A 57671-nucleotide genomic window follows, 5' to 3' on the forward strand; every position below is an offset into this window, starting at 1 on the left:
AGAAAACCTTCGAATTACTTCAAGAAGGTAAAAGCAGCCAGCAAATTATTGATTACATGATTGCACGTTACGGTAACTTCGTGACTTACAATCCACCAATGACGGCGTCAACGGCGATCTTATGGGTTGGTCCAATTCTGTGTCTTGTGATTGGTTTTACTGTGCTGGTTTATCGTTCACGTAAGAACGGCGAAAAAGCAGAAGAAGCGCAATTAGATGCAGCGGAAGCGGAGCGATTAAAAAAACTGCTTGCCGAAATGGAACAGCAAGATGCTGAAAGTGTTGATACTCAATCAAAGGTAAATAAATGACACTGTTTTGGATTATAACTGCTGTCTTAGTGCTTATTGCGATGGCATTTTTTGCAATACCTATGTTGTATGGCAAAGAATATGACGACGTAGTAAGCCGAGATGAATTAAATAAAGCGTTCTTTAAAGATCGTATTCATGAACTTGAAAACGAATCTGAAGAAGGTTTGGTTGAGAATCGCCAAGAATTAGTTTCTGAGCTGCAACAGTCATTACTTGATGACTTACCACAAGGTGAAGCGAAGAAATCAGTACATGTAAGTCCTGCGATGTTACTACCAGGTATCATCTTAATTGTGGGTATTTGTTACGGCATGTATGCCTCTGTTGGTGGTATTAAAAAGGTTGAAGATTGGCACGATGCGGTGAATCGTCTACCTGAGCTATCAAAGCGTTTACTTGGTGATAATGCTGCTAATGAGCCGCTATCTGATCAAGATATGGCAGATCTAACCTTAGCACTGCGTACGAAATTGCATGATGATGGTGACGATCCTATGGGTTGGTTACTGTTAGGTCGTATTGCGATGTCGAATCGTGATGGCGAGACTGCTGAAATGGCAATGAAGCGTGCTTATGATCTTAACCCGATGGATAGCGATATCCAGCTAGGTTACGCACAGTCGCTAATGCTAAGTGGTAAACCGGGTGCTAGCGATACCGCACGTCAGCTGCTACGTACAGTGATTAAACATGATCACACTAATACCCAAGCATTATCGCTATTGGCATTTGATGCATTTGAGCAGAATCAATTCAAACAAGCGATTGCTTACTGGACCATGATGAAGAAACTGATTGGCCCGAATGATTCTCGTGTTCCTATGCTAGATCGTAGTATTGAACGTGCCCAATCACGTTTAGACGCCGATAACAAAGCAATGGCAATTGTTAATGGCGCAGAAGCCGCTGGTGCAGTCAAAGCAGACGCAGCACCTAAAGCTGATGCAGAACAAGCTAAGCAACAAGTAACAGCAACGATTTCGCTTGCACCAGATGTAGTGATGCCAAAGCAAGGTGACATTATTATCTCGGTACACAGTGCTGATGGCGCGCCAATGCCAATTGCAGCGGTGAAGTTACCGTTAACGACGAAGTTCCCATTAACTATTACGCTAACAGATAAAGACAGTATGATGCCGCAGCGCAAACTATCGTCGTTATCTGAAATGCTGATCCGTGCGCGAATTGATAGTGATGGTAATGTGATGACTAAGCAAGGTGACTGGTATGGCGAAAGTCAGAAAGTTATGCTTGGTGGTGATACAAAAGTATTAATTAATAAACAATATTAATTCAATACTGGAACAAACTGAGCAGGCTGGATATCATTATCCAGCCTGCTTTTTATTGGATATGTGTTTTGAATAAAAATTTACTACTTATAATTGCGCTCTCTCTCGGGATCGTCGGTTGTGCACAAACACCGGATGAACCGTCAGATCACATTGTTTCTAGCAATATTTCTGATCACATAGATGCAGATAGTAGCAATGATAATAACGGTGTGTATGACCCATTTGAGGGCTTTAACCGTGCAATGTGGAACTTGAATTACAATTACCTTGATCCTTACATTGCTCGTCCTGTATCAGTGGCTTACGTTGATTACACACCAACGCCTGTACGCAAAGGCATCATGAATTTCTTATCGAATTTAGATGAGCCAGCGAGTATGGTGAATAGCATTCTGTCGTTAAATGGCAAAGAAGCCGTTACCCATTTTAATCGTTTTTGGATCAACAGCATTTTTGGCTTGGGTGGCTTAATTGATATTGCATCAGCTGCTGATATTACCAAGCCGAATGAACGTCGATTTGGCGATACGTTAGGATACTATGGTGTACCTAATGGTCCTTATTTAATGTTACCGTTCTATGGTCCTGTGACTTTCCGTGGTTTTGGTGATTCAGCGGATCAGCTTTACCCAATGTTAGGATTACTTAACTTTTGGGAAGGGCTAGGTAAGTGGGTGTTTGAAGGTATGGAAGATCGAGCAGCATTAGTGCAGCAAGAATCTATGCTTGAAAATTCTCCAGATCCTTATGTCTTTACTCGTGATGCGTATATTCAATATAAAGACTTTATTGCCACGTATGGTGAAGATCAGCCAGCTCAGAAAGCAGATAACTTTGATGATAGTTATCTTGATGAAATCGATGGCGATTAAATAACACTGTGACAAATAGATAATAAAAAAGACCTCTCGATGAGGTCTTTTTTATATTCGTCTTAATAGTGTGTATAAATAATTAGATATTAGTATCTAGTTTTTCTACGAAGGAAAACAATGAATAACAACGAAAATAAAGCTGATAAATTAAATGTACCACCGCCACCACCATTATTATCCGTAATAATTTGATCTGGCTTATCGTTATTATCTTTTCCCGTACTATCATCCTTTACTCCTGGATTAATATTGATCACTTCAGTCGGAGATAAAATAAGGCTGCCTTCATTACCATCAGTATCAATAACATACGTACATGTTTTAAAAGGGCTAATATTACCTCTTAAACACGTTGATTGGTCAGAATTAATAGTAACGTTACCACTAGTGTAAGCCTGATCGATAACATCATCTTTATGTAGACTCTGAATAGTGATCACCTGCTGACCTTTAACATTGGCTAGTAATGTCGGGTAGTTCCAGCCATCAACTGTATTTAGAATAAAATCTTGTGCACTAGAGATACGTGTACCACGGTAAAAATCACCTTCAACGCCTTGGTGAACTGCGACAATTTGGTTATTAGCATTGATATAAGGGGCTCCAGAGTCACCAGCAACTAAGGTTCCATTACCTTTAAGAACTACACTTTTAACTATTGAATCATTATCGTTAGGTTGCGATGTTATGATCAGCGGTACTTTACTTATTTGATCACTATTATTGGCAAAGCCATATAAGTCGATATTTTGTTTGGCTGATATTGGAGGTATGGATAGTGGCGTGATTTTGTTAAATTGCGCATCTTTATCAAGTTTCCACAAAGCAATATCAATAGTATCACCATAATAATAAGGGCTATTATTATGATTAATTTGTTCTTTAACTAATATGCGTTGATTATTAAACGTATTAATAATAGTAGGGTTATTCGCTGAACAGTGTTGAGCGGTTAATACCCATTTCCCTGCAATTAAATTTCCCGTGCATTTGTTTTTAGTTGTTTGAATAATTGTTTGATGTTGTGTGTTTAATACATTTTGACCACTTTCAATAGCAAAAGTCTGACTTGTTAACAACGCAGTTAACACTAATAAATATTTCTTTTGTTTCATAAAATCCAAGTAAAAAAGAGCGCAAGAAATTATTGGGCTATTTAAGCCTTTCTATTTCTTGATAAATATGAGTAAACGGGCTGACAAATATACACCGACGAATATTTATTCGTGGTGATAGAGTGATTACTGGCGGATAGTGATGATGAAATACTATGGTAGTGGCTGATATTTGTATTGTGCAGCTACAATATTCAAATCGGTATCTGAGCTCAAAAGAACTCTTCAATATCAACTTCGCAGGAATGATAAACGATAGGTTATATGAGGTCTAGATGATTTTTTACTCAATTAATGAACTTTTTAGCTGTTTATTGGAATTAAATAAAATTTAATCAATATAAACAAAGACAAAAACGCCTCTATGAAAAGAGGCGTTTTATCTATTTCTAATGTAATCGAGGTATTTGATTAGAAACGGTAGCTTGCTTGAACACCTGCAAGCCATACATCGCCAGAGGTTGTGCCTGCAAATGATAGTTGTGTTGGTTGCTCTAGAACACCACTTGCAATAGCGTTAATCTTGCCATCAGTTTCATTTAGATGCGCTTTTTTCGCATAAACGTATGTAAGACCAGCATCTAGAGTTAGGTTTTTAGACCATTGATAGCCAGCGCCTAGGCTTAGCCAAGTACGATCTGTTTCTGGAATGGTTTGAGTACGGTGTGCTTCATCAACAGCTGCTGTGTCGTAGGCAATACCTGAACGAAGTGCTAGCTTTTCATTCACTTGGTAAGTAGTACCAATAGCGAAACGGTAGTTATCCTTCCAGTTTTCTTGCTTGATTAGATCGTTACCACCCATTGCAGGAATGTTCGCCTCTAATTTTTCAAAGCTGCTCCAGTCTGTCCAGTTAACACTTGCGTGTACTGCCCACTTATCATTAAGTTGGTGGAAACTTGCAATTTCAGCTGACGCTGGTAGCTCAAGAGGTAGTGAGCCTGATAATGTTTGGTCTTTATATGCCAAACCACTAGCGTGACCACTAAGATTTAAATCAACTGCGGAGTGGTAGCTTACACCAATACGGTTGGTTGGGTTAATTTGCCACGCTGCACCAGCTTGCCAACCCCAAGCGTTATCTTCACCTTCCATGTACTTAAGGTTTTTGCCTGCTAGTCCTTTGTTGTACATGTACTGGTATGCAGGTGGAAGTTGGCCTGCAATTGCTTTTGGCAGTGTGCTTGGTAGCGCTGCTCCGAAGTGGCCTTTCGCCATGATGTAACGTACACCAGCACCCACGCTAAATTGGTCATTGATTTTGTAACCAAGGTTAGGATTGATCTCAACGGTGTGGACTTCTGCTTGATTACCAAAAATAGAACCAGAGAATTGAGAACCAAGATCTGTACGCATACCGAAATTAGTACCGAATGCCAAACCTAAAGTGGCTTTGTCGTTTAATTGACGAGAAATGTAGAAGTTTGGAATAACGGCACTGTGAGCAATATTACGTGCTTCAGTTTGGTCAATAGTGTGGCCGTTTACTTGAACATCGCCTTTTACATCGATATTTGGATCAACGTAAATAGCACCAGCAGATACTTGTGTACCTTCAAGGTAAGTTAGCATTGCAGGGTTGCGGAACTGCGCGCTAGCGTTATCTGCCATTGCTGCTTCACCTGCAAATGCACGGCCTAGACCTGTTGCTGAGTATTCTGCTAATTGAAAACCTGCAGCTAAAGCGTTAGTGCTCATGCCTAGTGCTAATGCTGCTGTTAACGATAATGTGATTTTGTTCTTATTCATTTTTATCTATAGCTACTTGTTCGCTGAAACTAAGGCGCAAATAATACTCTTATCAAATAAGAACGTGGCAAATTATCGATATGATTTTTATCTATTGAAATAATATTCCAATAAATGGAAATTAATTGGTTTTTTATCCGTTACTTTTTATCCTGTTTAATCTGGTCTGATCTGTTTTCAGCGTACACCTGTACCAGCTATTGCATTGTTCTGGTGGTTATTTGAACAATCATTGGTGATGTAGAGTGAATAAAAGAAGGGAAAGTGTGGCGAAGACAATGGAGAAAAGATCAAAAAAGGAGCCAAGTGGCTCCTTTTAATCATTTTAGCGTTCAAGTGTACGCTGAAATTAGAACGAACGGCTGTATTGTAGGCCGTATAGCCATGCGTTAGCACGCGTTGTTGCATTAACTGTTGCTAATGGTGCTTGTGATTCTTCAACACTTACATCTTTACCAATTAGGTAAGTTAAACCGAAGTCGATGGTTGATTTACTGTCTAGATGGTAGCTAAAGCCACCTGATAACCAGTTACGATCCGAATCAGGTACAGAAATCGATGTTTCTTTATTTTGTGCACTGGTGTCATGCATGTAACCAGCACGTAGCGTCCACTGGTTGTTTAGGTAGTAAGTACCACCAATAGAGTAGTGCCAGCTGTCTTGCCACTCATATGCTTTAGAGAAAGTACCGCCAGTGGTTTCTAGTTTGTCGAATTCACTCCAACGGATCCATTGAATGCTGTAGTGAACGGCAAATTTGTCGTTTAACTTGTTAAAGCCAGAGAATTCAGCCATATCAGGTAGTGGCATTTTTAGTTTTTCGTTGCCGATGTCACGACCTAAGTAATTGATATCACCTTTTGCTTCAAGTGTTGGACTGTAACGGTACGATAAACCAAAACGGTTATTTTGATCTAATTCGTAAATCGTACCTAGGTTAAAGCCAAGTGCTACACCATCGGCATCGATGTTTACTGCATCTTTGCCGCCTAGTAGAGGACTATTACGGCCACGTTCTAGTTTGCCGCTACCGTAAATCACGTCTAAACCACCACCAATGCTGAGTTGTTGGTTAATACGGTATGCTGCACTTAAACCTAAGTTAACGCTTTTCACATCAGTGATACCACCAAATAGATCGGCAGCGTAATCTTCGTTGAACTCAGTTTTAGTACCAAAGTTTGAGTAAAGTGATGCACCTACAGCGAACTTATCGTTAATAGGCTGAATGTAGTAAATATTTGGTGCGTAACTTGTACCGCCAATTGATGCATCATCAATTGGTAATGGACGGTTTGGATTTAAAGGTGTTCGGATACTGGTATCTTTAACTTTAACGTCAGTGTCAATTGCGATAACACCAAGAGAAAGAGCTGGTGCATCAAATAGCGTCATTGAGGCTGCGTTCTTTGCCATTGTTGATGCGTTATCAGCGATAACACCGTCACCAGCGAAAGCACGGCCAAGACCTGTTGCAGATTGTGCGTTTAATTGAAATCCTGCCGCCATAGATTGTGAAGAGGCTAAAGCGATCGCAGCAGTAATAACTGAACGAGTGAAAATTTGCTTCTTATTCATGCTTCGAATAATTCCTAATTATATATTTTATTGTTTTTTATTAGCTATTTTCGCTAATTTGCGGTGATTGTAGGGGGACTAACGGGTTGATCAAAGCAGACCAGTGCTATATTTGAATAAAAATACTTTTTAACGAAATTTATGGTGATTTTGGTATCAAATAGCGTTAATTAAGGTTGTTTTTACGATAATTTTAAGCAAGAAAAAACGGTGACATTATGCCACCGTTAATGAGTTTATAAGAGAAGGGATATAGTGAGAGATCAGATCTCCCAAATCAGGTTTTTCTTTATTTCATTTGCTACAGGCATTAGATTTTCGCCTTTGCTACCAACAATAATTAAGCTCGCATCATGAATCGGCATAACCAAGCTTTCACTTTGATTATCGGTTGAATTTGAAATACCGTCGCTTGGTGTTGGTACAAAAAAGACCGTAACCTTACCTTGTGGTGTATCCATGATCATATGCAAAGAAGGTTTGCCATCAAAGCCGCAGTAATTGACGTAATAAACATGCCCAGGTAGGTTTTTAATTTCTGAACCTAAAGGCTGTAATTTAGCGTTAACTTGCTGCAAGGTTGCATTTTCATTTAAGTTTCTAACAAACTTTTCTTCATAATTAACGTGTTCAATAGCAATATCAGCCAAGTTGGTGGCTGTTGGTGGTAATTGGGTCGGATTGAAATTAGCTTGACCAAAGTACATACCAATAGCGAAAGCAACAGAAGCGGCAAGGCCATAAGACCAGACGTTTTTAAATCGCTTCGGTGGCATTTCTTCCCCTGATTGATGAAATAAAATCCTATCAGCTAAATCGTCAGGCACGTCAACTTTGAGTGCTTTCTCTAACTGCATATCTAGCTGTAATAATTCATCAGCAAACTTTTTATTGGCTACTGATTCTAATTTGCATGCAATGACTTGGGGATCATTATCATGCGGATCGGCTAGCAACCTCCGTCTAAATTCTAATTCATCCATTTCGATTCCCTCTCTGTTGAGATTGGTTCTCTAGTTGTTCTTTTAACTGGTTGCGAGCACGGAAGAGTCGCGTCATTACCGTATTACGGTTAAGTTCTAAAATTTGTGCTATTTCATCGCCATTAAACCCAGCCATAACTTGCAGAATAAGCGGTTCTCTATATTCAGGTGCAAGATTCATAATTAAACGTTGAAGTAGGTGCTGATCAGCATTATTTTCAACGCTTGACGTTGCATCGGCAATAGCATGGTCGTCAATATCAACAAGGTCGAGTTGTTTTCTTTCAAACCGTCGTGCATTTTCGCGCCTAAGAATGGTAATTAACCATGCTTTTGCGGCTTTATCATCCTGTAGGCTATCTAAGGAACGCCATGCGCGTAAACATGTCTCTTGTACCAAATCCTCAGCAATGTGAGCATCATGGCAAAGCCAATATGCGTAGCGATAGAGATCCCGATGCCAAGCCCTAACGAGGGCCTCGTATCTTCTTTGTTTGTCCATATCTAAAGAGACCGAGGGATCTTGTTTTTTATTACCAAAAAAATTTCTGAACATGGCAATTTCCGCCGTTTTTCCATGTGAAAGCAGATGAACAGATGCATTTATAAGATATTTGATCTTATTTTTTCTCTTTTAGTGGGGAATCAGCACTAAAATTGATCTGGTTCAAAATCTCAATTTAAGAGAGCGTTATAGTTGTCCTCGTCATCTGATAGCGAGATGGTGGGTGTCAAAATCGGCTATTGTTAAGCTATCTGTTGAGCAAGATGACAACTTCCTTTTGAAGGCTGACTTTACTTTCTCCTATCAGGTTTTCCTGATTTGCAATTGGCTTTATGTTGATTGACTTATTCATTACGCAGATTGCTTTCCGCGTGAATTATGACCATACCTCGTTAGGTATGGTTTTTTTTTGCCTGCCATTTTACTTTTTTGTTATTTCCTCAGTACTTTTTAATTATCTCCATTATTACACGTTAACTCGTTTTAAAACTGAGAGAATTGATCACAATCTTTGACATCAATATCGCAAAATTCAAACACCTGATTGAATTTAATAACATTTAGATTACAATTGTTGAGGTCTGACCTCTAGTGCACAGGTGTGCCTACAGGCTTTATTTAAGCCAAATAATGAAAAGGAGTTGCGATGACACGTCTCCAGAATCTTACGACTCGTCAAGGGGAGCGGATTGCTGTTATTAGTGGATTACGTACCCCATTTGCTCGTCAAGCTACCGCTTTCGATGGGGTTCCCGCGTTAGATCTCGGCAAGCTTGTTGTAAATGATATGCTGCAAAAACTCGATTTTGATCCGGCATTAATTGAACAAGTGGTATTTGGGCAGGTAGTACAAATGCCTGAAGCACCGAATATTGCCCGTGAGATTGTGTTAGGTACAGGAATGAACATTCATACCGATGCGTACAGTGTGACTCGCGCCTGTGCAACGAGCTTTCAAGCGGCAGCCAATGTAGCTGAAAGCATTATTTCTGGCACGATTGATATTGGCATCGCAGGGGGGGCTGATTCTTCTTCAGTGCTACCTATTGGTGTCAGTAAAAAGATGGCGGCAACCTTATTAGCCTTGAGTAAGGCGAAAACCATGCCTCAACGTTTAAAGTTATTAAGCTCATTGAGCATGAAAGATTTAATGCCTGTTCCGCCAGCTGTTGCTGAGTATTCAACTGGATTAAGTATGGGGCAAACAGCTGAGCAAATGGCAAAAACACACGGTATTAGCCGTGAAGCGCAAGATGCGTTTGCTCATCGTTCTCATACTTTAGCAGCGCAAGCATGGCGAGATGGGTTAGTTCGTGATGAGGTGATGACGGCATTTCCTGAGCCATATCGGCAATGGATTGATAAAGATAACAATATCCGAGAAGACTCAACGTTAGAATCTTACGCCAAATTACGTCCAGCTTTTGATCGTAAATATGGTTCAGTAACCGCAGCTAATGCAACGCCACTGACAGATGGCGCTGCCGCTATTTTAATGATGCGAGAAGGGCGAGCGAAAGAGCTTGGATTAACACCATTAGGCTATATCCGATCTTATGCGTTCTCAGCGATTGGTGTTGAAACCGATATGCTAATGGGACCTTCTTATGCCACACCGCTGGCACTGGATCGCGCCGGGTTAAACCTTTCTGATCTTACTTTAATTGATATGCATGAAGCCTTTGCAGCTCAGACATTAGCGAATGTAAAAATGTTCGCATCAACCAAGTTTGCTCGAGAGAAATTAGGGCGTATTGATGCCATTGGCGAAATTGATATGGATAAATTTAACGTGCTAGGTGGCTCGCTAGCGTATGGTCATCCATTTGCAGCAACGGGCGCACGTATGATCACTCAAACGTTAAATGAGTTAAAACGTCGTGGTGGTGGTTTTGCATTAAATACTGCCTGTGCTGCTGGTGGTTTAGGTGCGGCAATGATTTTGGAGGCTGAATAATGACACAATCTGCATTTAGTTTATCGTACAGTGATAATGGTGTTGCTTGGCTTAAAATCGATGTGCCTAATGAGAAAATGAACACCTTACAAGCGGAGTTTTCAACCCAAATCGGAGCCGTTTTTGAAGAGTTAGCACAACGTTCCGATGTAAAAGGTATGGTGGTTTATTCAGGTAAACCCGATAATTTTGTCGCAGGCGCTGATATCAATATGCTGGCTGCTTGTGAAACGGCAGAGCAAGCGCAAGAATTAGCACAAACTGACCAGCAGCTATTTTCACAGCTAGAACAATTGCCATTTCATGTTGTTGCTGCCATTCATGGTCCGTGTTTAGGTGGTGGTTTAGAGCTTGCTTTAGCCTGTCATACCCGAGTATGCAGTGATGATGATAAAACTCGTTTAGGTTTGCCTGAAGTTCAACTTGGTTTGTTGCCCGGCTCTGGTGGTACACAGCGATTACCTCGTTTAATTGGAGTTGCTAATGCATTAGATATGATTTTATCAGGCAAGCAACTACGTGCGAAAAAAGCGAAAAAATTAGGTGTTGTTGATCAAATGGTACCTGAAAGCATTTTGCTTAATGTGGCTGAAAAATTGGCGTTATCGTCTAAACCGCACCGTAAATCATCAATGCAAAACTGGGCACTAGGCGGCAACCCGCTTGGTCGCTCGGTGGTGTTTGATCAAGCAGCGAAAAAAGCCCATGAGAAAACCCGTGGTAATTATCCTGCCGTTGATGCCATTTTAGAAGTTGTGAAATATGGCTTACAAAATGGAATAGAAAAAGGATTAGAGCAAGAAGCTAAAGTGTTTGGTGAGCTTGTGTTATCGCCTGAATCAGCAGCATTACGCAGTATCTTTTTTGCAACCACAGCCATGAAAAAAGAAACAGGCTCTGGTGCTGAGCCTAATACGATAAAGCGTATTGCTGTATTAGGTGGCGGCTTAATGGGTGGCGGTATTAGCCATGTTTCAGCTGTGAAGGCAGGGTATCCTGTTAAAATAAAAGACATCAGCAATGATGGCATTTTAAATGCGCTTTCATATAACTATAAAATTTTAGAGAAGCAGCGAAAACGTAAAATCATCTCAAAAGCACAGTTACAAAAACACATGTTGAGTTTGAGTGGTGGTATTGATTTTACGGGTTTTGACAAAGCTGATGTGGTTGTTGAAGCGGTATTTGAAGATTTATCATTGAAACACCAAATGGTTAAAGATGTTGAAGCTAACGCAAAATCAACCACTATCTTTGCCACCAATACTTCTTCACTGCCTATCCATCAAATCGCACAAGCCGCAGAGCGTCCTGAAAATGTGGTGGGTCTACACTATTTTAGTCCTGTTGAAAAAATGCCATTGGTTGAGGTGATCCCACACCAAGGGACAGAAACAGGATCGAGAACATCAGAAGAAACAATCGCTACTGTTGTAGCGCTGGCTAAAAAACAAGGTAAAACACCAATCGTAGTCGGTGATAAAGCAGGATTCTACGTTAACCGTATTTTGGCACCGTATATGAATGAGGCGGCAAGAGTACTGTTAAGTGGCGAGCCAATCGAACACATTGATGAAGCTTTACTTAATTTTGGTTTCCCTGTTGGACCTATTACTTTACTTGATGAAGTTGGTGTTGATATTGGTGCTAAAATCAGTCCGATTTTATTGGCTGAATTAGGCGAGCGTTTTGAAGCGCCTGATGTGTTCGGTTTACTGTTGAAAGATAACCGTAAAGGACGTAAAAGCGGAAAAGGCTTTTATCGTTATGATACGAAGAAAAAAGAAGTGGATAAATCGGTCTATCAGCTACTTGGTATTGAACCGAAAGTTAAAGAGTCTGAAGTGGAAATTGCAGTGCGCTGTAGTTTAATGATGTTAAATGAAGCGGCACGTTGTTTAGATGAAGGGGTGATCCGTTCTGCTCGTGATGGCGATATTGGTGCGATTTTCGGTATCGGTTTCCCACCATTCTTGGGTGGACCATTCCGCTACATGGATCATATTGGTATCACACGTATTGTCGATATGCTTAACGAGTACAGTGATAAATACGGTGATCGTTTCAAACCTTGTGAGCGATTGTTAGCAATGTCAAAAGAAGAACAAACCTTTTACTGATTAGCGTATCTACGAATAAACAATAAAAACCGATGCTGGTAATAGGCATCGGTTTTTTATTATTCGCTAACGTGCTTTATACGAAATCTTGGCTCAAAAAAATGCGGACGAAGCAAACGATAGCCTACCAAAGCAATAGCGATGGCAATAAAGCTGTTTACGTTAAAAAGTGCAATGAGCGGCACGGTTATCGCAACGATAAACACAATTGCGTAAATAAAAATATCTTTTTCATTGTGCATTAATGCTATACCGCAATGTGGGCAATCAAAATGCTCGTCGTAGGCTGACATCGCTGGTACATCAAGTGCTTTTTGACAATGAGGACAATATTTTTTCACGGTTAATACTCTTAATAAATGCTTAGCAATCAAGTGCATAGCAATGGTATTTGCTTGGGTGATGAATGAAGTATGGGGGATAGGTAGGGTAAATTGCCAATAAAAAGTTGTTAAAAGAGCCACATTTTACCTTTATTTGTAAAAGTGGCTCTTTATTTATACAAGCGTCTTAAAAATTAGACGCGTTATTACAGTTGGTTATATAACTATCAGCCTTTAGTAAGCCTTATTTTGAAAATCAGTCACGGATTCAATTGGCTGACCGATATCTAGTGATTCAGAATCACTATGCGCATTGCCTTTATAGTACATCACTAAGCGGTTTGCTGTGCGTGGTTTGATGGTATCAACGATGAATTTGATCATATCAACTCGATCAAGTTTTTCTAGCGCATCAACCACACGTTGGCGTTGATTAAAGCTTTCATCTTTATTACCAATACTTACCCAGAAGCGCTGTGCGCGAGCTCTGAGGTTAGTGTCAGGCTCAGAAATTTGTGCAATCAAACCTTGCTTGCTGGCTTGCCATTGTGCTTCGTTAAGTTCTAATAAAACCAGAGCAAAGGCATTGGTGAAGTCATCAATAGCTTCAAGTAAGTAACCCGGATCGGCAACAGGAGATTGAATGTATAAGATCAGCCCTGGATGGCGATTTAGCGGTAAATTCGCGGTACCGACCATATAACCTAATTGCTGTTTAGTGCGCAGTTCATGGAAAAATGTAGTCGACATTAAGTGATTCGCTAAGGTGTAAATAGCAATCTGCTCTGGCGTTGTTTCCTGAGATTGGTAATACATCAAGATTGCTGAATCTTCATGGTTACAATCAAGTTCGTAAGTGAGCGTACCAGAGTTTTCTAAACGTACTAGTGGACGTTGTGATTCACCATAGAGTTGATCGGTGACACGGAATGCATCTTTTAGTGTTTCAGCTAACGCTAATGCATCTTTTTTCAGCCAGTTACCATAGACAAACGTATCAATGTGAAGCTCGGCAAACATCTCTTCAACAAAGCTTGGAAGCTCATCTAATTCAATTGATTCTAGTGCTTCAATTAATACCGGATACGGTGGGTTGTTTGGTTGCAATAACCCTGTTAACTGATTGAAAAGCTGAGAAATCGGCTTGTCTTCAGCCGCATTTCGCCAGTTACGTAGCATTTGCGCCTTAATATTGGTAAAGCGATCTTTATCAAAACTACGACCAGCAAAACGCTCTAGAATAAGCTTCATTAATAATGGCTGCTTTTCGCTAAAGCCAGATAATTGCAGTGTTACGCCACCTTGATGGGCATACAGGTTGTAAGACATTCCTGCAATTTCTGCTGGGTAGGCTGTCTCGTTGATGGCTTCTAACAGCATTTCCACGCAAAGGCGTGTTTTAACGATATTACGCGGCGAGCTAACCGCATGTGGGCTATCAATCGCAACATAGACAATGCCTTTAGGTACACGGAAATCATGCTCTTGCTTATACCATAAACGGAATCCTGGTAGATCTTGGATCAACTGTGGCGGTAACTCAGATCCTGCTTCAAGCGGCAGAGGATCAAAATTATCACACAAGTAGATATTAGGATCTGGTAATGCCAATTCAGGATCAAGCGCAACGTTTTTCCATAAAGTCTTTTGCTCATCAGTAAACGGTGTTACGGAATAAGGCGTGTCATACCATTGCGCAGTGCGATCATAGTGTCCACCTTGGGCAACCAGCGTCAGGCGCATATTACTTGGCTCTAAGTAATCAAGCAGTTGCTCGATCAGTGGTTGATCATATTGCTCCATCATATAGTCGCCGTAGATGATATCTTCTGGCTTATAGTGCAATAGGTTCAACACTAAATAGCTTACGGTATCAAGCGGGCGACTTTTCTCTTGATAGCGGAATGCCATTTCTAACACCGCTTTCTTTTCTTGCTGGCGCCATTCAGCTAAACCGTGTTGTTGGATCAGCTTGAGGTATTGGAAAACACTGGTGACGATGTCATCAATATGATCTTGTCCTTTAGGAGTAAGATTCAAGCCAACCGTGAATTCTCTAAAGTTACTGCCATTGATCCCACCACCGCACGGTTAAGGTGTTGATCAATCCACGCTTTTTAAGCACGGACATCAAACTACCTTGACCTTCATTCCCTAATAAGTGGGCGATATAGGATAACGGCTTCTTGGTATAGAACTCATCGACGCAAGGCAGCGAAAACGACAGTGTTAACTTACGTAATTCTTTAATTGGCTCAATCTGAATAAATTGTTGCTTTTCGTTTTCAGTCACAAATGGTGTCGCCAGTGGCGTTTTTACCACTTCTGTTTTAGGAATATGACTAAAGAATGCATTGGTAAATTGTTCTAGTTCATCTAATGACTGAGGACCAAGCAGTACCAATCCCATTACATCAGCTGAGTAGTGCTGGTGGTAGAAAGCCAGTAGATCTTCACGGACAGATTTACCGTCACGATCTTCTAAAGTAGTTAAATCACCGACCGAGAATTTAGAAAATGGGTGCGCTGGATTAATCGTTTCTTTTTGTACTTGATAGAGGCGGCGAACGTCATCTTTGATTTTTAGTTTGTATTCAGAATCAACAGCTTGTCGCTCTTTATCGACGGCTTCTTCATTAAATAGTGGTGCGGTGAAAAATTGACCGAAACGATCTAATCCTTCTTCAAACGCATGCGGGCTAACTTCAAAGAAAAACGTGGTGTTTTCAGTGCCTGTCCATGCGTTATTACTGCCACCGCTACGATTAATAAAGGTTTGAAACTCCCCAACACGAGGAAATTTTTCTGTGCCTAGAAATAGCATGTGTTCAAGAAAATGCGCCATGCCTTGACGATCGATGGGATCATCAAAGTGACCGATTTCAACGGACAATGCTGCGGCAGAGCGAGGCGCTTCAGCATCATGAACTAGCAACACGCGTAGCTCATTCGCTAAAGTGAGATAGCGATACTGCTTGTGATCATTTGGGCTTATATGCACGGGAAGAGCCTATTTTTAAAGGAGAATTGAATCAATTATGACCTCCAATGCAGATACTAGCAAACTGATAGTTAAGTTTATTTACATCTGTAATAAAGTGAACACGAAAAATGTTACGTCAAGGAGGAATTACATTTATGGTGAAGATTTAGACAGGTTGGCTAACTTTGTCACGGTTCCGTTATTAAAATGGTTGAAGGATTATGTGATGCGATAGGGAGTTGCTAGCATGGAAAGAGATAAGTTGAAAAGAATGCATTAGCATACCAATTAGTAATAAAATAGATGTCATATTAGTGCTGATGAGCGATGCTGTTTTAACAAAGAGAAACGGAAACTTATGCGAATTTATATTATGCGCCACGGTGAAGCAGAAAACTTTGCAGCCAGTGATGCTGAGCGCCCGTTGACAGAGCGCGGTTCACGCCAATCAAAACAAATGGCTGAGATGCTATCCCAACAATTGGTGCAGCCATTAGATATGGTATTAGTGAGTCCATATTTACGAGCACAACAAACATGGCAATGTATGGAACCTTCATTGGCAGATGCCATTGATGTGCAAGTGTCAGATGAAATTACGCCATATGGTGATGCTGAAACGGTGGTTGATTATCTAAAAGCGATGATCTGTGTTAAAAAGCCGCAATCGGTACTGATTGTGTCGCATCTGCCTTTAGTGGGCTACTTAACTGCGGAGTTAGTTACTGGCTTACAGCCACTGATGTTTACAACTTCAGCCATTGCAGCCATTGATTATGATCCTGCCAGCGATGTTGCAGAGCTTGCTTGGCAACAGGTTCCTCAATAATTTTATTTCAGTGAAGATAGGTAAGTATTGACCATGATTAGAAATGCAATGATCACTTTGTTTGCATCGCTGTTGCTGATGGGGTGTACCACAGCAGAGCCTGTGCGTATTTCTGCTAACGGGATGATTAAGTGGTCAGATGGCAAGCGAGAGGGCATGCACGTTTCTAGTACTGGAAGCACGCTGACATTTGCAAACTATTCTAATTCGATCAGCGAAGGGCCCGTCATGATTTTTGCGCGTATTGATAGTGCGCGTAATGATGATTGTGAATATTTTTACGATGAAACGGTGATTAAACGTCGATTAAAAATTTGCGCGACAGGCGAAGTGACGATGTTTAATGGCGGCAAAGTGGTGAAAGTAGGCCATATGGTTAAGCCTGCTTACTAACGGTAAAACAGGCGAGTAAGAATATACCCAAGTAACTTCAAGATGGAGTGTTCAGCGAGATGACCTTAGTTCTCAGGCGCGGCAACGATTCGAAGATATAGTGGTTCTACATTGAGAATCGTTAACAAAGTCTGAGAGCTAAGGACGCTCGCCCTTTGGGATCGTGCCACTGAGCCGACTTCTTGCGTCAGGCAACTTGGAAAGAGCTCGCTATTCCGCTTCGTTGTCTTCCTTGAATTCAACTCAGTGACCTCGCTCTGAATCAGGCATCTTGAAGTCGCTTGGGTATAAACGTATTTTTATGTCTTACTCGCTGTTGGGTTAACGCTCAGGCACTTCAATTAATACCAGTAGCGCACCATTACCACCGAATTCTAGTGGGGCTTGATGAAAGGCTAATACATCAGGATGTTGCGCCAACCACATCGGTGCTTTCTGTTTTAAAATGTGTTTGCCAATACCGTGCATAACGCAAGCACAAGACACATTTTCTTTAATACATGCGGCAATCATTGCAGCTAATTCTCTTTTGGCTTCTTGCTGCGTCATACCATGCATATCTAAGTAAATGTCAGGCACATAAACGCCACGACGTAATTTTTTTACTTCATATTTAGACACACCATCACGGGCGTATTGTACAGGGCCATTCTCACTCAGATGTGGTTCAAACTCATCTGAGAAATAAAATTCATGGTTTTGGGTTTCTTTACCCATGACTTTTGTTTTATCGGCTTTTGAAGTCTGTTTGCGTGGCGTGATTATGGTATCATGCGACAACTTTTTTACGCCTTTTATCGCATCCTTGAAGAGAGCCATCTCTTCATCAACGTTTGGATCTTTTTTACTCATAATGAAATTCCAACAACTATATAGCGGTAATGTCGCGTTTTTCGGAGGCTATTTTGGATAAGATTTTTGTCGACGAAGCTGTCAACGAACTTCACACATTGCAAGACATGTTACGTTGGACGGTAAGCCGTTTCAATGCCGCAGGTCTTTTTTATGGTCATGGTACAGATAATGCGTGGGACGAAGCTGTTCAGCTTGTGCTGCCAACGCTTTACTTACCTTTAGATGTACCGCCTGAAGTACGTGATTCTCGTTTAACGAGCAGCGAACGTCATCGTATTGTTGAGCGTGTTATTCGTCGTATTAACGAGCGTACACCAGTGTCATACCTAACAAATATTGCATATTTCTGTGGTATGGAGTTCTTTGTTGATGAGCGTGTATTAATTCCACGTTCGCCAATTGGTGAGCTAATCGAAAACCGTTTCGAACCATTCTTAAGCCAAGAGCCTACACGTATTATGGACTTATGTACGGGTAGTGGCTGTATTGGTATTGCTTGTGCGCACATGTTCCCTGAAGCGGAAGTCGATATCGTTGATATCTCAGCAGATGCGTTAGCCGTGGCTGAGCAGAATATCGCTGATCATGGTTTAGAGCAACAAGTGATCCCACTTCGCTCAGATCTGCTTCGTGATGTACCAAAAGATAAGTACGATCTATTGGTAACGAATCCACCGTATGTGGATCAAGAAGATATGGACAGCTTACCGGATGAATTCCGACATGAGCCAGAGCTTGGTTTAGCGGCGGGCTCTGACGGCTTGAAGTTGGTTCGTCGTATTCTTGCTAATGCACCAGATTACCTAAAAGAAGACGGTATTCTGATCTGTGAAGTGGGCAACTCAATGATCCACATGGAAGAGCAATACCCGCATATTCCATTCACATGGCTTGAGTTTGACAATGGCGGCCACGGCGTGTTCATGTTAACTCGCCAGCAGCTAGTGGATTGTGCAGAAGATTTCGCACTTTACCGCGATTAATGACTGATCAGTGTCTTATTCTAGGGCGCTGATTAAACAAAAACGGCATGAGGTTACGGATAGATCTTAATAAAGATGCAGTAATATCATGCCGTTTTTTGTCTTTTATTGATAAGCTTAGAGCTTATGCTTGATGCTTCGCTTGTTTTTCTTTAAGCGCATTCATTACCGTCTCTTTATGATCTAAGTAATCATATAAGCCAGCACGACGTAAATCACACGATGGGCAATCGCCACAACCATCGCCGATAACACCGTTATAGCATGTCAGTGTTTTCTCACGTACGTAATCAAGTTTGCCGTATTGATCGGCTAGTGCCCATGTTTCAGCTTTGTTTAGCCACATTAATGGGGTATCGATTTTAAGTTGGCGATCCATACCGAGCACAAGTGATCGGTTCAGTGATTTTACAAATTCATCACGGCAATCAGGGTAGCCAGAAAAATCGGTTTCACACACCCCTGTGATCACGGTTTCTGCACCAATTTGGTAGGCGTAAATACCGGCGAGGGTTAAGAATAAAATATTACGGCCTGGTACAAATGAGTTAGGTAAGCCGTTCGCTTGAAGCTCATGAGAAACTGCGATGTTGTCACGAGTCAGTGAACTGATCGCAAGTTCGTTTAATAAACCTACATCCATCACTTTATGGGCTGTTACACCAAGATCTTTTGCAATTGCTTCAGCAACTTCAATTTCAAGCTTATGGCGTTGACCATAATCGAAAGTAATACAATGCACTTCATCGTAATGAGCAAGGGCTTGGATAAGGCAAGTCGTCGAATCTTGACCGCCACTGAAGACAACAACAGCTTTTGACATTGAGGTGATCCTTTATTGAATATTACCGAGAAACAGTCGGTAGAAAGACATTCAGTTGAACGTGGCTCTTATGCTAACTCAGCTGCTGAGTTGTGCAAAGTTTTTGATCTGGTTGTTACCACTCTAAACGAGTAAAGCGATTAATGTGTCGAATAACAGGTAAAAAAAAGCCGCACATAAAGTACGGCGAAATGCGAATCACTGTAACGAAAAGTCAAGCTAAGGCAGTGCTTGTATTTTCTAAGTTCAACGCAACACAGACACAAATTTAAAAAGGAGGGGGAGGCGCTGTGGCTAACCTCCCCAAGGGGCTGTTCTTTAAGTGTTTGGTTAAATGGTGCTTACCATTGACCTGAATGTTCTAGTTGTTCGAGTTTCTCAGTATAAGCGGATAAATCACCGATGTTTTCTTCAATCCATTCTGCGTTGTAGTAAGTATCAAGGTAACGTTCACCGCTATCACACAGTAGCGTTACGATTGAACCTGTTTCACCACGGGCTTTCATTTCAGCTGCAATTTGCAATACACCAAAGAGGTTAGTCCCTGTTGATGCGCCTGCTTTACGACCGATAATGCGTTCTAACCAATGCACTGTGGCAACACTGGCAGCATCTGGGATTTTGCGCATTTCGTCGATCACATCAGGAATAAAGCTTGGCTCTACACGTGGACGACCAATACCTTCAATACGACTGCCTGTATTACCTGTGATTGTGTTGTCACGTTGCATAAAGTAGTCATGGAACACAGAATTTTCAGGATCAACCACACATAATTGTGTCGGTTGCATTTGGTAACGAATATAGCGACCGATTGTGGCTGATGTACCGCCTGTACCTGGGCTCATTACAATCCAGCTTGGTACGGGGAAGCGTTCTAACTTCATTTGATCAAAAATACTGTTAGCAATGTTGTTATTACCGCGCCAGTCAGTGGCACGTTCAGCATAGGTAAATTGATCCATGTAGTGACCATTTAACTCTTTGGCTAAACGGCGAGATTCGTCATAAATAGCTGCTGGTGAATCTACAAAGTGGGCTTTACCACCGTAAAATTCGATTTGTTCAATTTTCTTACGTGCAGTTTTACGTGGCACAACAGCAATAAAAGGCAAGCCCAATAAACGTGCAAAGTAGGCTTCAGAAACGGCTGTACTACCTGATGATGATTCGATGATCGTTGTGCCTTCTTTGATCCAGCCATTACATAATGCATAGAGGAACAAAGAACGTGCTAGACGGTGCTTTAAACTTCCAGTTGGGTGAGTGCTTTCATCTTTTAGGTAAATATCGATGCCGTCTAAGCTTGGTAATTCTAATTTAATTAAGTGGGTATCTGCTGAGCGTTGGTAATCCGCATCAATTTTACGGATCGCGTTGTTTACCCATTGGTTGTTGTCTTTTTGTGTCATGCTAATAACCTTACTTGTCTTATTTATTATTGTTGTTGTTTTTATGTGTTTTGCTTAACAATTATATTACCAATATCAAAGGAAAAATCTTTGCTTTGTTTTGCAGAAAAACGATAAAATTTAGAAAATTTTTCTACTTTATGATTTAAGGGTGGTAAAGAATGTCAACTTTAGATAGTGTTGATAGAACATTACTGCGATTGCTTCAAAAAGATGCAACCTTGGCCTTATCGGAATTGGCTGATGCGGTAAATTTAACCACAACACCATGTTGGAAGCGCTTAAAGCGATTAGAAGAAGAAGGTATTTTACGCCAGCGTGTGGCGTTATTAGATGCGGCAAAGCTAGGTTTGTCTTTTACCGCTTTTGTTCAGATCAAAACCAGTAACCATTCTAAAGAGTGGTACAACACATTTGTGAATACGGTATCAGATTTTCCTGAAGTGATGGAGTTCTACCGTATGGCGGGTGATTACGACTACATGATGAAAGTGCAAGTGGCCGATATGCAGGCATTCGATCTGTTCTACAAAAAGCTAGTTAACAGTATTGAAGGGTTAACCAATGTAACTTCTACTTTTGCGATGGAGCCATTGAAGTACACTACTGCATTACCTGTATAGCCGTTACTAGGTACAGATAGAAAGGTTCAAATAAAAAAGGCAGCGTTGATTCGCTGCCTTTGTCGTTACAATGAGTGATTACAAGCTTAGCGCTGACGGATCAAACCTTCTTGTACTGCTGATGCAACCAATTCACCTTTTTGGTTATAGATCTCACCACGGACAATACCACGAGAACCACTGGCTGATGGGCTATCAATGGCATAAAGCAACCATTCATCCATCTTAAATGGGCGGTGGAACCACATTGAATGGTCAATAGTTGCCACTTGCATTTTCGGGCTAAACAGGGTCACACCATGTGGTTGTAGTGCTGTTACAAGGAAGCCCCAATCCGATGCATAGGCCAACATATAGTGATGGATACTTAAATCATCAGGCATTGTGCCATTAGCTTTAATCCATAAATATTGTTTTGGCTCCGTGGCTGTTGGCATTAAAGGGTTTACTACGTTTACTGGACGAACCTCAACAGGGCGTTTTTTGCCAAAGGTTTCAACAATTTTTGGCGGAAGGTATTGTGCAATAGAATCAACCAATTGAGTTTCAGAAGCTAATCCTTCAGGTCCCGCTACATTAGGCATGGTGGATTGATGATCAAATCCTGCTTCATTTGCCTGATAAGAGGCGGTTAAGAAGAAAATCGGTTCACCATTTTGAATTGCTTTAACACGACGGGTGCTGAAGCTTTTACCGTCGCGCAATTTTTCCACATCATAAATGATCGGTTTTTCAGGGTTACCTGGACGCAGAAAATAGCTATGGAATGAATGTAAAAAACGTTCTTTCTCAACAGTTTGTTTAGCAGCAGATAAAGACTGATCAATAACCTGACCACCATAAACTTGAGGTAGCCCAAGGTTTTCACTTTGACCTCTGAAAAGATCAAGCTCAAGTTGTTCTAATTGTAAAAGATTGAGAAGTTCGTTCAGCTCTTTACTCATCTAAGCACCATTAATTATGTTACTATCAGTACGATTTGGGAAATCAAGTTCAAATAGATTGGATTGGTTTTATTAATATTTGAGCTTTATAGCAATATAGATTAGGGATTAATAGAGAAGAATATGAAAAATTCTTTTGCATGGTTTGGCCTTCTTCTTGCTGTTTTGGCGATCACCGCGTGTACTAACCTTTTACCCACTGATAGTGATGTCGGAACGTTAAAGGGAACAGTTAGTTATCGTGAACGCATCGTTTTACCTAATAATGCACGTATTGTGGTGTCATTGGTGGAAACAAATGCACAAGATAACAATAGTTCAAAAGTGATCAGCCAACATTCGTTCCTTGCTGAAGGTGCTCAGCCTCCTGTTGAATTCACATTGAACTACGTAAAAAGCAAATTAAAGCCTGATACCTTGTATCGAGTGATTGCAACCATAGAGGTGGATGACAAGTTACTATTTAGTAACCAGTCGACCAAAGCATTGAATATCGATCCTTTGACAACAACGCGAGTTGATATTCCATTAGTAAAAGCCTAATTTGCTGCTAACGTATTAAAATACCAAGCCCGATGAACACTGTTTATCGGGCTTTTTCTTATTCAGAAAAACCATCCCAGCGGTTAACACCTATCACTTAAGGTGTTTGGAACGAACTGGATAACGAGTTTTATTGATACGAACGGCTCTCTGCTTGGGCCGTTTTTTTCTTTCAGGTAATATGTAACGCTTTACTTGTTTTCTCATTGCTCTCAGTTTTTGAGGAATTGAACCTGGCGAAGCGATGGCACACCACATTAATTCATCTTGAATATCTCTTAACGCCATCATAAAACTTATCCGTAATGGTGAAACATTCGCTTCTGCCGCTATTCTACTTATTTCTAAGCGAACAAGATTATAAGCTATCAATATTCCCCATATTTCTTGCTCAATACCTTCTACTGATTGACTACGCAATAATATTTCATCTTCAAGCATGTCATGTTTTATTTCACCATAACTGTTTTCTATCTCCCAACGTTCGAAATAAACATCAAGCAAAGCTTGATAGCTATAATGCTCACCAACTAAGGAAGTAAGAAGCCCTTGGATATGATATTTTTGAGTTTTTTCTGGATAAAGCACTAATCGAGCTTGCCATTTTTCAGGAAGGCTTGGGTCTTTAGCTCTTGCATATTTGGATACATCCATTTCTACAATCAAATCTCGTCCTGCTTCATCAAGCTGCTTAATGACGGTATATCGCGTATTTGATTTAATTGGAGTCATCCAATGACTCGAATCATGCTGACGTTGCCAATTAATCATCAACTCGGCGCCAAGATAACATCGGTCAAAAATAGTTAAAGAATCTGGCGTTATTGAGGATATAAGCTGTTTAGCATAGTTCTCTTCACCAATATTGCTGGGACCAAATGCTACGTTGTGTATTAATCGACTACGAAGGGAGCATAAAGCACATAACCTGACGATAGGGTATTCTGTATGCTGTATCTTACCGTGTTTGACATACTGAAAGTGACTCGCTAATTCTGGAGTATCATGACTTCTAAATTGAGTTCCATCGACAGAGAAAAGGCGTAAGCCTTTCCATGTGTCTCCGCTATCTTCGGCTTTCGTCCAATATTTGGCAGTGAGTGAGAAAAGTGCTTTTAGAGGCTGTGCTGTCAATCGTTTTCGCGCCTGAGGGATAGCACTTGGTGCAATAGAATCACCTTGTGATCGCGATAATTGCAAATCAAGTTTATTCAAGACATCGGTTATCGATCTATTACGATATAGGCCAATTCCAACGATTAACCAAACAACCAATTCCGCAGGTAATTTTCGTCTGCGTATACTGGCCTTATTGGTTTCATCTAATGCTTGTTGAATCCACTCAAGAGGTAAGTCTCTTTGAAATAATGAGAGTGATTCTGGTGCTGCAAACGCATCTACATCAATGAGCCAATGTGACAACATAAAAAATACCCCCAGTTTTGCAAAACTGAGGGTATTTTTAACTATCTGAAAGATCGTGCAACCAATCAATTTCTTAAGTGATAGGTGTTAATCCCAGCGGTAGTGTTTTAAGTTAATTTTTCCTTGCTCTGAAATCAAAATACCTTCATTACGAAGAGCTTCCATTTGCCTTGCTTTTCCATCGTCTACTAACGAGATTTTACCTTGGCTATTGATCACTCTATGCCAGGGTAACCTTGAATCTTGTGGAAGGTTAGACAGCAATCGACCAACTTGTCGAGCATAACCAGGAAAGCCTGCAAATTTTGCAATATCACCATAAGTTGATATTTTTCCAACGGGTATTTGATGCACTTGGCTATAGATTTGGTGACAAAAATCGTCCATATTTGTACCTAGAGATGGAAAAAGCCCATCTTTGATTAAACAGCAGGATAACGCAAGGAGGTGTTGCCATGTTGTATAAAACAATGCTGATTGCCATAACACTTTTACTTACAGTGCTGGGCGTGAATGCTCTAGCACATAGCCAAGGTGAATTACCTATTCTGGCTTTAGCTATCCCAGCCTTATGGTTATTACCACAAGGTGGTGTTGCAGCATGGTTATTGCTCATAGGGTTAGGGCTGTTTGGCTATGCGTTACCAGAGCAACCTGTCGCACTTTCTGTCAGCCTCTTTATGATGTTGCCTATTTTGATCATTTGTACTTCACCTAAAGGGTGTTGGCAATTAGGCTCTCTGATGATCTCGATTGTCTTAGCCATGAATGCAGGGCTAATGGCATTACAAGGGGAAGGTAAACTTCCAGGTTCGATCACTGCCACGTTATTACAAATTATAGCCATTGCTATTATTTGGTTTGCGGCACGTAGCTGGCGACCAGTGGAAGGTAATACATGGTGGCCTATTATTCTGGTGATCCCATTATGGGTTGGTGGCATGGAGCATGCAGCATTGCTCGCTTTATGTGTTACGGGGATCATTGCAGCACTGCAATCATTGAGTAAAGTGCATCTTGATGAGTGGATCCCTAAATTAGCTTGTGTATTGCCAGCAGTTGGTTTTGCTACATTGGTGATCATGCCGCAGTTTGACGTTGCCAACCCTATTTTAGTGTCATGGTTATTGGTGCTGGGCGGAGGGTTACTAGGTGAGTCGCTACTAGAAGATCCTGAAGAAGAGGAATAAACGCTTTGATTACAAAGTGATGGTTTTATTTCCAATCTATTCGCTATTGGATGAAAAGTGCGCGTTCAAGACGAGGTGGCAAGATAACGGCTTGCATTATTTGTTAGCTTACTACATAATCCATCTCGTTCTCGCAAGAGACAAAGAATCTATGGAGGCCCCATTGGTCCTCCCGCAACACTAACTTGTGAACTCGGCCAGGCCCGGAAGGGAGCAACCGCAGCAGGCGATGTGTGTGCCGGGATGTGGCTGGTGGGGCTTCCACCCATCTGAAATTCCTGTTGTTTGCACCATACCTCTGCATAATTCTACTTCCTTACTGCATAACTTGTACCATACCTCTGCATAAACTATTTTTGTTGTAGTTTAACAACAAAAAGAGCGTTGTTATGTATAGGCGAAATCTAAGACATTCCCGCGTTAAAAATATCTTCAAATTTGTTAGCTCTAAGATGAATAAGGTATTAACTGTAGAATCAAGATTAGAGTTTGATACTTGTTTCCATCTTGAATATTCGCCAGATATTTCTTTTATAGAGGCGCAGCCAGAAGGTTTTATTTATCCTTTCCAAGATAAACATCTTCCATACACACCAGATTTCTTGATTATCGATAAGGGTGAAAGAAAACTGATTGAAGTGAAACCTTTTAAAAAAACGCAGTCGCCAGAATTTCAACAACGTTTCTCTGCAAAGAAAGCACAAGCAGATAACTTTGATATTCCGCTGATATTAGTGACGGAAAAACAAATTCGAGTGAATCCGATTCTGAATAATCTAAAACTACTGCATCGCTATTCTGGATTTCAAAGTTTTACTCCTCTTCATCTGTCCTTCCTCAAACTTGTTAAACGTTACAAACAAATAAAAGTAAAAGACTTTATAACGTCTTGTCATGTTGAACAAAATGTCGCCGTAAAAACAGCTTTGGCGCTTATATCATCTGGGATGCTACACACAAACTTATCGGCACAAGAAATTAGCTTAGATTCTATTGTGTGGTGTAGTGGTCATGAAGAATTATGATAAACCTAGTCTCTTCAGTGACGAGTTTGAGTTCGAGAATCAAATTGAAGAAATTGAACTAGCCTCAAATGCTGAAGATGATGTTTCCAGAGATCTTGCTTCTTATCCAGATGCGATTCAGAAAGAGGTGATGCGTAGATACTACTTTATAGAGTGGATGCGTAAAGAATTAGCAGGAGGATGGACGCAGAAAAACCTCGATCCTCTGCTCAATAGGGCGGCTAGAGAACTCCAGCTAAAAGCACCTAAATGGAGAGCTTTAGCTAATTGGTGGAAAATATATTCGCAATCAGGATTTCAACTTACTTCTTTAATACCAAGGCAAACAGCAGGAAATAGGAACCTAAAAGTTAAGAATGAAATGGTATTTTTTGATAAGGCTCTTGAGCGTTATTTAGTACCTGAAAGGCCATCTATTGCGGCGGTATATCAGTATTATTCAGATTTAATACGCATTGAAAATCTGAATATTGTTGAGAATAAGATTGAAGCACTATCCTACAAAGGTTTTTACAACAGGATTAAGAAACTATCGGCTTATGATGTGAAAGTCGCCCGTTATGGAAAGTATTCCGCTGATATGGAGTTCAATAGCATTGATGCACACTATCCGATCAAATGATCGTAAATAGCTTGATGATCTAGAGGCTTAAAAGATTGATTAGTGCATTCAAGACATTTTATTTTAGGCTTTAGGCAAACACCTTGTTGCCACTCATTATTACAAGCAATGGCATATCCTGAGCGACCTTCTTTGTTTTGCCACCTGATGGCGTAACATTGGGTATTGCCTTTGAAGTAATCAGAAAAAATATTAATTTTCTCTTCAGGTGTCAGTATTGGTTTTAATGATAGTAGTTGATTACGCTTAGTTTCTAGTTGATGAAGCTGAGCTTTGAGTTGCTCAATCTGCTGTTCTAAGATACTGAGTTCATCCATCTTTACCTATGGTAGCAACAGAGTAAATACTTCAAAGATTATAGGACACAAGATGCATTTGAGAGAATTTTTGCACGGTATGATGTAAAGGAAGAAATTTTCTTTCATGTAAAGCCAATATTTGAGCATTTACTTAAATTTTATGCAGAGATATGGTGCAAAACTATGCAGAGATATGGTTCAGATTTAAAGGTAAGATATTGATTGTTATGCAGAGGTATGATGCAAGCGACAAGTGTTTCTAATTTCGTCATATTATCGAAAATTATCCTTTTTAGACTTATCTTTATCGTTAATTAAAACACAGTAATTATTTTTTATCTTGTAATCGATAAATTAGATGATTTGATGTCGTATTGAGCGTATATTTTACTGATAATATTACTTATTTTTAAAAGTAATATATTGATAAATATACTCAAAAAATAGAGATTTTATCGTTTTATATATAAAGTAAAATCTTCACTTTTCTACTAATTAGTATTGAAATCAACGTCATAAAAGCTCTGGGGTTTTAATAGGAAACTATCATTTAAATTAGAATACAATCGTTCTTTAATATTATTTTTCTTTCTATTTTTAAATTAAAGTTCTGAAATGTAAATATATTTCATGGGGGAGTTAATATAAATCATATACAAACTTATGCTGAATTTCTCAAAAATTAGCCCATGAATGAGTTTTGTTGTTTTACCATGGGTGTTTATTTAAAATAAATAACTAAATAATCATTTATTTACAATTAACTTGTTGTATTTAAAATGCAAATATTCGTTTTTTTATTTTTATCAATAGGTTCAGTTTTAACACGTTAATATTGTTTAAATTTGATTTAAATATGTATTTTTTTAAAAGATAATACACTTGTTTTTTTAATATGTACTATAATTTAAAAACATTTATCTTTTGCGAGATATCAGTCATGTACATTAAATGCTTTTTGTTCTCTTTAACCATAATTTTGTCGAGTTATTGTTATGCTGATACGTATATATATTTGACTAACAACTCATCTGAAATACTCGATATTCGCGTAAATCATACGGGTTACAGTGGCGATACAATGCAAAAGAGGGAGGAATGGAATCAAAATGCTTACACAGTAAAACCTTGGGAAACCAAGAAAGTTTTAACTTTTAATAGAAATGTTGGAGTAAAAAATAATAAGTCATATAAATTTTCAACTGAAGTCACTTCAGAAAGCGGCTCGAAAGTGTATTTAGAACAAATGTTACGAGGAAGTTTTTGGGGTTCATCTATAAAATATAAACTCAGTGCTTCCGGTGTTACTAGTTATTATAAAAACAATTACTCAATACACAGATTTACTTCTAAAAAATATAGTGATAGCCCTACTGAACTGGCGTTTCGTTCCAAACAAACAGACGGTTTTGATGATATCTATTATACAATAACACCATCTCAAAATTCCAAATCATCAACTACGGTAAGTTCTACACTAAAGATGCTGACTTATAACATATGGGCACTTACACCATTAGCAAGCCACGTTAATCAAAGATTAAATGAATTACCTAAATTTCTTTCTAATTACGATGTGATTGCTTTGCAAGAAGTATTTTATTCAGATAAAAGACGATCTTTTTTACAAAAGTTAGCGAAGGAATATCCTTACCAAACAAAAGTATTAAAAGCGCCTAGTTTCTATGGCTTAAATGTTTACGATGGCGGAGTGATTATTGTTAGTAAATACCCAATTGTATCAAAAGATTATCATGTTTTCTCTCGATGTAGTGGCTCAGACTGTCTAGCCGATAAAGGTGTTGTTTATGCAGAAGTAGTTAAAGGTGGCAAGTCATACCATGTTTTTGCAACTCATGCAGCATCAACAGATTCTTATTCGGCTCGAGTAGATCGCATTTACCAATTTTGGGATATCAATAAGTTCGCTAAGAGGCAAAATATACCAAAGAATGAAGTTGTTATCTTTAGTGGAGATTTTAACGTAAATAAGAATAAATACTTTAATCATGATTACAAGTGGATGCAGAGTTTACTAAATGCAAATGAACCTAAGTATTCTGGTCATACTGCAGCAACTTATGATAAAAGTTTAAATAGTTTTGTAAAATCAAATTCGGAATATTTGGATTACGTATTTGTGAGTAATGTTTATGGTAAAGTAAAATCAAACGTAAACAGGGTGTTTATTCCTAGAACAACATCTAATAGCTTATGGTATCACTGGGACTTATCCGATCATTTTCCAGTAGAGGCAATCATTAAACAATGATGAGGTATGTTTTCTTTCTATTTGTTTTTTTAGTTGGCACCATTTATTGGGTGTCAACTAAATATAATAGGTTTGAAGAGAGAAAACCTATTAATTCGGGTAATGAAGTTAAAAATCATGTTCGCTTGATAAGAGAAAAAGAAACTCGAGTTATTGATGAAAGTTTTATTGAATATAAGAAAGCGGACGATAATTATAATGAAAGCATACTGCGCATTCATTCCTTGAGCGATGAATTGAGAATACTAGAGGGGAAAGAATTATTTAATAAACTTGAGGGTTTTTGGTTAAGTTGTAAGGTCAATCATACTTGTGATTACCAACTTGATGAATTAAAAGAACAACTACCTGATTCATTATTTAACTTATTATCTTCCTTTGAAGTTTTAAGGGACGAGTGGTTGATATCCTCCCAAGGTATTTCTAAAGATATTCATTTTTTAGAGAAAATTGAGCAAGTTAGGCAACAATATGAAAATGTATGGGGAGAGTATACAGAACTATTATTTGAAGATGAATTTCAATACTACAATTTCCGAGCTGAAAGTATATCTTTGCAGCAAGTAACCCCCTCCGAATATATTGAACAGATAGATATATTGTTTAATCAGTTTGAAGAAAAGAAATTAGACTCTTATGTTAAATCAAACAGTGCCAAATTTGATTATGCTATAGATAATATGCCTGACAGTTTTAGTAACGAAGAGCGTGAATCACTTGTAAAAGATCTTTCGCTGATTTATTTAACAGAGCAAGAAAGAGCTGACTTTAATAAACGAGAGATGCAAATTAAAACACAAAATCATGAGGTCGAAACATATCAACACCAACTATCAGAATTAAAAGCAAGGTTAGATAGTCTACGTATAACAGAATACAGTGAATTATCGGATAAAGCCTGGCAGGATGAATATCAGCGTCGTATAGAAGAGTTTCGTATTGAGTTCTTTGATTATCAATAAGTTAATTTTATGCTGATAATTGGGATGGATGATGTCTGACATTTGATTGTTTTTTGTCCTTAAATAGTGATGGCAAGCTCACGAAATAGTCTCGTAAATATATTTTATTATAATTATTAATAGTAAATAGTCGGAAGAATGCGATAATAGTGCGAACTTTTTGTGGCGAGACAATTAGTTAATATGGTGCGGTTAAAAAATGCACAGTTTATGCTTTATTTTTGTCAGCGAAAGCGGCAAAATGGCTACACATTTGAGCTCGGTCACTCTATTTGAATTAAATGTTCATAAAACACATTGTTGTTTGCCGAGTTGGTGATAATGTCTCGCCGCATTCCGAATTCTTAAAGTAAAAGGTTACAAATATGTCTGATGTACCAGAGTCTGTTGCAAATATTGCTGCTGTAGCTCAGCAGGTTGCTGAGTCTTCAGGTTCAGTTTGGGGTTATGTAGCAGGTGGCGTGGTTCTGTTAATCATTGCCGGTATTTATGGTTATAAGAAAATTAACCAACCTGCATTCGTGATTAAGCAGGTGCGTAAGAAAAACCTGAAAGAAATGAAAAAGCAGGGTATTGAAAGCTCTGAGTTTATGGTTGATATGGACAAGTTGCTAAATTCAATCGAAGCTTACATGACTGAAAACAAGATGAAAGGTTCAGACGTAGTAACGTTACTGAAGCCTTTAAACGACAAAGATCGTGTGAAAACGCCGAAAGATATGTACAACTCTATGATCTACATTGCTAATGAAATTAAAGATGTAGCATTAGCAAAAGAGTTTAAAAACAAATCTAAGCAAGTGAAGTCAAGCTCTGCGCTAATGGCTGGTTTGCTAAAGCGTGCTGGTATCTAATACCGAATTGTAAAGAAAAGGGGCTGATTGGTATCAGCCCCTTTTTGTATTTATGATTTTTCTATGTCGGTAAGTTAAGCCATTTTCGCTAAACCTAGCTCGGATATAGGTTAAATATCAAGTGCAGGGCCGTGATACTTCAACGCAGAATAGCACTGTTGTTTTTTCTTATTCGCAACCAACATTTTCTGTTCGTGTTGGTATTTATATTCCTCAAATGCTTCTCGGTTAATAGGCGTACTGAAATAGAAACCTTGGGTATAGTCGACATCTAACGATTTCAATTTATTTAATTGTGTTTCTGTTTCAACACCTTCTGCGATAAGACAGCATTTTAGCTCTTTACCAAGTAGGGCAATGTTATTCAAGATTGAGCTAGTGACAGCATCGGTGTCTGCTGAGTTAACAAACAGACGATCAATTTTAATGATGTCGAAATTAAGCTCTTTTAGGCTCGATAAACTTGAATAGCCCGTTCCAAAATCATCAAGCGCCCAACGCACGCCGAGTTCACGAAATCGCTGCATGATTTTATCTAATTTGATGATCGCATTAGCAGTGTTTTCACGCTCTGTCATTTCAAACACTAATCCACGTTGCAGTGATGGTGATTGCTTTATTAAGCACATCACATCATTAACGAACACAGGATCGCTCAGCATTGATAAAGTGAAGTTTACCGAAACATAAAAATCAGGATTATTACCAGCAATGATCGGTTTATCTACAGCTAATTGCTTGAGTAGTTGTAATGTGATCGGCTTAATCTGTCCATTGAGCTCAACTTTGGTAATAAATTGATTCGGTGCAACTAGCTTTTTGTGACGATATAGCCAACGACAAAGCAGCTCCGAGCCAACAATGTGATGTGTTTTATTACACACAATCGGCTGATAATAAGCAATGAACTCTTTGTTTTTAATAGCAATATCAATATCTTTCCTGAATGAAAAATTCTTGGTGTGGATATGATTGGCAATTAAGCCAATGATCATACAGAGAATAATGATGAAAGCGGTAAGTGAGCAGATACCAAGTAATACTTGTGATGTTTTTGCTCCGACAATTACAGTAAAGGGAAATTGTACTGAACGGTAAGACTTATAAAATAGAAAGTCTTGCTTCTTATTAATGATCGCGCTGCCATCCGGTGATACAACATAACCACGCAAGTACTCATCCGCGTTAGTTATCCAATCATCCATATAGCGTGCATTCATAAACAACTGATAAAATCCACTCTTGCCTTTAACGACGAGGTGAACTTCTTCAATTTTATTTAATGTGCTGCACTTGCGGTATAACAAAGGTAAAGGTTCTGTTTTTAAACGTGCTTTAAGGCTTGAAGAGATACTGCCATTTAGTGATGCATCACGATCAGAATATAGATAGTGATCATTTTTGAAATACGCGACGCTACGTAAAGATCGTGATGATAATACTAGCGTGACTAAATCATTCATGCTTTTGGCATCTGTTTGATTTTCTGGTAGTTCCAGTACTGCAGTTGAAAGTGACGTGAGATTGCGATTAAGTGCAAGTGCGATGTCTTTACTTAAGTTATCACATCGAATATTCAAGTACGTCAATGTGATAGGGGTTGCAAGTAGTAAAGCCAATAAGGCTAACTGAAGCATTTTTTTTACGGTAAAAGACATAATATTTTTAGTGTTGCACTTTCTATAACGGCTAAAAAAGAAACGGGGCGCTATAGTATCGCATTCCAAAAAGGAATATTTAGGAATATTGATAAAAAATACCAATCCTTACGATAGGTATTTTTTATCATAAAAGAGGTGCTAGCGAAGAGATATAGGGAGAATCTTAGTTAGCTGTGGTAAGTTTTCTTTCGTAGTCTTTACGCACAATGTCTAATGCAGCAATAGCAGTGTTAGGTTCAATATCATTACTTTCTAGTAGATAAATTAAATCAACGGCTAGTTTGATTTCTGCTGGTGCGTTTTCAAGCGCATTCGGTGTTTTGTTATCAGACATCTTGTTTCTCATACTATTCATTATTTGTAGACAATGCTGCATAGATTAGCTGCATATGAAGATCGACTAACTCTTGGTGCTGCGCTTTGTAACCTCCGCCAATGACGGCTGCCACAGGAATATTTCTCTCTTTACACAAAGAAAGCACCGCATGATCTCTTTGGTAAAGCCCTGACGTTGAAACGTTAAAATATCCCAACTCATCGTGCTGGTGAATATCTACACCTGCATCATAAATCACTAAATCAGGCTGGTATTGTGCTAAAGCAAGGGGCAGTAAGCCAGTAAACGCATCGAGATAGTCTTCGGTTGAAGTTTCTCTTGGTAATGCGAGATCAATGGTTGAGTCAGGCTTTCGAGCAGGGAAGTTTTTATCACAATGAACGGAGAAGGTAATGATATTAGGATCATCAGCCAGTAATGTCGCGGTACCATCACCGTGGTGAACATCACAATCAATGATCATGACCTTATCGATATGGGTGTAACTAAGAGCATGTTTCGCAGCAAAGGCTAAATCGTTAAATAAACAAAAACCACTGCCGAAATCATGATGAGCATGGTGATAGCCGCCACTTAAATGAATAGCGATGCCGTGCTCTAATGCCAAATCGACGGTGAGTTGGGTACCGCCTGTTGAAAATAAGGTGCGCTCGATTAAAGCCTCACTCCATGGAAAACCAATTCGACGCATTTTAGCAGCTGGTAATTGATTGTTGCACAATGCATCAACGTATTCAGGCGCATGTAATGCTTTTACTTTGTTGATGTCAGCTTTATTCGGTTGGTGAACACTAACTTTATTTGCATGAGCCGAGTCTATAATCGCTTCATATAAAAGGCGATACTTGTTGATAGGATAGCGGTGCTTTTCTGGCAGTGATAACGCCGAATAGATCGGGTGGTAAACAAGAGGAAGCATAAACCTTAGCCTTTTTTCTCTCTGTTACTGATTTCCGTTTCGATTTTCACTAAAGCGGCTTGGCAACGGCTAATACGCCCCTCTAACGCTAAAATCTCTTTTTGTAATTGCTGTTGTTCAAATTGAGAGCCACAGCGACTGATCAATAGTTCTTTATCGCGTAGCATGGCTTTTAGGCGACGTTCCCAATCTTTGTGCTGATTTAAATCTTGATAGATCTCATTGATAGGTCTGCGCCATGCAGCTTTATTCTTTGGCTCTTTTTTACGAATATTCAGCGTTGCTAGCTCACGTTGAATGGCTTGGATTTGACTGACAATGCGTTCGCAAAGGTGCTGAGTCCTGGCTGGCAGTAAACGTCCCGCTTGCTGCTCACGCTGTAGTAGTTGCAGTTCATTGTGAACTTCATTAACACAGGGTGTGAGCAATTTACTTCTTGTTTTAAAAAGCTTTTCATCAAACAGTGGTTTAAAAGATTCACCACGTTTGCGATCAACCTCTGCTGCTTGTTGTTTTAATTGCTCAATTAATGAAATGAGACGAGATAAATCAATCATAAATACCTATTACAGCATGAAGTTAGAACCAAGCTTGCCAAGCCAGTTTAATTGCAAGGAGCAAAACGACAGTGACAAATACGGGGCGAATAAATTTAGCACCAAAGCGGATCGCAGAATGTGCCCCAATGTAGGCACCTAACATTAAGCAGACGCCCATTGTTAACCCTAGCGCAAAATTGACTTGGCCTAAAATGATGAAAGTAAGTAATGAGGTGATGTTACTGGTGAAATTCATCGCTTTTGCAAGACCACAAGCACGAAGCATATCTAGCCGATATAAAATCATGCTCGAAACCGTCCAAAATGCACCAGTACCGGGACCTGCAATGCCATCGTAAAAACCAATACTGGTGCCTTGTAGCCATTGTTTACCCTTAAATTTTGGCGTCACAGCAGGTAATGTTTGGTGCTCGTCTTTAGGCTGAGGGTGCCAAATGGTGTAAATGGCGACAGCAAAAATCACCAGTGGTAAGGCTTTTTCGAGTCCATCACTACTGATCAGATTAACGATGAGTGTACCAGTGATCGCACCAATCAAGGTTGCGATAAAAGAGGCAATCCAAAAGCGTGGTGAAAATAGGTTCTTCTTGTAGTAAGCCCATGCTGCCGTTGCAGAGGCAAAGCTGGCAGCAAGCTTATTGGTACCAAGTGCAATGTGAGGTGGTAAGCCTAGTGACAATAAAGCAGGAACAGTCAGCATGCCACCGCCACCAGCAACAGCGTCAATAAAACCAGCGGCTAGGGCAACGGCGCCAAGTATCAATAAGGTACTTGGCTCTATCATCTCAATCATGGGTTATTCTTTTTGTTATACGTTTAGTTATATTCAATAACCCGTTTAAATGGGGGTAGTGAGTCTAACAGTGCTTTGCCATATCGGCGGGTGATGATTCGACGATCAAGGATCACCACTCTACCAGAGTCTTGTTCTTTTCGCAGTAATCGCCCCGCAGATTGAATCAGCTTTTTACTCGCTTCTGGAACAGAAATTTGTAAGAAGGGGTTACCACCTCGGCTTTCAATATATTCTGCGTGTGCTTCTTCAACAGGTGAGGTCGGTACAGCAAATGGGATCTTAGTGATGATCAGGTTTGTGAGTAAATCACCCGGTAAATCAAGCCCTTCAGAAAAGCTGCCCGTACCAAACAAAATGCTTGGTTTACCTTTTTCACAGTTTTCTTTATGTTTTTTTAGGGTTTCATTACGTGACTCTTCACCCTGAACCAAGAGTTCCCACTTATTTTTCTTTGCTAGCGGTCGTAGGGCATCTGCCACTTTGTTCATCTGCCAGTATGATGAAAACAGCACTAGGCTTGCGGTTTCACCTTCAAGGTATTCTGGCAGTATGTCGATAAGTAAGTCAGTAAATGCTTCGGCTTGAGGTTCCATTTTTACAGCAGGAATAACCAAACGTGCATTATTTTGATAATCAAATGGTGAAGCCAATGCTAAAAAGCGTGTGCCATCAGATTCTGAAATACCCGCTTGGCGACAGAAGAAGCTAAATTGATTTAAAGCGCGTAATGTTGCTGAAACTAAAATTGAACCCGCAGCACGGCTCCAAAGTAGTTGATCGAGTCGATAACCGACTTCTAATGGTGATACTTCAATAATATAGTCATTCTCACGCTCAGGGCTTTTTTCTATCCAACGTGCTAATGGGGCACCTTTTTTGTTATTCGGTTGCGCCATTAAGGTCCAAACTTTTTCAAGGTTTTCGACACGTTGTAAGTAAAAGCCAACTTCAGTAAGTGCTTGCTCACCAATTCGAGGGATAATTTCATTTTCTTTCGTACGTTCTGAAATTAAATCTTGGATTTTCCCTAATGATTGCATGACTTTCTTACTAGCTTCTTTACAGCCTTTAGCTTCCTCTTCTAGCCATTGCGGTAATTCACCGTGTTCAAAACGATAGACCCCATCTTTATTGAAGATAGCGGGATCAATATTGTTAGCGATCTGGCTTAGGGTTGGGATCAAATGCTGGATGTTATCCTGTATTGCGTTTTGGAAGCGATTCGCTTTCTGATAATCCGCTAATTCAGCGTATTTGCTGACGTTTTGATTCAGTTTTTCTAGCCAGTTAGCAGCGCCTTTTAAACTAGCGGCTGCGGATGAGAAATCCCGTGCCACTTGCGGTAAGTGGTGAGCTTCGTCAATCACATAAATAGTTTGCTCTGGCTCGGGTAAAATAACGCCACCGCCTAGCTCAATATCAGCCATTAATAAGGCGTGGTTAGCCACAATCACATCGGCTTTATCTAGATGTTCACGGGCTTTTGCGAATGGACAAGTGCGGTGTTTTGGCATACCGGCATGACAGCTATGTTTATCCGCCATGATTTGCATCCAAACACGATCAGGAATCGTGGTTGACCAACTGTCACGATCGCCATCCCACTTGTTTTGCTCAGATGCTTTAAGCATGCGCTTAAGAAGCTCAAGATCAGACTTCTTCGGTTTTTCTTCCCACATAGCAAGTTGTGGATCACCTTCTGGCGAACAACAAGCCTCAAGCTTGTGGTTACAACAATAGCGCTGACGTCCTTTAGCCAGAATAAAGCTAAATTCCTTTGGGAAAATTTGATTAAACAGCGGTAAATCTTTGTTAATCAACTGCTCTTGTAGCGCAACAGTCGCCGTTGAGATCAATAATTTTTTATTGTTAAACAGAGCGAAGGGGATCCCACCAAGTAAATAAGATAAAGACTTACCAATCCCAGTGCCTGCTTCTGCAACGAGCATTCTATTTTTCTTGTGGTATTCCCCTGCCAATGTTTTCGCAATTTCTGATACCAAATAGTTTTGTGCGCGACGAGGGATGAAGTTGTCTAGTTGTTTTCCTAGGTTCTCATAACATTGCTTGATATCGGTTTTTACTTGGCTGTGTAGCATGGTTGAAACTTCATAATGGCAGGGACGGGCATTGTAGCACGAAGTAGTAGAGTGCAAAGGGAATAACATTATCGAGTGTTGAGTTGGCAATTAATGATATGTGTTTTGTTTACTACTTTCTTTTTTCCGTGCTTTTAAGGTTAGACCCTATGCCAGTAGAAAATAATACTGCCTTGAAGTTGATTATAGTGAGGATGTTTAAGTGTTCAGAGAGAATAACCGAGCATAAATGTGTGAGTTATTGTGGAACTGATCACGATTCTGAATACAGGTATGCAATGTTAAATACCAGAAATGTCGGTTGACAATGATCGTTCGAACAAGATGTTTTTTTAAGTTGAATGTGCTTATTTGCTTTTATTAATTGGGTGTTTGAGGTTTTTTATTCTATTTATTTACACTTTTTAATAACTTAAATAACGCAGAATATACCATTTAAGAGTGTTTGTTATTTGTGATTTAAGTTGGTAACTGGTTGAAAAGTAATGTTGTTTTATGTTTTTTTATGTTTAATTTAGAAAATTTGACATAAAGAATGAACTTCTGTCAGGATGTGTACCACAAACACTAACTCCTTGTTATTTTAGTTTTTTATTTTTAGAACTGGTGTGTAACAAGGAGAATATAAACAGGAGTGCCGGGAATGGTTCTCCATAAATAAGATAAAGAAAGGCAGTGGATTTATCATGAAAAAAACTCTTCTAGCTCTTGCTGTAGTTGCAGCAGGTTCAGCAAACGCAGGCATCAACCTATACGACGCAAACGGTGTTAAAGTAGACCTATCTGGTGCTGCTGAAGTTCAATACCGTGAAGATTACAACCCATTCAACGATGCAGAGCTACGTATTGATGACGCAGACCTAGCAATCAACACTTCTGTTGCTATTTCTGATCAGCTAAGTGCTGTTGCTGGTACAGCATTCGAATACGAAGATGGTGATGTTCGTAACGATGAACTATGGGCTGGTTTCTCTAGTGATTTCGGTACACTAACATTCGGTCGTCAATACATGATTTCTGATGACTCAGGTGTTGGTAAAGACTATGAGTTAGGTTCAGAGAGCATTGATTTTGTTCAAACTAACGGTAATGAAGTAGTTAAATACGTTTACGATAACGGTACATTCTACTTTGGCGCATCTCACGATATTAAAGATAGCGGTGTTATCGTTGATAAAAATGGTGTGACTCACCAAGATCGTGACACATCAATCACTGACGCACGTATCGGTTACCGTGTAGCGGGTCTTGATGCACGTGTTTACTACTACAACGGTGACAATGTAGCTGGAACTTCTTTCTTCAACGGTGTTGTTGATGTTGAAGGTTATAACGTAGAAGCTGAGTACGGTTTCGGTGCCGTAGGTCTAGCTGCATCTTTCGGTCAAGTTGAATACAAAAACTCATTTGGTGCAGATAAATTACGTGCAAACGTATACCAAGTTGCTGCTGATTACACCATTGACAAGACAACTTTTGCAATTGGTTACAACAACTATGACCGTCGTGACGAGTCTGGTGATAACTACGCTGTTTACGCTAACGTAACGCAACAGCTTCACAGCAACGTTAAAGTGTACGCAGAAATTGGCGACACAGACGTTAAATTCTCTGATGGTAAAAATGTACGTAGTGCAGATTTCGGTTACGTAGCAGGTATGGAAGTTAAGTTCTAATTGTAGAATTAACTGTTAAGAAGCCGCCGCTTTTGGCGGCTTTTTTTATTATTTAATTAAGTCGTTTCTATAACGATTATGGTTTGTGATCATTATCGACATGGCTTAATGCGTATTAGTAGGGATATAGAATGAAAAAAATATTATTGTTAGTCGCATTATTTTCTGGTGCTGTTAATGCGGCAACACTATCGGTAGGGAATAATCTTGAGCTGTTGGTTGTTGATGGTAAGGAAGTAAAATCAGGTCGTTTTTCTCATGCTGAAAGCGTTGAATTATCTGAAGGTAAACACCAAGTCGTTGTTCGCTTTGATGGTGAAGTAAAGCGTGGCTCAAAGAAAGTCATTTATACAACGCGCCCATATCTTTTTGATGTCAATATGACCTCGCAAGATGCAGAAATCACCTTGCCACGTTTAACATCAGAATCACAAGCGAAAGCATATTTTGCGCGTGACCCTCAGTGGACACTTGAAACTGCGACAGGCGCAACAACATTATCTGCGGTTGAATTGATTGGTGATGGTTTAGGTGCCTACAGTGATATTCCTGCACTTGTGGCTGAATACAATAAAGAAAATGGCATTATTATTGAAAATGGCAAACCGATTGATTTACAGAAAACCGTGGTTGAAGTTGATGATAAAACAGGAAAAGTTCAAATTACGGGCGATGCGTTAACACAATTAAAACTGTGGTATAGCAAGGCATCACAGGAAGAGAAAAAAACATTTAAAATTTGGATGGCTGAGCACGACTTTAGTTAAGCTTTAGTTATCTCAATAAAAAACAAAGGGCAGCAATATTCGCTGCCCTTTGTTTATATTATTTGGCAACTAATTATGGTGATAACGACTGTGTTCGCGGCAGGCTTTACAACGTGGTTGTGCAGGATCTTGTTCTAAATCACCAAATTCGATCTCTTCTTCACAGTCTGTACATAAGCCATACATGCCAAGTTTAAAAGAACACACTGCGGCATCCACTTTCTCTAGGCGCATTGCTGTATCAAACAGTGCAGGAATGAATGATGCTTTTACCATGGCAATAAGATCATTGAGCTCAGCGTTTTGAATTTTTTCTGGATCGGTAACGAGGCTATTGAGCAGAATTTTATTTTTTAATTCTTCCGCTAGGGTTGAAAACTCTGTGTTTAGCGGGCTCTGTAATTGTTGATAATTCATGTCTACCATTGCCGTAATGATTGGTTCAATAGGGGAAATTAAACATCACTGTCATTTTTATGGGGTTCAATACAGAACTAGACATAAGCGAAAAAATCCAAATATCAGCTTAGCTTTCTAGTCTTTTTTAAGTTTAGGCGATATTCATTTTAGGGTTGTGATTTGAATCAAGTCTTTGTGTAAATATGACTAAATACCCTTATTTTATTTCGTTTTTTGCCAGAAAAATTATCAGCTAAAATAGCTTAGTAACAAAACTGTATGAAATTTAACAATTCGCTCGTTCGGTAAAGAGTACTGTCAATTATCTTAAATAAGGAAGTAGAGATGGATCATGAATTTAAAGACCCGTACAGCGCAAAATATTTCTTCTGTTTACTGGCTGTTTTACTACTGCCAACCTTACCTGCAATACTGACCTCACTGGAGCTTTTTGTCGGTTAATATAGATAAGCCATGTTATTAACGATATGTATATCCATTATTTTGATTTATAAGGCTTAATCAGCTCTATACTAAAGTTGTGTCTTGCTTCAATATGGAGGTTGCAATGAATACAAGGAATAGCGTCATAATGCGACAGCACGTTGATTTCAAAACCAGAATTGTTTCCTCTTTATATGTTTCAGTAGGGGCGATTAGTGTGGTTCTTGGTGTTTTAGGGATTTTTTTACCCTTGTTACCGACCACCCCATTTTTATTGTTAGCCAGTGCTTGTTTTATGCGTGGATCGCCACGGTTAAATCGCTGGCTACATCAACATCCTACCTTTGGACCAATATTAAATAATTGGCATCAACACCGTGCAGTTTCTTCTACTGTTAAACGTCGTGGTAATATTATGATTGTTTGCAGTTTTTTATTTTCTATCGTGATCGTTCCATTATGGTGGCATAAAGCTATGTTGCTTGTGATGGCTGCGGTTCTGCTTTTCTTTTTTAATCGCTTAACGGTTATTGATAAACCAAGCGAGAGCACGTTTGTTGCTGAGGCAAAAGAAAAACAATAAACTGCATCAATTACTCATGGCGGGTCATATTTCGTTCTCTCCGTCTGAGTTAATGACTGCGCTTAACTGTAAAGGCGTTGTATTTCTATCATGTGATACTTATTAGTATTGTGAAGGCACGGAAACGATTATGAACCAAGATACAATCAACTTGATCTCAAACAGCATTAAATCAATTCAAGATTACCCTAAACCAGGGATCTTATTCCGTGATGTGACGAGCTTGATGGAACAACCTGAAGCATACCGTGCAACCATTGATGTTTTAGTTGAAAAGTATAAAGATCAAGGTATTACAAAAATCATTGGTACAGAAGCACGTGGCTTTCTTTTTGGTGCGCCACTGGCATTGGCATTAGGTGTAGGTTTTGTGCCTGTCCGTAAGCCAGGCAAATTACCTCGTGAAGTGATTGCTGAAAGCTATGAGCTTGAATACGGTAAAGATACCTTAGAAATTCATAAAGATGCGATTTCTGAAGGCGATCGTGTACTATTGGTTGATGATTTGCTAGCAACAGGCGGTACGATTGAAGCGACAACTAACTTAGTGCGTCGTCTTGGCGGTACTGTTGAAGATGCGGCATTTGTTATTAACCTGCCTGATATCGGTGGCGAAGCGCGTCTACAAGGTCTTGGTCTGAACGTATTTTCTATTTGTGACTTCCCTGGTCACTAATCACGTAAATTGAGTTCAATTAGCAGTGAGTAAGTATTTGGCTTACTTGCTGTTAATTTGCTTAATCATTACTCGCTCAATAATCTCTTCTCTCGCTCAAAAATCCGCAATATGCTAGCATTAACACGTATTTCAGTGTCAGCATGCAATGCCTTGCTATTTCGTTTATTTTCTTAGAATACCTTTATTTTTTATCTGCAAATAATTGGCTAAGTGAATAAAAGAAATAGAGGCGAGTGGTGTTATAAGACGCTGTCTAGATAGAGTAAGGTAGTTATTAATGAGTTATCAGGTTCTGGCCCGAAAATGGCGTCCATCTCAGTTTTCTGATGTGGTCGGTCAGTCACATGTGTTGACAGCCTTAGGCAATGCGTTAACGCAAAATCGCCTTCATCATGCGTATTTATTTAGTGGAACTCGCGGTGTGGGTAAGACCACTATCGCGCGTATTTTCGCTAAAGGATTAAACTGTGAAGAAGGGATCACAGCAACACCATGTGGTAAGTGTGCAACCTGTCGTGAAATCGATGAAGGTCGCTTTGTTGACTTATTAGAGATCGATGCAGCTTCTCGTACCAAGGTAGAAGATACCCGCGAATTGCTTGATAACGTTCAGTACAAACCTGCACGTGGGCGTTTTAAAGTGTACCTTATTGATGAGGTGCACATGTTATCTCGTCATAGTTTCAATGCCTTACTAAAAACATTAGAAGAGCCGCCTGAGTACGTTAAATTTATTTTAGCAACAACGGATCCACAGAAACTACCAGTTACTATTCTATCTCGCTGTTTACAGTTTCATTTAAAGCATTTAGATCACCAACAGATCCAAGAGCAACTAGCAAAAGTATTGACGGAAGAAAAAGTTGAATATGAAGCAAAAGCATTGGGTTTATTAGCACGTGCCGCCGAAGGCAGTATGCGTGATGCCTTAAGTTTAACGGATCAGGCGATTGCATTAGGTAATGGTCAAGTTGGTGCTGACAATGTCGCTGCGATGCTGGGTACATTAAATACTGACCAAGCGTTATTTTTGCTTGAAGCAGTGGCGAAATCCGATGCAAATATTGCGATGGATACGTTACAACAGTTAGCGAATGTGGGTGTTGAATGGGATAGTTTATTGCGTGAGTTGGCGAGCCAATTACACCGTGTGGCAATGTATCAAGCTTTGCCAGCAAGCCTTGATGAAGCACTACCTGATGCTGAACGCGTAAGCTTGTTAAGCCAAGTGATGACACCACAAGATGTTCAATTGTGTTATCAAATTGCGCTGCAAGGCCGTCAAGATTTAGGTTATGCACCGGATGGTCGAACTGGTCTTGAAATGGTTTTACTGCGTATGCTGGCATTTCGACCTGTAGCATCAACAGGCATTCAGCCTCAAGCGATTACTGTACCCAGTGTGCAGCCGACAACGCCAGCTCCTGCCGTAAACTCAGCAGGGCAAGGTGTATCTCGAGTACAAGCTCTAAAAGCACAAATGCAAGTGAGTCATACTGAATCGGCACCTCAAGTTGCCCCTATTGCTCAGCCAACGGTACAACAACAGGTTCCTCCAATGCAGCCAAGTGCACCAGCAGCATCACCAATGCAAGAGATGCCGCCAGTCGCGCCAAGCCATGACGTTTCAATGACACCTGGCTGCATCAATGAATACGCCTGCGCCACAAACTACTGAGGCTCCCGCTCGTGGTGCATCAGCCGCAAGTGGCTTATTAGCGGCAAGAAATCGACTACGCAGTCAAAAACGTGGTCAAGAAGAGATGCCGGGTCAAACAGTAAAAAAGGCCCCAACGACGTTAGCTAAAAAAGTCACATCGTCAGTGTTAGATCGCGTTGCCAGCAAGCAAAAAGCGATGCCTGTAAGTGCTCAACATGTGATGCCGACGTCGAATGTAGCTACTCAACAACAGGTAGCAGAAGATCAAGAATACCGTTGGAAACCAACGGCAAAGCCAGAACATGAACAGCTGAAAAAGGTTGATGTTGCACCACGCGTTTTAAAGAAAGCACTGGAGCACGAAAAAACACCTGAAATGACAAAAATACTTGTCAATGAAGCAGCAAATCAGGATAGTTGGGCAAACTTAGTGACACAGCTAGATGTGGGTAAATTGATCCAACAGCTAGCATTGAACTCTTCTTTTGAGCAGCAAGGTGAGCAGATCACCTTACATCTTCGTGCCGCACAACAGCATTTAAATGGTGAGCGTGCCAAAGAGCAATTAAGTAGTGCATTAAGTAGCGTATTAGGACATCCAGTAGCGTTGAATATCGTACTGGGTGAAGAAGGAATAACACCGTTAGAATTACGTGAAGAGCTGTATCAACAGAAGTTGCTACATGCCAAGCAAAGCTTAGATAACGATCCGAATGTGATGTTTATCTGCCAGCGTTTTGCAGCACAACTTGATGAAGACAGTGTTCGACCAATTTAAAGGTTTTTAACCAGACCAAGATAGAGAGAGAAGAGATATGTTTGGTAAAGGTGGCATGGGTAACATGATGAAGCAGGCGCAACAAATGCAAGAGCGCATGCAGAAGATGCAAGAAGAAATTGCAAACATGGAAGTAACAGGTGAGTCTGGTGCTGGCCTTGTTAAAGTAACTATCACTGGTAGCCACAGCGTACGTCGTGTTGATATTGATGAAAGTCTAATGGAAGACGACAAAGACATGCTAGAAGATCTAATCGCTGCTGCATTTAACGATGCTGCACGTCGTATCGAAGAAGCACAAAAAGAGAAAATGGCAGCAGTAACTGGCGGTATGAACCTACCTGCTGGTTTTAAAATGCCATTCTAATTAATGCGTACCAGTCATTTACTGGAGCATTTAATGGAAGCCTTACGTTGTCTACCTGGGGTTGGTCCTAAGTCAGCACAGCGTATGGCTTTTAGTTTGCTGCAGCGTAATCGCCAAGGCGGTTTACAACTTGCTGATGCCTTAAGTCAAGCAATGACTGAAATTGGTCATTGTCGAGATTGTCGAACCTTTACTGAAGATGATGTGTGCGCAATCTGCGATAACCCTCGTCGTCAGGAAAATGGTTTGATCTGTGTGGTGGAAAGCCCAGCAGATATTGTTGCTGTAGAAGCAACAGGGCAGTTTTCAGGTCGTTATTTTGTATTGATGGGACACCTATCACCACTTGATGGGATTGGTCCTTCAGATATCGGTTTAGATCGGTTAGAAGAGCGACTACAGCAAGAAACGATCAGTGAATTAATTCTAGCGACTAATCCAACGGTAGAGGGGGAAGCAACAGCACATTACATTGCTGAGCTTTGCCATGAGTATGGTGTTCCTGCAAGCCGTATCGCTCACGGTGTGCCTGTTGGTGGTGAGTTAGAGCTTGTTGATGGTACAACGTTATCGCACTCGTTAGCGGGACGACAGCGTTTATAATTGACAAATAAGATAAAGAAAAACCGCGCTGTTGAGCGCGGTTTTTTTATGTCTACGTTATCTCTTACATAAACAATTAGAGCGAATAAAGAATATTTGAGCCGTAGGTTAAACTGGTTAATAGTAGCGAATTTTTGTTAATTACATCGATACGTCGGCTTTCTTGCGCATTCATTCTAAAAATGTCTTTAACAACATTCAGTTGCTTGTTGTCAAAATCCATGTTTGTTCCTGAAGTCACATCTTTAAATTCAGTTGGCTCAGTGAGTAGATAGCCACCGCTGACATCCCAGCGACCAGATTCAGAAATATGAATCGTTAATGGTTTCGGGTTTTCACTGTAAAGCTCTAACATCGTAATGCGTGAGTAAGTATGGTTGGGTAAATACACCATATTACTGCTTTGTTTGACTTTACGTAGCGTTCCTAAACTCTCAAGCTGGGTTGGTTCAATACGGCTAAAGGTTGTACTTTGCCATTCACGTGACATTAGCAATTGTTCTTGCTTGTAATCGGTTGAAAAATAAACCCAACTACAAATAGCAATTGATAATGCCAGAACACCAAAGGGCCAGTATTTACGAATTACTTGCGGCAGTGTTAAGGATGTATTTACTGACATAGTTTCGTATTATCCTCATGGCTGGTAAGTAAACGTAAGGTGATATTTTCCATAGGTACTGTACTGCTATGTAAATAGTTCAAGTACAGTTGATTGTTCTGTCCACCTGTTACGATAACTTCAGTCGGTTTCCCTTCATTCTTATGATTTCGTAAGTAGCTAGAGACGCAGCCACTGATCATATCATTCCAATCTTTAACCACAGGATTACTGATCGGTGTGTAGACGGTAATACCCTCTACTTGGAGTAACGGACGAAATGCTGCTGATTTTGGCGGCATACTGATGTTTACAGCCACCGGTAGAATTAATGCGATAATTAACGCAACCCAACCTAACCAGCTTAACTGTGTTTTTGATCTTTCAGCTATTTTGTCAGATGGTGCTTCTTCAGTTTCTTCTAGCGTATCAACCGTATGTTCAGAATCACCCGTCATAGCAGGGTTGTCGATGGTGTTCTCGACATCTACAGAAGGTGTTGTGCTAAGTGACTCAGTAACTTCATCTTTTTCTTCGCCCAAATAAGGCTCAACCGTCGCAATGACTTGATAACCACGCTTAGGCACAGTTTTTACAAAAGCAGGGGATTTTGTTGAGTCTTTTAATGCTTTACGTAAAGTTGAAATTGCCTGAGTTAAGCTAGAGTCATCAACTTCAAAGCCTTGCTCTCGCCATACATAATCATGAATACGCTGACGGGTAATAATGACACTTGGATCTTCAATAAGCAGACTTAGCGCACGGCTTTCGTTACTACCCAAACGGATTAATTCATTATTTTCCAGTTTATCAATCAAACTATTATCGTTTGGATCAAAGATAAATCGTTTACCGATTAAAAACTTTTTTGCATGTGTAAGCATTTACTTAACCTTAGCAATGGTACTCAGATATTCATTGTTCTATAAGTTTGCTGAATATTTTCTGAATCTAAAAAATATAAAACCGAATATGAAAAAATCTAAAAAGTAAAAAACGTGTTATTTTAGGTTGAAATTATACCGTTTGACCATATTTATCTTAAAAATAACCACTAACAAATTTTTGGGGTGTTAAGATGAGCGAGCAAGTAGTTGATAAAAATAAGGAAACTCGTGGTTTTCAGTCAGAAGTAAAACAGTTACTTCATCTGATGATCCATTCACTTTACTCAAATAAAGAGATTTTCTTACGTGAATTGATCTCAAATGCTTCGGATGCAGCAGATAAGTTACGTTTTAAAGCATTGTCTCAATCTGATTTGTACGGTGACGATTCAAATTTATGTGTGAAGCTGTCTGTTAATGAGCAAACAGGTACCTTAACTATTAGTGATAATGGTATCGGTATGACACGTGAACAAGTGATTGAGCATCTAGGTACTATTGCAAAATCGGGCACGAAAGAGTTCTTTGCTCAGCTAAAAGAAGATGAGAGTAAAGACTCACAATTGATCGGTCAGTTTGGTGTTGGCTTCTATTCTGCATTTATTGTGGCTGATTCTGTAACAGTCAATACCCGTGCAGCAGGTGCGGCGGCAGACGAAGCGGTAAGCTGGCAATCAGCGGGTGAAGGTGACTACAGCATTGAGAACATCACTAAGCCAACTCGTGGTACTGATATTATTCTTCACCTACGTGAAGATGAAAAAGAATTTTTAAATGAGTACCGCTTACGTGAAATCGTAGGTAAATATTCTGATCACATTGGTATTCCTGTGTTCATCCAAACAGAAGAAAAGGATGAAGAAGGCAATGTAACAGGGACTAAGTGGGATCAAATTAACAAAGCCCAAGCGCTTTGGACCCGCAATAAGTCGGACATCAGCGAAGAAGAATACAAAGAGTTTTACAACCACGTAGCACATGACTACGCAGAGCCATTAACGTGGGCACACAACCGCGTTGAAGGTAAGCAAGATTACACTAGTCTGTTATACATTCCATCTAAAGCACCGTGGGATTTAAATAACCGTGATGGCCAGCATGGCTTAAAACTGTATGTACAACGTGTGTTCATTATGGATGACGCGCAACAGTTCATGCCAACCTACCTACGTTTTATTCGCGGCTTAATTGACTCAAATGATCTGCCACTGAACGTATCACGTGAAATTCTGCAAGATAACAAAGTGACTCAAGCCCTACGTAAAGCATGTACTAAACGTGTTCTGCAAATGCTTGAGCGCATGGCGAAGAACGATGCTGAGAAGTACCAAACATTCTGGAAAGAGTTTGGTCAGGTATTAAAAGAAGGTCTAGCGGAAGATTTTGCAAACCGTGACAAGATCGCTAACTTACTTCGTTTCAGCTCAACAGAAAATGATGCGCAAGAGCAAACGGTATCATTAGCTGATTATGTAAGCCGCATGAAAGAAGGCCAAGATAAGATTTATTATCTAACGGCGGATAACTTCAATGCTGCAAAACACAGCCCACACCTAGAGCAATTCCGCGCTAAAGGTTTGGAAGTGGTTCTGATGTACGATCGTATTGATGAATACCTAATGGGTCACTTACCAGAATTTGAAGGTAAGCTGTTCCAAGCGATCACGAAATCAGATCTTGATCTGTCTAACTTCGATGATGAAGAAGCGAAAGAAAAGCAAAAAGAGACAGAAAAAGAATTTGCTTCAGTGGTTGAGCGTACGAAAGGTTACCTTGGTTCACGTGTGAAAGATGTACGTGCAACGTTCAAACTTCACGACACACCAGCGGTTGTGGTCACTGATGAACATGAGATGGGTACACAAATGGCGAAGCTGCTAGCAGCGGCAGGCCATGAAGCACCAGAAGTACAATACATCTTCGAGCTAAACCCAGAGCATGCGTTAGTTAAGAAAATGGCAGATGAAGCGGATGAAGAAGTGTTCAGCCGCTGGGTGGAATTCTTGCTAGGTGAAGCAATGTTAGCAGAGCGCGGTACGATGGATGACCCATCTCAGTTCCTTGCTGCAATTAACAAGTTGCTGATTAAATAACCAAATAACTTACATATATCAAATACTATTCTGATAAAGCATGTAAACGCAGCCCAGTGATTGTACTGGGCTTGCGAGTCTGTCTTAATCAGTGTATTTTCACTTTTTTGCAAAATTCCACTCTATTAAAGGGGATCACAATGCGCATCATCCTTCTGGGCGCTCCAGGTGCAGGTAAAGGTACTCAAGCTCAATTCATCATGGAAAAGTTTGGTATTCCTCAAATTTCAACTGGTGACATGCTACGTGCTGCTATCAAAGCAGGTACTGAGCTAGGCAAACAAGCGAAATCAGTGATCGATGCTGGTCAATTGGTATCTGACGATATCATTCTTGGTCTTGTTAAAGAGCGTATTGCTGAAGAAGACTGTGCAAAAGGCTTCCTACTAGACGGTTTCCCACGCACTATTCCTCAGGCTGATGGTCTAAAAGAAAACGGCGTTAACGTTGATTACGTTATCGAGTTTGACGTTGCTGACGATGTGATCGTTGAGCGTATGGCGGGTCGTCGTGCTCACCTTCCTTCAGGTCGTACTTACCACGCTGTATACAACCCACCAAAGGTTGAAGGTAAAGATGACGTAACTGGTGAAGATCTTGTTATCCGTGAAGATGACAAAGAAGAAACAGTACGTGCACGTCTAAACGTATACCACACGCAAACTGCACCACTTATCGAGTACTACGGTAAAGAAGCAGAAGCAGGTAACACTAAGTACCTTAAGTTCGACGGTACACTACCTGTTGCTGAAGTTAGCGCTGCGCTAGAAAAAGCATTAGCTTAATATTATTGTTGGCTATATAGATAGTCTATAACAATGAGAAAAAACGGGCCTGCCTATTGGTATTGCCCGTTTTTTTTGGTTTTAATAATAGGGCTATATTCGAAGTGTTTGGGTATAGTCTTAAATAAAGGCTTGGATGAGTCTTTTAAAGTTAGTGTGATCCAATAGCGATGAATGTTCGTTTAGGTTGGGTTACAGAATATCTCCTATAGATCTGAATGCTTTGTTTAGGATAGAAAAGAGCGAAAGACCGATGAATAAAGACAACAATAAATACGGTGTATTGTTAGTAAACCTTGGTACGCCTGATACACCAACGGCGGCAGGGGTAAAACAATTTTTATCTCAATTTTTACATGATAAGCGTGTGGTTGATATGACCCGCTGGTTATGGTGCCCAATTTTACATGGTGTGATTTTGCCTATTCGCTCTCCTAAAGTAGCGAAGTTATATCAGACGGTATGGATGGAAGAGGGATCACCGTTGATGGTGTATTCCAAGCGCCAGCAACAAGCCCTACAAGATGCTTTACAAGTACCTGTAGCCTTAGGAATGACTTACGGTAATCCAAGCATTCAATCGGGTTTAGAAGCGTTAAAACAGCAAGGTTGCGATAAAGTCGTCGTGTTGCCGCTGTATCCTCAATATTCAGGTACGACAACAGCTGCGGTATTTAATCGTTTAGCAAAAGATCTTAAGTCGATGCCTTACATTCCTGAGCTGCGCTTTATTAATCATTATTACGATCATCCTGATTACATTTCGGCGTTAGCAGATTCAGCGAAAAAGGTTTGGGCAGAGAAAGGAGAACCTGATTATCTATTATGTTCATACCACGGTATTCCAAAGCGTTACGCTGATAATGGTGACCCATACCCTGATCACTGTAACGGCACAACGGAATTATTAGCGCAAGCACTAGCGATGCCGCGTGAAAAAATGAGCATGAGTTATCAGTCTATTTTCGGCCGTGAAGAGTGGTTAAAGCCTTATACCGAAGGCACCATTAAAGCGTTAGCTGAAAAAGGGGTTAAACGCCTTGATGTGATGTGTCCGGCTTTCTCGGTGGACTGTTTAGAGACATTAGAAGAGATTGCTGAGCAGTGTAAAGAAGTGTTCATTGAAGCTGGTGGTGTCGAATTTAATCTGATCCCATGCCTTAATGACGATGAAGCTCACATCGCTATGATGGAAAGCTTGGTGAAACAACACGTTCAAGGTTGGTAATTGTTGATCGGTTTCTGAAAAATTCCTCAGACGATAACGTTTACGCTCTCATTTGTATTGATATATCGCAAAACGAATGAGAGCTTTTGCTTTTATGTTCTATATTCTGTGATAGAATTCGCAAAATTTACAACTTGATAGCGCATAGACATGAAATTTCCAGGCCAACGAAAATCTAAGCATTACTTCCCTGTACATGCTCGCGATCCACTTTTAAGTCAAACTAAACAAGAAAAACGTTTAGCTCGCACTCACGTTGTCGGTATTGACCAAACACTGGTTGATATTGAAGCTTATGTGGATGATGAATTCCTGGAACGTTACGAGTTAAGTAAAGGCCATTCATTGGTTATTACTGACGAGAAAGCAGAAGCGTTATATCAAGAATTAAAAGAAAACAATCTTGTTACCCACGAATTTGCTGGTGGCACGATTGGTAACACCCTGCACAACTACTCTGTGTTAGCGGATGACAAATCTGTTCTTCTTGGCGTGATGAGTAAAGACATTGAGATCGGTAGCTACGCTTACCGTTACCTATGTAACACATCAAGCCGTATGGACATGAACTACCTACAGCCTGTTGAGGGTCCTATTGGTCGTTGTTTTGCTCTTATCTCTAAAGACGGTGAACGTACGTTTGCTATCAACGAAGGTAAGATGAACCAACTAGCACCAGAAAGCATCCCTGAGTGTGTATTTGAAAATGCCTCTGCACTTGTTCTTACTGCTTATTTAGTTCGTTGTAAGCCTGGCGATCCAATGCCTGCTGCAACAATGCGCGCAATTGAATATGCGAAGAAATACGATGTGCCAGTAGTATTAACTTTGGGTACTAAGTTCGTGATCCAAGACGATCCTCAATGGTGGCGTGACTTCCTTCGCGATAACGTAACCCTTGTTGCGATGAACGAAGATGAAGGCGAAGCGCTAACAGGTGAATCAGATCCATTATTAGCGGCTGATAAAGCGCTAGAGTGGGTTGATCTTGTGCTATGTACTGCGGGTCCTGTTGGCCTTTATACGGCAGGTTACACGGAAGAAAATGCGAAGCGCGAAACAAGCCTTCCATTACTTCCAGGTGAAATTGCAGAATTTAACCGCTACGAATTTAGTCGTCCAATGCTAAAAGATGCGTGTGAAAACCCAATCAAGGTGTACTCACACATCGCACCATACATGGGCGGTCCTGAGCGCATTAAGAATACGAACGGTGCTGGTGATGGCGCACTATCTGCGTTGCTGCACGATATGTCTGCAAACCGTTACCACAAAGAAAACGTGCCAAATTCAAGTAAGCATCAATATTCTTTCCTAACTTACTCATCGTTCTCTCAGGTTTGTCTATATTCAAACCGTGTGAGCTATGAAGTATTGGCTCAATACTCACCACGTTTATCTCGTGGCTTACCTGAGCGTGAAGATAGCTTGGAAGAAGCATACTGGGAACGTTAAGTTTCTTATGAATATAAAAAAACCGCCGATGATGGCTAACACCTATCACTTAAGGTGTTTGGAACGAACTGGATAACGAGTTTTATTGATACGAACGGCTCTCTGCTTGGGCCGTTTTTTTCTTTCAGGTAATATGTAACGCTTTACTTGTTTTCTCATTGCTCTCAGTTTTTGAGGAATTGAACCTGGCGAAGCGATGGCACACCACATTAATTCATCTTGAATATCTCTTAACGCCATCATAAAACTTATCCGTAATGGTGAAACATTCGCTTCTGCCGCTATTCTACTTATTTCTAAGCGAACAAGATTATAAGCTATCAATATTCCCCATATTTCTTGCTCAATACCTTCTACTGATTGACTACGCAATAATATTTCATCTTCAAGCATGTCATGTTTTATTTCACCATAACTGTTTTCTATCTCCCAACGTTCGAAATAAACATCAAGCAAAGCTTGATAGCTATAATGCTCACCAACTAAGGAAGTAAGAAGCCCTTGGATATGATATTTTTGAGTTTTTTCTGGATAAAGCACTAATCGAGCTTGCCATTTTTCAGGAAGGCTTGGGTCTTTAGCTCTTGCATATTTGGATACATCCATTTCTACAATCAAATCTCGTCCTGCTTCATCAAGCTGCTTAATGACGGTATATCGCGTATTTGATTTAATTGGAGTCATCCAATGACTCGAATCATGCTGACGTTGCCAATTAATCATCAACTCGGCGCCAAGATAACATCGGTCAAAAATAGTTAAAGAATCTGGCGTTATTGAGGATATAAGCTGTTTAGCATAGTTCTCTTCACCAATATTGCTGGGACCAAATGCTACGTTGTGTATTAATCGACTACGAAGGGAGCATAAAGCACATAACCTGACGATAGGGTATTCTGTATGCTGTATCTTACCGTGTTTGACATACTGAAAGTGACTCGCTAATTCTGGAGTATCATGACTTCTAAATTGAGTTCCATCGACAGAGAAAAGGCGTAAGCCTTTCCATGTGTCTCCGCTATCTTCGGCTTTCGTCCAATATTTGGCAGTGAGTGAGAAAAGTGCTTTTAGAGGCTGTGCTGTCAATCGTTTTCGCGCCTGAGGGATAGCACTTGGTGCAATAGAATCACCTTGTGATCGCGATAATTGCAAATCAAGTTTATTCAAGACATCGGTTATCGATCTATTACGATATAGGCCAATTCCAACGATTAACCAAACAACCAATTCCGCAGGTAATTTTCGTCTGCGTATACTGGCCTTATTGGTTTCATCTAATGCTTGTTGAATCCACTCAAGAGGTAAGTCTCTTTGAAATAATGAGAGTGATTCTGGTGCTGCAAACGCATCTACATCAATGAGCCAATGTGACAACATAAAAAATACCCCCAGTTTTGCAAAACTGAGGGTATTTTTAACTATCTGAAAGATCGTGCAACCAATCAATTTCTTAAGTGATAGGTGTTAGCCGATGATGGCGGTTTTTTATTATCTGCAATTTAGAGCAAGATTATTTTTTGTAAGCTTCGTTGTGAACTGCAGCCACTGCACGACCTGATGGATCTGCCGCGTTCTTAAAGCTCTCATCCCATTCAATGGCTTTGGCACTTGAACAAGCGATAGATGGACCACCCGGTACACATTTTGCCGCACTTTCTAGTGGGAACAACTCTTCAAAGATCTCACGGTATGCGTAACCTTCTTTGGTTGTTGGTGTGTTGTAAGGGAAGCGATAAGCCGCAGTTTCAAGCTGTTGATCTGTTACTTTTTCTTCTGCCACTTCTTTTAGGGTATCGATCCAGCTGTAACCTACACCATCAGAGAACTGCTCTTTTTGACGCCATGCGATAGATTCTGGTAGGTAGTGTTCAAAACACTCACGAAGGATGTGTTTCTCCATCTTGCCATTACCACACATCTTATCTTCTGGGTTTAGGCGCATTGCTACATCGATAAATTCTTTATCTAGGAATGGTACACGACCTTCAACACCCCATGCCGCTAGTGATTTGTTAGCACGTGCACAGTCAAACATGTTAAGCGCAAGTAGCTTACGTACTGTTTCTTCGTGGAACTCTTTCGCGTTTGGCGCTTTGTGGAAGTATAAGTAGCCACCGAAGATTTCATCTGCGCCTTCACCTGAAAGTACCATCTTGATACCCATTGCCTTTATCTTACGACCCATTAGGAACATTGGGGTAGAAGCACGGATTGTCGTTACATCGTAAGTTTCAATGTGGTAAATCACATCACGAATGGCATCTAGACCTTCTTGAATGGTGTATGTCATTTCGTGGTGAACGGTACCAATTTGATCAGCAACTTCACGAGCGGCTTTTAGATCCGGTGCTCCTTCAAGACCCACAGCAAATGAGTGAAGTTGTACGTACCATGCTGCTGATTTTTCATCATCTTCAATACGCATTGCGGCAAAACGTTTAGCCACTGCAGAGGTGATAGATGAATCTAAACCACCTGATAGTAGTACGCCGTAAGGTACGTCTGTCATTAACTGGCGTTTAACGGCAGCTTCTAGTGCTTCAGTTAGTTCTTCTTTGCTGGTGGTATTACCTTGAACTGCTGCGTATTCGTTCCAATCACGAATGTAGTAGCGCTGTGGTTCTGCATCTGCACTGCCGTAGTAACAACCAGGAGGGAATTCACTTACGGTTTTACAAACAGGTACAAGTGCTTTCATTTCAGAAGCAACATAGAAGTTACCATGTTCATCGTAACCTTGGTAAAGCGGGATGATACCAATGTGGTCACGACCGATCAGGTAAGTGTCTTTTTCTTCATCGTACAGTACGAATGCGAAAATACCGTTTAGCTCTTCAAGTAGGGCTTCGCCCATGTCTTGGTATAGGGCTAGGATCACTTCACAGTCTGAATCTGTTTGGAATTCGTATTTGCCTTCGTAGCGAGCACGGATTTCTTTGTGGTTGTAGATTTCACCGTTAACCGCAAGAATTAATTTTTTATCTGGGCTATATAGCGGTTGTGCACCACTGTTTAAGCCAACAATCGCAAGACGCTCATGAGCAAGGATTGCATTATCTGATGAGTAAATACCTGACCAGTCAGGACCACGATGACGAAGCTTTTTCGACATCTCTAATGCGATAGGGCGCAATGCCGCTGCATCGCTCTTAATGTCTAGGATCCCAAATACTGAACACATAGTAAAATCACTCCAACGTTATATCTTTTTATATCCATAAATGCGGAAACACGAGTTGTAATTAAAAAGTAGGAATAATGAAAACAAAACTTTTTTAATTTGTGCGTTTCTCTTTGATTGTTAAAATTGCGTATTCTGAGGAGAATTGCAATAAAAAATCTTCAATCCATTAAATTAAAACGTATTAGGTGAATAATATTCAGTAAAAGCATTTTTAACTGAATTTTTTCTATTTGGTTTGGCTTTTTATTTTAAAAAAATAAACAGTAATGGTGGGTACTGTTTATTTTTAGCTGCGAAATAAGGTGATACTGAGGAGCTTAAGGTTGCAGTGGCGTGATGTCAGGCTTTAAGTGATCGCACACATTACGAGCAAAACCACTACCTGCCTCGCTATAAATATTAAATGCGGCATCAATACCTTGTTCATACAACAATTCTTCATCGTCGTTATACTGAGCAATCGCGGCAATTTTTCCTTTAAAGTCACGTGCTTTGATTTGCTCTAGTGCATAGACGTTAGCTTGGCTATGTGGCATTGCTAGTAAAATAAGTTTAATGCGTTTTTTACTGATCACACGGGCCCAGAAATCAGGGTCAGTGGCATCGCCTTGAATAACGTTACGGCCTTCTTTACGTTGCTGCTCTGCTGATTCTTCGCGGGTTTCAACGCCGATGATTTGCTTGCCGTAGCGAGCTTGCAATTCATCGTAAGCCCCTGTACCTATGCGCCCCATACCAAGAATCAACACTTTTGATTGACCAAGATCGATCAATTTATCGTCGGCATTTAACTTTTCGGGTTCAAATTCTTTTAGCCACTTCGAAGCTTCAGTATAAAGCTTGTGGCTCATGCTATTGAGTGGTGCAGCTAGCAAAAATGAGAACGAAACAGCAATAGCAATCGCGACTAAGAAAGTGCCGGGCAGTAGTCCCATTTTATAAGCGACGCCACCGACAATTAAACCAAACTCACTGTAGTTAAATAGAGTGAGGGTAGCGAGCATAGAAGTACGTACGCGATAGCGACATAAGTGGAAAACGCCGTAATACAAGATGCCTTTTAGTGGTAACAACAGTAATAAGACAAATGCCATTAATAGACCGTTAATGGTCGGGGTTTCTGAAAGGCCAATGTTTAAGAAGAAACAAACCAGTAGTAGCTCTTTAAAGTTAAATAATGATTTTGCCATTTCAGATGATTTAGGGTGTCCTGCCATCAACATGCCGACGACCAGTGCGCCCAAATCGGGTTTCATAC

51 protein-coding genes, 1 other RNA gene and 2 pseudogenes (2 of these 54 running past the window's edge) are annotated in these 57671 nt (G+C 40.1%); 28 read left to right on the forward strand and 26 right to left on the reverse strand.

Going from position 1 to position 57671, the window contains the following annotated elements; translation table 11 throughout:
- From Q7674_RS11505 to Q7674_RS11515, 3 genes are all read left to right on the forward strand, one after another.
- Positions 1 to 311, forward strand: the 3' portion of a protein-coding gene (locus Q7674_RS11505) for a cytochrome c-type biogenesis protein (RefSeq protein WP_305423794.1). The gene continues 205 nt to the left of window position 1, outside the view; only the last 311 of its 516 coding nucleotides appear in the window; its start codon lies beyond the left edge, outside the window; its stop codon occupies positions 309 to 311.
- Complete coding sequence (ccmI, locus tag Q7674_RS11510; protein WP_045063832.1) at positions 308 to 1606, forward strand: c-type cytochrome biogenesis protein CcmI; 1299 nt, start codon at positions 308 to 310, stop codon at positions 1604 to 1606. Before Q7674_RS11505 ends, ccmI begins: the two co-directional genes overlap by 4 nt.
- A gap of 68 nt (positions 1607 to 1674) precedes the next feature.
- Positions 1675 to 2481: an MlaA family lipoprotein gene (locus Q7674_RS11515; protein ID WP_008986482.1), complete on the forward strand. Its 807-nt coding sequence runs from the start codon at positions 1675 to 1677 to the stop codon at positions 2479 to 2481.
- An 89-nt stretch (positions 2482 to 2570) separates the two neighbouring features.
- On the opposite strand, the gene Q7674_RS11520 is transcribed toward Q7674_RS11515, so the two are convergent.
- The 5 genes from Q7674_RS11520 to Q7674_RS11540 all read right to left on the reverse strand — a co-directional run bounded on the left by Q7674_RS11520 (position 2571) and on the right by Q7674_RS11540 (position 8466).
- A complete protein-coding gene (locus tag Q7674_RS11520; RefSeq protein ID WP_052679875.1) occupies positions 2571 to 3599 on the reverse strand; it encodes a trypsin-like serine protease in 1029 nt (342 codons plus the stop codon).
- 411 nt (positions 3600 to 4010) lie between these two features.
- Positions 4011 to 5348, reverse strand: a complete 1338-nt coding sequence (locus Q7674_RS11525) for an outer membrane protein transport protein (protein WP_045063829.1) — start codon at positions 5346 to 5348, stop codon at positions 4011 to 4013.
- Positions 5349 to 5697: 349 nt separating this feature from the next.
- On the reverse strand, positions 5698 to 6927 hold the full coding sequence (locus tag Q7674_RS11530; RefSeq protein ID WP_305423799.1) for an outer membrane protein transport protein: 1230 nt from the start codon (positions 6925 to 6927) through the stop codon (positions 5698 to 5700).
- 263 nt (positions 6928 to 7190) lie between these two features.
- The gene (locus Q7674_RS11535; RefSeq protein WP_045063825.1) at positions 7191 to 7910 is read right to left on the reverse strand and encodes a DUF3379 family protein; all 720 of its coding nucleotides are present in this window, start codon (positions 7908 to 7910) and stop codon (positions 7191 to 7193) included.
- Complete coding sequence (locus Q7674_RS11540; RefSeq protein WP_045069621.1) at positions 7903 to 8466, reverse strand: sigma-70 family RNA polymerase sigma factor; 564 nt, start codon at positions 8464 to 8466, stop codon at positions 7903 to 7905. The genes Q7674_RS11535 and Q7674_RS11540 overlap by 8 nt, the downstream gene beginning before the upstream one ends.
- Before the next feature lie 595 nt (positions 8467 to 9061).
- Here Q7674_RS11540 and fadI point away from each other — a divergent pair.
- A complete protein-coding gene (gene fadI, locus Q7674_RS11545; protein WP_023933086.1) occupies positions 9062 to 10372 on the forward strand; it encodes an acetyl-CoA C-acyltransferase FadI in 1311 nt (436 codons plus the stop codon).
- A complete protein-coding gene (fadJ, locus tag Q7674_RS11550; protein WP_305423801.1) occupies positions 10372 to 12492 on the forward strand; it encodes a fatty acid oxidation complex subunit alpha FadJ in 2121 nt (706 codons plus the stop codon). Before fadI ends, fadJ begins: the two co-directional genes overlap by 1 nt.
- A gap of 59 nt (positions 12493 to 12551) precedes the next feature.
- Here fadJ and Q7674_RS11555 read toward each other — a convergent pair whose 3' ends face one another.
- Both Q7674_RS11555 and Q7674_RS11560 read right to left on the reverse strand, forming a co-directional pair.
- Entirely contained in the window at positions 12552 to 12956 is a 405-nt protein-coding gene (locus tag Q7674_RS11555; RefSeq protein WP_008986490.1) for a hypothetical protein, read from the reverse strand.
- Positions 12957 to 13049: 93 nt separating this feature from the next.
- Positions 13050 to 15816, reverse strand: a pseudogene (locus Q7674_RS11560) (insulinase family protein).
- Positions 15817 to 16156: 340 nt separating this feature from the next.
- On the opposite strand from Q7674_RS11560, the gene sixA reads away from it, so the two are divergent.
- Positions 16157 to 16627, forward strand: coding sequence for a phosphohistidine phosphatase SixA (gene sixA / locus Q7674_RS11565; protein ID WP_045063815.1), 471 nt, complete (start codon positions 16157 to 16159; stop codon positions 16625 to 16627).
- A gap of 33 nt (positions 16628 to 16660) precedes the next feature.
- A complete protein-coding gene (locus Q7674_RS11570) occupies positions 16661 to 17020 on the forward strand; it encodes a hypothetical protein (RefSeq protein ID WP_237156085.1) in 360 nt (119 codons plus the stop codon).
- Between the two features lie 321 nt (positions 17021 to 17341).
- On the opposite strand, the gene smrB is transcribed toward Q7674_RS11570, so the two are convergent.
- Positions 17342 to 17872 (reverse strand): endonuclease SmrB, encoded by a 531-nt coding sequence (gene smrB / locus Q7674_RS11575; protein WP_045063813.1) that lies wholly within the window; start codon positions 17870 to 17872, stop codon positions 17342 to 17344.
- A gap of 53 nt (positions 17873 to 17925) precedes the next feature.
- Between smrB and prmB the strand changes: the two genes are divergently transcribed.
- Complete coding sequence (gene prmB, locus Q7674_RS11580) at positions 17926 to 18858, forward strand: 50S ribosomal protein L3 N(5)-glutamine methyltransferase (RefSeq protein ID WP_045063811.1); 933 nt, start codon at positions 17926 to 17928, stop codon at positions 18856 to 18858.
- Between the two features lie 124 nt (positions 18859 to 18982).
- Here prmB and queC read toward each other — a convergent pair whose 3' ends face one another.
- The gene (gene queC / locus Q7674_RS11585) at positions 18983 to 19681 is read right to left on the reverse strand and encodes a 7-cyano-7-deazaguanine synthase QueC (protein WP_045063809.1); all 699 of its coding nucleotides are present in this window, start codon (positions 19679 to 19681) and stop codon (positions 18983 to 18985) included.
- Between the two features lie 341 nt (positions 19682 to 20022).
- A complete protein-coding gene (locus Q7674_RS11590) occupies positions 20023 to 21093 on the reverse strand; it encodes a PLP-dependent cysteine synthase family protein (protein ID WP_008986497.1) in 1071 nt (356 codons plus the stop codon).
- 161 nt (positions 21094 to 21254) lie between these two features.
- On the opposite strand from Q7674_RS11590, the gene Q7674_RS11595 reads away from it, so the two are divergent.
- Positions 21255 to 21716 carry an Lrp/AsnC family transcriptional regulator gene (locus tag Q7674_RS11595; RefSeq protein WP_008986498.1) on the forward strand — a complete coding sequence of 154 codons (462 nt, stop codon included), beginning with the start codon at positions 21255 to 21257 and terminating at the stop codon, positions 21714 to 21716.
- Positions 21717 to 21802: 86 nt separating this feature from the next.
- On the opposite strand, the gene tesB is transcribed toward Q7674_RS11595, so the two are convergent.
- Positions 21803 to 22660 (reverse strand): acyl-CoA thioesterase II, encoded by an 858-nt coding sequence (gene tesB, locus Q7674_RS11600; protein ID WP_305423804.1) that lies wholly within the window; start codon positions 22658 to 22660, stop codon positions 21803 to 21805.
- Between the two features lie 123 nt (positions 22661 to 22783).
- On the opposite strand from tesB, the gene Q7674_RS11605 reads away from it, so the two are divergent.
- Entirely contained in the window at positions 22784 to 23203 is a 420-nt protein-coding gene (locus Q7674_RS11605) for a YbaY family lipoprotein (protein ID WP_045063804.1), read from the forward strand.
- 93 nt (positions 23204 to 23296) lie between these two features.
- Here the strand turns inward: Q7674_RS11605 and Q7674_RS11610 are convergent, their stop codons facing one another.
- Together Q7674_RS11610 and Q7674_RS11615 are read right to left on the reverse strand one after the other, a co-directional pair.
- On the reverse strand, positions 23297 to 24628 hold the full coding sequence (locus Q7674_RS11610) for an IS4 family transposase (protein ID WP_045066500.1): 1332 nt from the start codon (positions 24626 to 24628) through the stop codon (positions 23297 to 23299).
- Between the two features lie 87 nt (positions 24629 to 24715).
- Positions 24716 to 25015, reverse strand: coding sequence for an MGMT family protein (locus tag Q7674_RS11615; RefSeq protein WP_107229721.1), 300 nt, complete (start codon positions 25013 to 25015; stop codon positions 24716 to 24718).
- A 68-nt stretch (positions 25016 to 25083) separates the two neighbouring features.
- On the opposite strand from Q7674_RS11615, the gene Q7674_RS11620 reads away from it, so the two are divergent.
- The 4 genes from Q7674_RS11620 to Q7674_RS11635 all read left to right on the forward strand — a co-directional run bounded on the left by Q7674_RS11620 (position 25084) and on the right by Q7674_RS11635 (position 27465).
- A complete protein-coding gene (locus Q7674_RS11620) occupies positions 25084 to 25818 on the forward strand; it encodes a VP0952 family biofilm-associated protein (protein WP_045065958.1) in 735 nt (244 codons plus the stop codon).
- Between the two features lie 161 nt (positions 25819 to 25979).
- Positions 25980 to 26076, forward strand: an RNA gene (ffs, locus tag Q7674_RS11625) — signal recognition particle sRNA small type.
- A gap of 194 nt (positions 26077 to 26270) precedes the next feature.
- Positions 26271 to 26843, forward strand: a complete 573-nt coding sequence (locus tag Q7674_RS11630; protein WP_201798103.1) for a TnsA endonuclease N-terminal domain-containing protein — start codon at positions 26271 to 26273, stop codon at positions 26841 to 26843.
- Positions 26830 to 27465, forward strand: coding sequence for a hypothetical protein (locus tag Q7674_RS11635; RefSeq protein WP_045065961.1), 636 nt, complete (start codon positions 26830 to 26832; stop codon positions 27463 to 27465). Before Q7674_RS11630 ends, Q7674_RS11635 begins: the two co-directional genes overlap by 14 nt.
- On the opposite strand, the gene Q7674_RS11640 is transcribed toward Q7674_RS11635, so the two are convergent.
- Complete coding sequence (locus Q7674_RS11640) at positions 27450 to 27782, reverse strand: TOTE conflict system archaeo-eukaryotic primase domain-containing protein (protein ID WP_023933059.1); 333 nt, start codon at positions 27780 to 27782, stop codon at positions 27450 to 27452. The genes Q7674_RS11635 and Q7674_RS11640 overlap by 16 nt on opposite strands.
- Positions 27783 to 28704: 922 nt before the next feature.
- Between Q7674_RS11640 and Q7674_RS11645 the strand changes: the two genes are divergently transcribed.
- The 3 genes from Q7674_RS11645 to Q7674_RS11655 all read left to right on the forward strand — a co-directional run bounded on the left by Q7674_RS11645 (position 28705) and on the right by Q7674_RS11655 (position 31852).
- Positions 28705 to 30036 carry a sphingomyelin phosphodiesterase gene (locus Q7674_RS11645; protein WP_305423807.1) on the forward strand — a complete coding sequence of 444 codons (1332 nt, stop codon included), beginning with the start codon at positions 28705 to 28707 and terminating at the stop codon, positions 30034 to 30036.
- Between the two features lie 50 nt (positions 30037 to 30086).
- Entirely contained in the window at positions 30087 to 30998 is a 912-nt protein-coding gene (locus Q7674_RS11650) for a hypothetical protein (RefSeq protein WP_146146582.1), read from the forward strand.
- Positions 30999 to 31363: 365 nt separating this feature from the next.
- Positions 31364 to 31852, forward strand: a complete 489-nt coding sequence (locus Q7674_RS11655) for a hypothetical protein (RefSeq protein ID WP_305423810.1) — start codon at positions 31364 to 31366, stop codon at positions 31850 to 31852.
- A gap of 110 nt (positions 31853 to 31962) precedes the next feature.
- On the opposite strand, the gene Q7674_RS11660 is transcribed toward Q7674_RS11655, so the two are convergent.
- The 6 genes from Q7674_RS11660 to dinG all read right to left on the reverse strand — a co-directional run bounded on the left by Q7674_RS11660 (position 31963) and on the right by dinG (position 38224).
- Positions 31963 to 33510, reverse strand: coding sequence for an EAL domain-containing protein (locus Q7674_RS11660; RefSeq protein WP_045065967.1), 1548 nt, complete (start codon positions 33508 to 33510; stop codon positions 31963 to 31965).
- Positions 33511 to 33676: 166 nt separating this feature from the next.
- A complete protein-coding gene (gene rsmS / locus Q7674_RS11665; protein WP_008986505.1) occupies positions 33677 to 33847 on the reverse strand; it encodes a pleiotropic regulatory protein RsmS in 171 nt (56 codons plus the stop codon).
- Positions 33848 to 33860: 13 nt separating this feature from the next.
- Positions 33861 to 34769, reverse strand: coding sequence for a histone deacetylase family protein (locus Q7674_RS11670; protein WP_045065968.1), 909 nt, complete (start codon positions 34767 to 34769; stop codon positions 33861 to 33863).
- Between the two features lie 5 nt (positions 34770 to 34774).
- Positions 34775 to 35326 (reverse strand): primosomal replication protein PriC, encoded by a 552-nt coding sequence (gene priC, locus Q7674_RS11675; protein ID WP_045065970.1) that lies wholly within the window; start codon positions 35324 to 35326, stop codon positions 34775 to 34777.
- Positions 35327 to 35348: 22 nt separating this feature from the next.
- Positions 35349 to 36122, reverse strand: a complete 774-nt coding sequence (locus tag Q7674_RS11680) for a TSUP family transporter (RefSeq protein WP_045065971.1) — start codon at positions 36120 to 36122, stop codon at positions 35349 to 35351.
- A 23-nt stretch (positions 36123 to 36145) separates the two neighbouring features.
- On the reverse strand, positions 36146 to 38224 hold the full coding sequence (gene dinG / locus Q7674_RS11685; protein WP_305423814.1) for an ATP-dependent DNA helicase DinG: 2079 nt from the start codon (positions 38222 to 38224) through the stop codon (positions 36146 to 36148).
- Positions 38225 to 38910: 686 nt separating this feature from the next.
- Here dinG and Q7674_RS11690 point away from each other — a divergent pair.
- Positions 38911 to 39900, forward strand: coding sequence for a porin (locus tag Q7674_RS11690; RefSeq protein ID WP_045065974.1), 990 nt, complete (start codon positions 38911 to 38913; stop codon positions 39898 to 39900).
- A gap of 131 nt (positions 39901 to 40031) precedes the next feature.
- Complete coding sequence (locus Q7674_RS11695; RefSeq protein WP_305423817.1) at positions 40032 to 40667, forward strand: YccT family protein; 636 nt, start codon at positions 40032 to 40034, stop codon at positions 40665 to 40667.
- Between the two features lie 69 nt (positions 40668 to 40736).
- Here the strand turns inward: Q7674_RS11695 and Q7674_RS11700 are convergent, their stop codons facing one another.
- Positions 40737 to 41084, reverse strand: coding sequence for a conjugal transfer protein TraR (locus Q7674_RS11700; protein ID WP_305423818.1), 348 nt, complete (start codon positions 41082 to 41084; stop codon positions 40737 to 40739).
- A 574-nt stretch (positions 41085 to 41658) separates the two neighbouring features.
- On the opposite strand from Q7674_RS11700, the gene Q7674_RS11705 reads away from it, so the two are divergent.
- From Q7674_RS11705 to recR, 5 genes and pseudogenes are all read left to right on the forward strand, one after another.
- A complete protein-coding gene (locus Q7674_RS11705; protein ID WP_008986514.1) occupies positions 41659 to 42093 on the forward strand; it encodes a YbaN family protein in 435 nt (144 codons plus the stop codon).
- Positions 42094 to 42223: 130 nt separating this feature from the next.
- Positions 42224 to 42769, forward strand: a complete 546-nt coding sequence (apt, locus tag Q7674_RS11710) for an adenine phosphoribosyltransferase (protein WP_008986515.1) — start codon at positions 42224 to 42226, stop codon at positions 42767 to 42769.
- 280 nt (positions 42770 to 43049) lie between these two features.
- A pseudogene (gene dnaX / locus Q7674_RS11715) lies at positions 43050 to 45210 on the forward strand (DNA polymerase III subunit gamma/tau).
- A 37-nt stretch (positions 45211 to 45247) separates the two neighbouring features.
- Entirely contained in the window at positions 45248 to 45577 is a 330-nt protein-coding gene (locus Q7674_RS11720) for a YbaB/EbfC family nucleoid-associated protein (RefSeq protein ID WP_045065978.1), read from the forward strand.
- 3 nt (positions 45578 to 45580) lie between these two features.
- On the forward strand, positions 45581 to 46180 hold the full coding sequence (recR, locus tag Q7674_RS11725) for a recombination mediator RecR (protein WP_023933036.1): 600 nt from the start codon (positions 45581 to 45583) through the stop codon (positions 46178 to 46180).
- 76 nt (positions 46181 to 46256) lie between these two features.
- Here the strand turns inward: recR and Q7674_RS11730 are convergent, their stop codons facing one another.
- Together Q7674_RS11730 and Q7674_RS11735 are read right to left on the reverse strand one after the other, a co-directional pair.
- Positions 46257 to 46802: a regulatory protein ToxS gene (locus Q7674_RS11730; protein ID WP_023933035.1), complete on the reverse strand. Its 546-nt coding sequence runs from the start codon at positions 46800 to 46802 to the stop codon at positions 46257 to 46259.
- Entirely contained in the window at positions 46793 to 47665 is an 873-nt protein-coding gene (locus Q7674_RS11735) for a transcriptional regulator (protein ID WP_045065980.1), read from the reverse strand. The genes Q7674_RS11730 and Q7674_RS11735 overlap by 10 nt, the downstream gene beginning before the upstream one ends.
- Positions 47666 to 47859: 194 nt before the next feature.
- On the opposite strand from Q7674_RS11735, the gene htpG reads away from it, so the two are divergent.
- The 4 genes from htpG to Q7674_RS11755 all read left to right on the forward strand — a co-directional run bounded on the left by htpG (position 47860) and on the right by Q7674_RS11755 (position 53229).
- Positions 47860 to 49761, forward strand: coding sequence for a molecular chaperone HtpG (gene htpG / locus Q7674_RS11740; protein ID WP_045065982.1), 1902 nt, complete (start codon positions 47860 to 47862; stop codon positions 49759 to 49761).
- A gap of 140 nt (positions 49762 to 49901) precedes the next feature.
- Positions 49902 to 50546, forward strand: coding sequence for an adenylate kinase (gene adk / locus Q7674_RS11745; protein WP_008986522.1), 645 nt, complete (start codon positions 49902 to 49904; stop codon positions 50544 to 50546).
- A 253-nt stretch (positions 50547 to 50799) separates the two neighbouring features.
- A complete protein-coding gene (gene hemH / locus Q7674_RS11750) occupies positions 50800 to 51774 on the forward strand; it encodes a ferrochelatase (protein WP_045065984.1) in 975 nt (324 codons plus the stop codon).
- Positions 51775 to 51924: 150 nt separating this feature from the next.
- Positions 51925 to 53229 (forward strand): inosine/guanosine kinase, encoded by a 1305-nt coding sequence (locus Q7674_RS11755; protein ID WP_045065985.1) that lies wholly within the window; start codon positions 51925 to 51927, stop codon positions 53227 to 53229.
- A 45-nt stretch (positions 53230 to 53274) separates the two neighbouring features.
- On the opposite strand, the gene Q7674_RS11760 is transcribed toward Q7674_RS11755, so the two are convergent.
- The 3 genes from Q7674_RS11760 to Q7674_RS11770 all read right to left on the reverse strand — a co-directional run.
- On the reverse strand, positions 53275 to 54606 hold the full coding sequence (locus Q7674_RS11760) for an IS4 family transposase (protein ID WP_045066500.1): 1332 nt from the start codon (positions 54604 to 54606) through the stop codon (positions 53275 to 53277).
- Positions 54607 to 54739: 133 nt separating this feature from the next.
- Positions 54740 to 56410, reverse strand: a complete 1671-nt coding sequence (gene asnB, locus Q7674_RS11765) for an asparagine synthase B (RefSeq protein WP_305423821.1) — start codon at positions 56408 to 56410, stop codon at positions 54740 to 54742.
- Between the two features lie 320 nt (positions 56411 to 56730).
- Positions 56731 to 57671: the 3' portion of a cation:proton antiporter domain-containing protein gene (locus Q7674_RS11770; RefSeq protein WP_305423823.1), read on the reverse strand. Its footprint extends 652 nt past the window's final position; the window shows 941 of its 1593 coding nt (coding positions 653-1593); its start codon lies beyond the right edge, outside the window; it ends in the stop codon at positions 56731 to 56733.

It is taken from the genome of Photobacterium leiognathi (assembly GCF_030685535.1).
Classification (GTDB): domain Bacteria; phylum Pseudomonadota; class Gammaproteobacteria; order Enterobacterales; family Vibrionaceae; genus Photobacterium; species Photobacterium leiognathi.

Coding starts and splice junctions, on each gene's coding strand:
- Q7674_RS11735 (WP_045065980.1), bottom strand. CDS start 47,665: ATGCTTACACATGCAAAAAAGTTTTTAATCGGTAAACGATTTATCTTT.
- dinG (WP_305423814.1), bottom strand. CDS start 38,224: ATGCTACACAGCCAAGTAAAAACCGATATCAAGCAATGTTATGAGAAC.
- fadJ (WP_305423801.1), top strand. CDS start 10,372: ATGACACAATCTGCATTTAGTTTATCGTACAGTGATAATGGTGTTGCT.
- apt (WP_008986515.1), top strand. CDS start 42,224: ATGAACCAAGATACAATCAACTTGATCTCAAACAGCATTAAATCAATT.
- Q7674_RS11660 (WP_045065967.1), bottom strand. CDS start 33,510: ATGTCTTTTACCGTAAAAAAAATGCTTCAGTTAGCCTTATTGGCTTTA.
- recR (WP_023933036.1), top strand. CDS start 45,581: ATGCGTACCAGTCATTTACTGGAGCATTTAATGGAAGCCTTACGTTGT.
- Q7674_RS11605 (WP_045063804.1), top strand. CDS start 22,784: ATGAAAAATTCTTTTGCATGGTTTGGCCTTCTTCTTGCTGTTTTGGCG.
- Q7674_RS11640 (WP_023933059.1), bottom strand. CDS start 27,782: ATGGATGAACTCAGTATCTTAGAACAGCAGATTGAGCAACTCAAAGCT.
- adk (WP_008986522.1), top strand. CDS start 49,902: ATGCGCATCATCCTTCTGGGCGCTCCAGGTGCAGGTAAAGGTACTCAA.
- Q7674_RS11690 (WP_045065974.1), top strand. CDS start 38,911: ATGAAAAAAACTCTTCTAGCTCTTGCTGTAGTTGCAGCAGGTTCAGCA.
- Q7674_RS11540 (WP_045069621.1), bottom strand. CDS start 8,466: ATGTTCAGAAATTTTTTTGGTAATAAAAAACAAGATCCCTCGGTCTCT.
- htpG (WP_045065982.1), top strand. CDS start 47,860: ATGAGCGAGCAAGTAGTTGATAAAAATAAGGAAACTCGTGGTTTTCAG.
- sixA (WP_045063815.1), top strand. CDS start 16,157: ATGCGAATTTATATTATGCGCCACGGTGAAGCAGAAAACTTTGCAGCC.
- priC (WP_045065970.1), bottom strand. CDS start 35,326: ATGATTGATTTATCTCGTCTCATTTCATTAATTGAGCAATTAAAACAA.
- asnB (WP_305423821.1), bottom strand. CDS start 56,410: ATGTGTTCAGTATTTGGGATCCTAGACATTAAGAGCGATGCAGCGGCA.
- Q7674_RS11720 (WP_045065978.1), top strand. CDS start 45,248: ATGTTTGGTAAAGGTGGCATGGGTAACATGATGAAGCAGGCGCAACAA.
- Q7674_RS11645 (WP_305423807.1), top strand. CDS start 28,705: ATGTACATTAAATGCTTTTTGTTCTCTTTAACCATAATTTTGTCGAGT.
- Q7674_RS11655 (WP_305423810.1), top strand. CDS start 31,364: ATGTCTGATGTACCAGAGTCTGTTGCAAATATTGCTGCTGTAGCTCAG.
- fadI (WP_023933086.1), top strand. CDS start 9,062: ATGACACGTCTCCAGAATCTTACGACTCGTCAAGGGGAGCGGATTGCT.
- Q7674_RS11705 (WP_008986514.1), top strand. CDS start 41,659: ATGCGACAGCACGTTGATTTCAAAACCAGAATTGTTTCCTCTTTATAT.
- ccmI (WP_045063832.1), top strand. CDS start 308: ATGACACTGTTTTGGATTATAACTGCTGTCTTAGTGCTTATTGCGATG.
- Q7674_RS11755 (WP_045065985.1), top strand. CDS start 51,925: ATGAAATTTCCAGGCCAACGAAAATCTAAGCATTACTTCCCTGTACAT.
- Q7674_RS11630 (WP_201798103.1), top strand. CDS start 26,271: ATGAATAAGGTATTAACTGTAGAATCAAGATTAGAGTTTGATACTTGT.
- Q7674_RS11760 (WP_045066500.1), bottom strand. CDS start 54,606: ATGTTGTCACATTGGCTCATTGATGTAGATGCGTTTGCAGCACCAGAA.
- Q7674_RS11700 (WP_305423818.1), bottom strand. CDS start 41,084: ATGAATTATCAACAATTACAGAGCCCGCTAAACACAGAGTTTTCAACC.
- Q7674_RS11570 (WP_237156085.1), top strand. CDS start 16,661: ATGATTAGAAATGCAATGATCACTTTGTTTGCATCGCTGTTGCTGATG.
- Q7674_RS11595 (WP_008986498.1), top strand. CDS start 21,255: ATGTCAACTTTAGATAGTGTTGATAGAACATTACTGCGATTGCTTCAA.
- Q7674_RS11695 (WP_305423817.1), top strand. CDS start 40,032: ATGAAAAAAATATTATTGTTAGTCGCATTATTTTCTGGTGCTGTTAAT.
- Q7674_RS11535 (WP_045063825.1), bottom strand. CDS start 7,910: ATGGATGAATTAGAATTTAGACGGAGGTTGCTAGCCGATCCGCATGAT.
- Q7674_RS11620 (WP_045065958.1), top strand. CDS start 25,084: ATGTTGTATAAAACAATGCTGATTGCCATAACACTTTTACTTACAGTG.
- tesB (WP_305423804.1), bottom strand. CDS start 22,660: ATGAGTAAAGAGCTGAACGAACTTCTCAATCTTTTACAATTAGAACAA.
- Q7674_RS11615 (WP_107229721.1), bottom strand. CDS start 25,015: ATGGACGATTTTTGTCACCAAATCTATAGCCAAGTGCATCAAATACCC.
- Q7674_RS11680 (WP_045065971.1), bottom strand. CDS start 36,122: ATGATTGAGATGATAGAGCCAAGTACCTTATTGATACTTGGCGCCGTT.
- Q7674_RS11670 (WP_045065968.1), bottom strand. CDS start 34,769: ATGCTTCCTCTTGTTTACCACCCGATCTATTCGGCGTTATCACTGCCA.
- Q7674_RS11610 (WP_045066500.1), bottom strand. CDS start 24,628: ATGTTGTCACATTGGCTCATTGATGTAGATGCGTTTGCAGCACCAGAA.
- queC (WP_045063809.1), bottom strand. CDS start 19,681: ATGTCAAAAGCTGTTGTTGTCTTCAGTGGCGGTCAAGATTCGACGACT.
- Q7674_RS11525 (WP_045063829.1), bottom strand. CDS start 5,348: ATGAATAAGAACAAAATCACATTATCGTTAACAGCAGCATTAGCACTA.
- Q7674_RS11520 (WP_052679875.1), bottom strand. CDS start 3,599: ATGAAACAAAAGAAATATTTATTAGTGTTAACTGCGTTGTTAACAAGT.
- Q7674_RS11590 (WP_008986497.1), bottom strand. CDS start 21,093: ATGACACAAAAAGACAACAACCAATGGGTAAACAACGCGATCCGTAAA.
- Q7674_RS11530 (WP_305423799.1), bottom strand. CDS start 6,927: ATGAATAAGAAGCAAATTTTCACTCGTTCAGTTATTACTGCTGCGATC.
- rsmS (WP_008986505.1), bottom strand. CDS start 33,847: ATGTCTGATAACAAAACACCGAATGCGCTTGAAAACGCACCAGCAGAA.
- Q7674_RS11730 (WP_023933035.1), bottom strand. CDS start 46,802: ATGTCAGTAAATACATCCTTAACACTGCCGCAAGTAATTCGTAAATAC.
- hemH (WP_045065984.1), top strand. CDS start 50,800: ATGAATAAAGACAACAATAAATACGGTGTATTGTTAGTAAACCTTGGT.
- Q7674_RS11635 (WP_045065961.1), top strand. CDS start 26,830: ATGAAGAATTATGATAAACCTAGTCTCTTCAGTGACGAGTTTGAGTTC.
- smrB (WP_045063813.1), bottom strand. CDS start 17,872: ATGAGTAAAAAAGATCCAAACGTTGATGAAGAGATGGCTCTCTTCAAG.